We start from the raw sequence: 56,915 nt of genomic DNA, 5'->3' as shown, positions 1-56,915 counted from the left end.
TCAGGAGGGTACGGGCGCGCTGGGCGCGATGCCTCGTCACCGGTCGGCGCCGCGGCTGGAGTCCGTCGAACTCACCCAGGCGGAACGGGACGCCTTCGCCGGTCTGGTACGGCAGTTCGGTGGCGACGGACGCGGGCAGCAGCCCGCCGGATGACGAACTGGCGTCAGGACCGGCCTCAGGACTGGCGGGGGCCGGGGCGGCGCTTGGGCCGGATCCGGTCGGGGGCCGTCGCCCGGCGTTCCATCGCCTCCCGGGCCGCCCGCTCGCTCGCGTAGACCTCGCACATGTGGCGGCCGTCCGGCGTCGCCGTGTGTTCGACCTCCCACAGGGACATCTCGCGCCCGTCCCGCAGCAGGAACGCGTGCTCGTACAGGGAGAGGCTCAGTCCCGCGCGGCGGGCGCGGCCGGTGCGGCCGAAGGCCTGGGAGATCTGGTGGGCCGAGGCGGAGTTCAGCAGCAGCGCGGACAGTTCCGCGTCCGGGGGGTCGGGGTTCTCCGCGCGGCGCAGCAACCGGCGCACGTGGTCCGCGGAGTCGTCGGGCACGTAGAAGTGCCGGGGTTCGGGAACGGGGGCCGGCCGCGCCGGTAACGAGAGATCGAACTCGGGGGTGTCCGGGGGCAGTGGCAGCCGGGCGGTGGCGGTGCGCAGTTCCTCGTCGTCGACGTACACCTCGTGCTGGAGGATGCCGCCGGGGGCGGTGTTGTGCACCAGCTCCCACAGCGTCACGGCGGAGCCGTCGGCGAGCAGCCAGGTGTGCCGGTGGGTCTCCCGGTGCAGCCCGGCGCTGTGGTGCGCGGAGTGCAGTGAAGTGGCGTACGCCAGCGCGCAGTCGAGCAGGCGTATCGTCGCGTCGGGCAGCTCGAAGGAGTTCAGGGCACGGCCGAGCAGCCGCTCGAGTTGCTCCTCCGGAGACTCGGGCGATTCGAAGGGCTCGTACGCTGCGGTCTCGTACGGAACGCTCAAGGTTGCTCCCGGCGTCGCTGCATGTCACCTGGTGGGTGCATACCGTAGCCCCTCGGTCGGACATCGTGTCCGTGAACCGAGAAAACCTACGCACGGAAAACGGGCGGGCCGCGCGGGATGTTCCCGCGCGGCCCGCCCCGTTGCCGCGATCTTCCCGGAAAACCCCTCGTCAGACCGCACTTCCGGCGGTCCACTCGGACCAGGACATGTTCCAGCCGTTGAGGCCGTTGTCCGGCGAGACGACCTTGTCCGGGGAGTTCTTCACGATCACGACGTCGCCGACGAGCGAGCTGTCGTAGAACCACTTGGCGACCGTGTCGCCCTGCGCGCCGCGGACGTCCGCCAGGCCCACGCAGCCGTGGCTGGTGCCCTCCCGGCCGAAGGGCGGATTGCCCTGGTTGTACCAGTAGTTGCCGTGGATGAAGGTGCCCGAGGAGGTCAGCCGCATGGCGTGCGGCACGTCCGGGATGTCGTACTCGCCACCGAAGCCGACCGTGGAGCCGTTCATCCGGGTCTGCTGGAACTTCTCGGAGATGACCATCTGGCCGTTGTACGTGGTGTGGTCCGGGCTGCCGGCGGAGATCGGGACCGTCTTCACGGTCCGTCCGTCCCGGACGACCGTCATCGTCTGAGCGGCCGCGTCGACCGTGGAGACCTGGGAGCGGCCGACGGTGAAGGTGACCGTCTTCTTCTGCACGCCGTAGCTGTTGTTGGCGCCCTTCACACCGTCCAGGTCGATCTTCATCGTCACCTTGGAGCCGGCGTCCCAGTACTTCTCGGGCCGGAAGTCCAGGCGCTGGGTGCCGAACCAGTGTCCGGCGATCTGCTGGCCGCTGCTGGAGGTGACGGTGATGTGCGACTGCACGGCCTTCTTGTCGCTGATCGCCTTGTTGAACGTGAACGACACCGGCATGCCGATGCCGACCGTGGTGCCGCCGTCGGGGGTGTAGGTACCGATGAAGCTGTTCGCGGAGGAGACCGTGGTGAAGACGGAATTCGCGGCGGCCGGGCGCCCGTTGGCGTCCTTGGCCATCGCCGATATGCGGTACTTCGTGCCGCGCTCCAGCTGCCCCTTCGGCTGCCAGGTCGTCCCGTCCGCCGACATCGTCCCCTCGACGGCCTTGTCCGAGCCGGCCACCGTCATCTTCACCTCGGTCAGCTTCCCGTCTCTGACCTTCACCCCGGTGGCGTTGATGGACGCGTTGTCCGAGCCGTCCTCGGCGGAGATGGTGAGGCGTGCGGCGGAGGCCTTGGTGTCGGACTGCTTGCCGCTCTTGCCGTTGTCCGCGCTGGCGTCCCCGCCGCAGGCGGTGAGAGTCAGGGCACCGACCACGAGGGCGGCCGCGGCCCCGAGTACGCGCCGCCGCGCTGTCATGTCCGGCGTAGTCACGAGAGTCTCCAAGTCGTCGGTGAGGTGCGCTTGTCCGCTGCGATACGTCACACAAGAGCACGCCCCGCCGCGGCGGGTTCCCGCCCGTACGGCTCCGACCCCGTCACGTGACAGAACCGGGACAATGTCGCCCCGCACCGTGCCGAACCGTCAGGAGGTGCCGTACAACTCCTCGTACGACGGCCAGTCGCCGCCCGGCCCCTCGTACGACCGCGCCGCCCGGACCGCCCGCACTATCGCCCGGGTCACCAGGTCCGCGCCCGCGGCGAGGACTTCGTTGAGCGCCAGGGGATCGCCGTCGGGCAGCGGCCGGGCGCCGGTCGACAGCGCGAACACCGTGTCGCCGTCGTTCAGCAGGTGCACCGGGCGTACCGCCCGCGCGATCCCGTCGTGCGCCGTGCCCGCGACCTTCTGCGCCTGCGCCTTCGACAGCGCCGCGTCCGTGGCGACGACCGCGAGCGTCGTGTTCAGGGGCGGCGCCGTCCGCCGGGCCGCCGCGTCGTCCAGCCGACGCCGGGCCGCCTCGTGGACACCGGCCGCCGGGTACCCGACCCGCCGTCCCTGCCAGAACTCGCCGTACAGCGCGCCCGTTTCCGGGTCCACCGCCGAGCCCGCGGCGTTGGCAACCACCAGCGCGCCCACGGTGATCCCCGAGCCGAGCACCGTGCTCGCGGTGCCGACCCCGCCCTTGAAGGCACCGACCACCGCGCCCGTACCCGCTCCGACGCATCCCTGTGCCACCGCCGTGCCGGCCGGGCCGGCGGCCGCCTCCACGGCCGCCCGGCCGGTGGCCGCGTCCGGACGGGCCCCGAAGTCACCGCCCCGTCCCAGGTCGAACACGCAGGCCGCGGGCACCACCGGCACCACGTGCTCCGGTCCGGGGCCGACCCGTACCCCGCGCCCCCGTTCCTCCAGCCAGGCCATCACGCCGGAGGCGGAGTCCAGTCCGTAGGCGCTGCCGCCGGTCAGTACCACCGCCTCCACGGTCCGCACCAGGTTGCGCGGGTCCAGCGCGTCCGTCTCCTTCGTCCCCGGCCCGCCGCCGCGCACGTCCACAGCGGCCACGGCGCCTGGTTCGGGGGCGAGCACGACCGTCGTGCCGGTCAGCCAGCCGCTCCCGGCCCGGGTCGCATGCCCCACCCGCAGCCCGGGGACGTCCGTCAGCGCATCGGCCCCGGTATCCATGGGCCCCCTCCTTCCGCCGGGGGGCCGGTCCCGGCCCCGGTCGTGGTCATGGTCGTGGTTCCGGTTCCGGTCGTGGTTCCGGTTCCGGTGTCAACCCTGGCCCGAGGTCCGGGTCCGGGTCCGGACGCCGCGCCGGGCCGTACGCTGGGGGCATGCGCAGTGACTCCACGCCCCCCGAACCGACCCCGGCGGCTCTCGTCTTCGAGGACCCGATGGACCAGTACCGGCAGTCCTCGGACGACACCGACCGGGGCTGGGGCGAGCGGCCGGCCGGTGACACCTCCGCCGCCGACCTGAAGCGCTTCCTCGACGAGAAGCCCCCGCACCACATCTGAGGCGGGCGGCCGGGCCGGGCCGTTCACCGCCGGGCCGTTCACCGCCGGGCGTCGTGACCGCCGCCGCGCTGGGCGACCAGGGTGTCGCGGATCTGCTGGAGGACCTCCAGCTCCGTGACCTCGACCACCGACCCCTTCGTGTCCTCCCGCGCTTTGCGACGCGCCTCGACCCGGGCCAGGTACCTCGACATCGGCAGCACCATCAGGAAGTACACGACGGTCGCCGTGATCAGGAACTGCAGCGTGGAGCCGAGGACCGCGCCCCACATGATCTGGATGCCGTGGGTGACCGTGCCGTCCTTCGCCACCTCGCAGTGGGAGGTGAGACACGAGCTGTAGCTGTCGAGGTTCTTCGTGCCGATCGCTCCCACCAGGGGGTTGATGATGCCCTTCACCACCGAGTTCACGATGTTGCTGAACGCGGCTCCGATCACCACCGCGACGGCCAGATCGACGACGTTCCCTCGCATCAGGAAGGCCTTGAAGCCCTCCCAGACATTGGACCCCTTCATCTCGCTCATCGACGAACCCCTTCACTAGGCCTACGGCACGGATCGCGGAACAGACTGCGGTGCAGACTGCGGAACAAACGACTCCGCAACTTACGACAATCGGTCCGGTTCGTGTCCTGCGGGTCCACGCGAACGAGATGTTCCGGATCACCGTCCTCACCACAGCGTCACCGCCAGCCGTCCCGCCGCGCCCGCCCCGGCCAGCCGGGCGGCCTGGGAGCGCGGCACCGAAAGCACGACCAGCGCGCCCGGCTCCGCCCCGGACCCGACACCGAACCCGGTACCGGCGTCGGCCAGGGTCCTGCCGGACCCGGACCCGGACCCGGACCCGGACCCGTCCGCACCGGGCGCCCCCGGCACCTGCGTCACGCGCGCCCCGGCCGCCACCACCCGTGCGGCTCCGCCGCCGTCCGCCGCGATCACGTCGACCCGGTCGCCCGGCCGCAGCAGCCGTACGGTCGCCGCGTCCGCGATCCGCACCGGTGCCGTCACCGTCGCGGTCCGGGAGGGCCGGTGGTGCGGCGAGGACGCCGCCGGGGCGGTGATCGCCTCCGCCCGGGCCGGTGGCCTGCCGGCCGGGTGCCCGCGCGTGCGCCCCTCGGCGTGCGGGCCCGCCGCGAGAAGGGCTGCGGCGGTGACCGCGAGCCCCGCCGCCGCGGCCCGCCTGCGCTGCCGTGCCAGCGCGCGCAGCCGGCCCGGACCGCCGCGCACCCGCACAGGAGCGAAGTGCGGTACCGCGCAGGTCGGGGGAGTGTCCCGGAAACCGGGGCGGGAGGCGGTGTCCGTGCCGGGCACGGCGCGGTCGGGGTCCGGGTCCGGGCCCGGGAAGGGGACGGGGCCGACGAGCAGGCCGGCGTCGCGAACGGGATCGGCGTCGGGAACGGCGTCAGGACCGAGGCCGGGGCCGGAGACGGGAAAACGCGGGGACGTCATGGGTGTCACCACCTGTTTCGTTGCGGTCGTGGTCGCTCTGCGCGTTCCCACGATGACGTCCCGCCGCCGACTTCGCCGGAGCCTGTGGACCACCGGCCGGTTGTGGATATCTCGCTCACCCGAACGAGAGACTCCGCCTGCCACCCCGCTTTGCTCCGCCCCCGTCCCCCTCGTCCGCGTCGTCCGCCCCCGCCCCGCGCGTTACGGCAGCGCGAACCCCGGGTCCATCCCGCCCAGCGCCGTCGCGCACAGGCAGTCCCGCTCACCGGTCCCCGGCAGCGCGGCCACCGCGTCGAACAGCACGCCCCGCAGCCGGTCCACGTTGGCCGCGAACACCCGCAGCACCTCCTCGTGCGAGACACCCTCGCCGGTCTCGGCGCCCGCGTCCAGGTCCGTGACCAGGGTCAGCGAGGTGTAGCAGAGCTCCAGCTCACGCGCGAGCACGGCCTCCGGGTGGCCGGTCATGCCGACCACGGACCAGCCCTGCGCCCGGTGCCACTCCGACTCGGCCCGGGTGGAGAACCGCGGTCCCTCGACCACGACCAGCGTGCCGCCGTCCACCGGCTCCCAGTCCCGCCCCCGCGCCGCCGCCAGCGCGGCCTCGCGGCCGACGGGGCAGTACGGGTCGGCCGGCGAGACGTGCACGACGTTCGGCATCCCGCCGTCGGGCAGCGGCATCCCGTCGAAGTACGTCTGCTGCCGGGACTTCGTGCGGTCCACGAACTGGTCCGGCACGAGCAGCGTGCCGGGGCCGTACTCGGGGCGCAGTCCGCCCACCGCGCACGGGCCGAGCACCTGCCGGACGCCGACGGCGCGCAGGGCCCACAGGTTGGCGCGGTAGTTGATGCGGTGGGGCGGCAGATGGTGGCCGCGGCCGTGGCGGGGGAGGAAGGCGACCCGGCGGCCGGCGATCTCACCGACGAACAGGGAGTCGCTGGGCTCCCCGTAGGGGGTGTCGACGCGGACCTCGGTCACGTCGTCGAGGAAGGAGTAGAACCCCGAACCCCCGATGACACCGATCTCCGCGGCCCCACCCGGGACCTGCCCCTGCGCGTTCTCCGTCTGCTGCTGCACCATGCCCGCACCCTAACCGCCCACCTCGCGGAGCCGCCGGTCGCACACCTTTCGGAATCGGAACGCCCGCCCGCACCCCCCGTGCCGGCGGAGGCGGCACCCCACCGCGCCCCCGCGAACGCCGAGGACCCCGTCGTCGTACGACGACAGGGTCCCGGGACGCGAAGGACGAGCAGTGGGTCGGATCGGAACGCACGCACCTCAAGGCCGGTGCGGGGCGTGACCCGGAAGGTCAGGCGGCGGAGCTCGAGGAGGCGCTCGACGAACTCGACGACGACGAACCGGCGGAGGAAGTGCCCGACGAGGACGAACCGGAGCCCGAACCCGAGCCGGACGAGCCCGACGACCCCCCGGACACGGACGACCCGGACGGCGACTTGGACGACGCCCCCGCAGGCGAGCTGCTGGACGACGAGCCGCGGCTGTCGTTGCGGTAGAAGCCGGAGCCCTTGAAGACGATGCCGACGGCGGAGAACACCTTCTTCAGGCGGCCCTCGCACTGCGGGCACACGGTCAGGGCGTCGTCGGTGAACTTCTGCACCGCCTCGAGGCCCTCGCCGCACTCGGTGCACTGGTACTGGTACGTCGGCACTGTGACTTCCTCCTGGCACTCTTGCTCAGTGAGTGCTAACGACGATCCATAGTGACCTATTCCCTTCGTTCAGTCCACTGTCATCGGCCTGCGGTGACCGACGCCACGTGCCGCGTGCGCCCGGAGGGCCGTCCCGCCAGCAGCGAGCGCAGTGCCAGGAGGACCGCCAGGGCGACCACCGTGCCGCCCATCGGCACCAGGAACCCGGCGCCGTCCCACAGCCGGTCCTCGAGCTGTCCGGCGACGGTGACCGCGGCTGCCTGGCCGAGCGCGACGGCGCCGGTGAGCCAGGTGAACGCCTCGGTGCGGGAGCCTGCCGGGACGAGGTCCTCGACCAGCGTGTAGCCGGTGATCAGCGCGGGGGCGATGCACATGCCGACCAGCAGGCCGATCGCCGCGAGGGCGGCCACCGAGTGGCCGGTCCACAGCACGGAGGCGGCCACCGCGAGCGCCGTGTACGCCACGAGCAGCCGGCGGCGGGGCGCCACCTTCCAGGCGACGGCGCCGCAGACGACGCCCGAGAGCATGTTTCCCGCGGCGAAGACGCCGTAGAGGACGCCGTTGAGCCCCGGCTCCCCGATCGACTCGGTGAAGGCGGCGAGCGCGACCTGCATGCCGCCGAAGACGGAACCGATGCCCAGGAAGGCGACGACCAGCACCCGCACCCCTGGGACCCCCGTCGCGGAACCGCCTCCCGCGTGCCTGCCGGCACCTGCCGCGGCGCCCTCCGCCCTCGCGTGGAGGTGCTTTCCGGGCACCGGCTGGGTCCCCTTCCGCGCGGCGAACAGGACGCCTCCGACGAGGGTCAGCGCGGCCTCCGTGAGCAGTCCGGCCGCCGGGTGCACGGTGGTGCACAGGGCGGTCGCCAGCAGTGGACCGAGGACGAACGTCAGCTCGTCGGTGACCGACTCGAAGGCCGTGGCCGTGACCATCAGTGGCGAACCGTGCAGCTTCACGCCCCAGCGGGCGCGGACCATGGGCCCGACCTGTGGCACCGAGGCACCGGTCGGGACGGCCAGTGCGAACAGCGTCCACAGGGGGGCGTCGGCGAGGGCGAGCGCCGTGAGGGCGAGGGCCGCGGCGGTGTGCGCCAGGACACCGGGCAGCAGCACCGCGCGCTGTCCGTGCCGGTCGGCGAGACGGCCTCCGTAGGGGGCGGACAGCGCCATGGAGACGCCCGTGACGGCGGCGACGGCGCCCGCGGCCCCGTAGGAGCCGGTGGTGTGCCGCACGAGGAGCACGAGGGAGAGGGTGAGCATCGCGAACGGCTGGCGTGCCGCGAAGCCGGGGAGCAGGAACGTCCAGGCGCCGCGGGTGCGCAGCAGCTTCCCGTAGCCGGGGCGGGACGACGACGTCGAGGTGACCGTGGATGCCACGGCCCGTGCCTTTCTGCCGCCTGGTAGCGCCGCCCCGGTACGGCTCACGCGCGTGGGGCGACGCCGAGAGCTGTCCTCTTGCGCGGACTGCGGTAGATGCCGGGGCGGGGCCCGCTGCGGGGCCGCCCGGCCGCCATACGGTCGCGCCAGCTCTGCGTCAGGCAGAGTTGGTTCGATCAAGTACGCCGTTCATGCTACCGCGAGCCCGTCTTCCGGGCGCTCCGGTGCCGCGGCTCCCGGCCCTTCTGCGGGCCCTCGCCGCCCGGTCCGGCCCGGTCGCCCGCGGTCGGCCCGCTCCCGTTGCCCGGCGTCCCCAGCCAGTCTGCGAGCTTGCCGCCCTGGCCGACGGCGCGCAGCCGGCGTTCCGCCGCGTCGCGCACCGGGTCGGTGGCGACGACGAGGAGTTCGTCGTTGTGCGCCAGGACCGTCGTCGGCTGCGGCACGAAGGACTTCCCCTCCCGTACGACGAGCGTGACGGCGGCCCCGGCCGGCAGCCGCAGCTCGCGGATCTCGACGCCGTTCATCCGGGACCCCTCGGGGATCGCCATGGAGAGCAGATGGCCGCGCAGCCGCTCCAGGGGCGCCGACTCGATGCCGAGGTCGGCGGTCTCGTCGCCCCGGCCGAGCCCGAGTCTGCGGGCCAGCCAGGGCAGCGTCGGGCCCTGGACGAGGGTGTAGACGACGACCAGGACGAAGACGATGTTGAAGATGCGGCGGCTGTTCTCGACGCCGTTCACCATGGGGATCGTCGCCAGGATGATGGGCACCGCGCCGCGCAGTCCCGCCCACGACATCAGCGCCTGCTCCTGCCACGGCACCCGGAACGGGGTCAGGCACAGCACCACGCCGAGCGGCCGCGCCACCATCGTCAGCACCAGTCCGGTCAGGAGCGCGGGCATCACGTCGTCGCCCATCTCGTGCGGGGCGACGAGCAGGCCGAGCAGGACGAACATGCCGATCTGGGCGATCCAGCCGAGCCCGTCGGCGAAGCCGCGGGTGGCGGGCGCGTGCGGCAGCCGGGCGTTGCCGAGCATCAGGGAGGCCAGGTACACGGCGAGGAAGCCGCTGCCGTGGGCGAGGGCGCCGGTCGCGTACGCGGCGACGGCGATCGCCATGACGGCGATGGGGTACAGCCCGGAGGCCGGCAGCGCCACGTGCCGCAGGCCCCAGGCGCCGAGCCAGCCCACCGCGAGGCCGACGGCGGCGCCGATCGCCAGCTCCAGCGCGATCTCGCCCACCAGGCGGTACCAGTGCTCGACGGGGCCGGCGGTGGAGAAGGCGACGACGAGGATGACCACCGGGGCGTCGTTGAAGCCGGACTCGGCCTCCAGGACGCCCGTCACGCGCGCGGGCAGGGGGATCTTCCGCAGCACCGAGAAGACGGCCGCCGCGTCCGTGGAGGACACCACCGCCCCGATGATGAGCGCCTGCCGCCATTCCAGCCCGATCAGCCAGTGCGCACCCGTGGCCGTGATGCCGACGCTCACCGCGACGCCGCCGAGCGCGAGCGCGGACGCGGCCGGCAGCGCCGGTCTGATCTGCTTCCACTTGGTGCCCAGACCGCCCTCGGCAAGGATCACGACCAGGGCCGCGTAGCCGATGACCTGGGTCAGCTCGGCGTTGTCGAAGGCGATGTGGCCGATGCCGTCCTGGCCCATGGCCATGCCGATGCCCAGGTAGACGAGCAGGCTGGGGAGCCCGCTGCGCGAGGAGACGCGCACCGCCGCCACCGCGACGAGCAGCACGAGTGAGCAGACGAGCAGGAGCTGGTTGAGGTGGTGGACAGTCAGCGGCTGTTCCTTTCCCGAATTACCGAGGGACTCTCGGACTCCCCGGGTGGATATTCCGGGCAGATGTGGAGTATTCGAGCACCGAAAGTCGGACACTGCCGTGCGCTTCGATGCCGGTAGTTCGTTACCTTACCTAACTCTTGACGCTTTCTTGACGTTCGGACGCGGCTTCTCGAACTTCCGTCCGGCCGGTTCCCGACTCCGCGTCAAGGCCGCTGGGGCCCTGCGCCTATGGTTGCTCCAGCGCTCAAGCGAAAGCAGAGCCGACAAGCCCAGCCGCAAGCACTGCCCGTAGCAACGCCCGTAAGCACTGCCCGTCTGCCGCTCGTGTAAGGACGCAAGGACAGCGATGCCCCCCAACACCACCGCCTCTTCCGGTCAGGAGCCCGGCAAGTCCGGCAGGAAGAAGGGGCGCAGAGGCCGTCTCTTCGTCATCGTGCTGGTCCTGGCCGTCGTCGCGGGCGTGGCCTACGGCGCGTTCTGGTCGGTCAGCACCGTGCGCGCCTCGTTCCCGCAGACCAAGGGCTCGATAACGCTCGACGGTCTGTCCGGCCCCGTCGACGTGAAACGGGACGACCACGGGATCCCGCAGATCTACGCCTCCTCCGACGCGGACCTCTTCATGGCCCAGGGCTACGTCCAGGCCCAGGACCGGTTCTACGAGATGGACGTGCGCCGCCACATGACGTCGGGGCGCCTGTCGGAGATGTTCGGCAAGGACCAGATCGACAACGACGAGTTCCTGCGCACGCTGGGCTGGGACCGGGTGGCGAAGAAGGAGTACGACACCAAGCTGTCGGCCGCCACCAAGAAGAACCTCCAGGCCTACGCCAAGGGCGTCAACGCCTACCTCGCGGGCAAGGACGGCAAGGACATCTCCCTGGAGTACGCGGCGCTGGGCTTCACCAACGACTACAAGCCGCAGGAATGGACGCCCGTCGACTCGATCTCCTGGCTCAAGGCGATGGCCTGGGACCTGCGCGGCAACATGCAGGACGAGATAGACCGCGCCCTGATGACGAGCAGGCTCGGCCCGAAGCAGATCGCCGACCTCTACCCGGAGTACCCCTACGGCCGCAACAAGCCGATCGTCCAGGAGGGCGCGTACGACGAGCTCACCGAGGCGTTCGAGCAGAGCGCCACGGGCACGGGTTCGTCGGGCACCAGCGGCACCACGGGCGGGACCGGCACCGGCGTCGGCGGTACCACGGGGACCGGCGGCACGACCGGCACGACGGGCACGGGCGGCACCACGGGCACCACGGGCACGACGGGCACCACGGGCTCCTCCACGGCGGGGAGCACGGCGGGAACCACCGGCTCGGGCGTCCAGAGCCAGCTCGCGGGCCTCTACCACGTCCTGGACGACGTCCCCACGGCCGTCGGCGTGAACGGCAACGGCATCGGCTCCAACTCGTGGGTCGTCTCGGGCGCCCACACGATCACGGGCAAGCCGCTGCTGGCCAACGACCCGCACCTGTCGGCCTCGTTGCCGTCGGTCTGGTACCAGATGGGCCTGCACTGCCGCACCGTCTCCAGCAAGTGCCGGTACGACGTCGCCGGTTACACCTTCGCCGGCCTGCCGGGCGTCATAATCGGCCACAACAAGGACGTCGCCTGGGGCCTGACCAACTCCGGGGTCGACGTCAGCGACCTGTACCTGGAGAAGCTCAGCGGCGACGGCTACCTCTACGACGGCAAGACCGTGCCGTTCACCTCCCGCAAGGAGACCATCGAGGTCGCCGGCGGCAGGAGCAAGACGATCGTCGTCCGCGAGACCAACAACGGTCCCCTGCTCTCCGACCGCGACGACGAGCTCGTCAAGGTCGGCAAGAAGGCCACCGTCGACACCGCCGCCCCCGACCGCGGCGACGGCTACGGTCTCGCGCTGCGCTGGACCGCGCTCGACCCGGGCAACACCATGGACGCCATCTTCGACATCGACAGGGCGTCCGACTGGACGAGCTTCCGCAAGGCCTCGACCGACTTCGAGGTCCCCTCGCAGAACCTCGTCTACGCCGACACCAAGGGCAACATCGGCTACCAGCTCCCCGGGAGGATCCCCACGCGGGTCAAGGGCGACGACGGGTCCGTCCCGGCGCCCGGCTGGGACTCCAAGCACAAGTGGAACGGCTACCTCAAGCAGTCCCAACTGCCCTACGAGTACAACCCGAAGCGCGGCTACATCGTCACCGCCAACCAGGCCGCCGTCGCCAAGGACAAGTACCCGTACACCCTGACCACCGACTGGGGCTACGGCAGCCGCAGCCAGCGCATCACGGACCTGATCAAGTCCAAGATCGACGACGGCGGCAAGATCTCCACCGACGACATGCGGCAGATGCAGCTCGACAACAGCAGCGAGATCGCCAAGCTGCTGGTTCCCAAGCTGCTCAAGATCGACGTCTCGAACAAGTACGTGCGCCAGGCGCAGAAGCTCCTGGAGGGCTGGGACTACACCCAGGACGCCGATTCGGGCGCGGCCGCCTACTTCAACTCCGTGTGGCGCAACATCCTCCAGCTCGCGTTCGGGAACAAGCTCCCCAAGGAACTGCGCGTCAAGGGCGAGTGCCTGTACGTCGAGCCGGCCGACAACACCGGCCCGGCGGACGAGGAGCGCAAGGTGCGCGAGTGCGGTCAGCGCGATGCCTCCCAGGCGCAGCCGGACGGCGGCGACCGCTGGTTCGAGGTGGTGCGCAACCTCCTCGACGACCCGAAGAACGCCTGGTGGCAGTCGCCCGGGACGCGCACCGACAAGGCGACCAGGACCCGCGACGAGCTGTTCGCCCGCGCCATGCGGGACGCGCGCTGGGAACTGACCGCCAAGATGGGCAAGGACGTCGACTCCTGGAGCTGGGGCCGGCTGCACCAGCTCAACCTGAAGAACCAGACCCTGGGCACCGAGGGCCCCTCGTTCCTCAAGTACATGCTCAACCGGGGTCCGTGGAAGCTCAGCGGCGGCGAGGCGACGGTCAACGCCACCGGCTGGAACGCGGCCGGCGGGTACGAGGCCCTGTGGGTGCCGTCGATGCGGATGGTCGTCAACCTCGGGGACCTCGACAAGTCCAAGTGGATCAACCTCACCGGGGCCTCGGGGCACGCCTACAGCGCGCACTACACCGACCAGACCGACAAGTGGGTCAAGGGCGAACTGCTGCCCTGGAAATTCTCGGCGAAGGCGGTCGCCGACAGCACGGGCGACACGCTGGTGCTGAAGCCGTGAGCGGGTAGCCCCGGTCCAGGGACCGGCGAACTCGGGAAGGGCCCTCCACGCGCGCGTGGAGGGCCCTTCCGCCGTGCCGGGGGCCTCCGCGCGGTCCGAGGCCCCCACCGCGCCCGGTACCCCCACCGTGCGCGGTCAGCCGAAGCGCCGTACCCCCGACGGCGTCACCACCGCGTGCACCGGGCGGTCGTGCGGCTCGGCGGGCACCTCGGGCACGATCTCCGTGTCGTACAGCAGGACCACCAGCGCCGGTGCGGCGCCCGCGCGTTCCAGCCGCGCCAGCACCCGGTCGTAGGAGCCCCCGCCGCGTCCCAGCCGCATCCCGCGCCCGTCGACGGCGAGCCCGGGCAGCAGTACGGCGTCGGCGGACAGCACCGCCTCCGTGCCGAGCCGCTCCCCGGCGGGCTCCCACAGCGTCATCCGGCCGCCGCGCTCCACGCGGGCCAGCGAGCCGGGTCCGGCGTACCGGCCCCAGTCGAGGTCGTCGTCCGGCAGCAGGACCGGCAGCAGCACGCGCACCCCGCGGGCGTGCAGCCCGTCCAGGAGCGCGCGGGTACCCGGTTCGCGCCCCACGGAGACGTACGCCGCCACCGTGCGCGCCCCCGCCAGCTCCGGCAGCCCCCGCGCGCGCTCCGCGAGTGCCCTCGCCGCCCCCTGGACGTCATCCGTCGTCAATCCGCGCCTCACCGCGAGGAGTTCCCGCCGCAACCCGCGCTTGGCAGACTCAGATCCGGCTCCCATGTGACTCACAGGCAGTTTCCGTAACCTTTCCAAAAGACTCATATGAGAGCGGATCGATCAGTCCCACAGATTCCGCACATATCGACCGGATATGGTGACGGACATGACTGAGTCGAACCCAAGGATCAGCAGGATCACCAAGGCCGTCATTCCCGCGGCGGGCCTCGGTACACGATTCCTGCCGGCGACCAAGGCCACTCCCAAGGAGATGCTGCCGGTCGTGGACAAGCCGGCGATCCAGTACGTGGTCGAAGAGGCCGTGTCCGCGGGGCTCGACGACGTTCTCATGATCACGGGCCGTAACAAGCGCCCCCTGGAGGACCACTTCGACCGCAACTACGAACTGGAGTCGGCCCTCCAGCGCAAGGGCGACGCCGGGCGTCTCGCCAGGGTCCAGGAGTCCAGCGACCTCGCCACCATTCACTACGTCCGCCAGGGCGACCCCCGAGGCCTCGGCCACGCCGTGCTGTGCGCCGCCCCCCACGTCGGCGACGAGCCCTTCGCCGTCCTCCTCGGCGACGACCTGATCGACCCCCGCGACCCCCTGCTCGCCCGCATGGTCCAGGTCCAGGAACGCACCGGCGGCAGCGTCGTCGCCCTCATGGAGGTGGCGCCCGAGCAGATCCACCTCTATGGCTGTGCCGCCGTGAAGCCCACCGAGGAGGACGACGTCGTCGAGGTGACCGGCCTGGTCGAGAAGCCCGAGCCGGCCGACGCCCCGTCGAACTACGCCATCATCGGCCGCTACGTCCTCAACCCGCGTGTCTTCGACATACTGCGCAAGACCGAGCCCGGCCGCGGCGGCGAGATCCAGCTCACCGACGCCCTCCAGCAGTTGGCCGAGACCCACACCTCGGCGACCACCGCCGAGAGCAGGTCCGGCGGCCCCGTGCACGGCGTCGTGTTCCGGGGCCGGCGCTATGACACCGGCGACCGCGGCGACTATCTGCGTGCCATTGTCAGACTCGCGTGCGAACGTGAGGACCTGGGACCCGACTTCCGGGCCTGGCTCCGCCATTACGTGACCGAGGAGATGCAGCGAACGTGAGCGCCGCCGCGACCCGCCCCGACGAACCGGACCGCCTGTGGTCGGTGGACGAGCACCTGCAGGACGTCCTCTCCACCGTCCGCCCCCTGGAACCCATCGAGCTGCAACTCCTCGACGCCCAGGGCTGCGTCCTGGTCGAGGACGTGATGGTGCCGGTGTCGCTGCCGCCCTTCGACAACAGCTCCATGGACGGGTACGCGGTGCGGGTCGCGGACGTCGCGGGCGCGAGCGAGGAGTTCCCGGCGGCCCTCACGGTCGTCGGTGATGTCGCGGCCGGTGCCGGGGACCCGCCGCGCGTCGGCCCCGGGGAGGCCGCCCGCATCATGACCGGCGCCCCGCTGCCGCCGGGCGCCGAGGCCGTCGTCCCCGTGGAGTGGACCGACGGCGGCCTCGGCGGCGGTCCCGTCACCAGGATGACCGCCCACAGCGCCGCCCCCGAGGGCGCCACCGGCCAGGTTCTGGTCCACCGCCCCGCCGAGGCACGCGCGCACGTGCGCGCCAAGGGCAGCGACACCACGGCCGGCGAGCGCGCCCTGGAGGCCGGCACCGTCCTCGGCCCCTCCCAGATCGCCCTGCTCGCCGCCGTCGGCCACGGCTCCGTACGGGTGCGCCCGCGCCCGCGCGTGGTTGTCATCTCCACCGGCAGCGAACTGGTCCAGCCCGGCGGGGAACTGCGCGCCGGCCAGATCTACGACTCCAACAGCTTCGCCCTCACCGCCGCCGCCCGGGACGCCGGGGCGATCGCCTACCGGGTCGGCGCGGTCACCGACGACGCCGACGTCCTGCGCGCCACCATCGAGGACCAACTCGTCCGCGCCGACCTGGTGGTCACCACCGGCGGGGTGAGCGTCGGGGCGTACGACGTCGTCAAGGAGGCGCTGTCCGACGTCGGCGACGGGACTTCCGGCCAGGGCACCGAGAGCGCCGAGGGCGACGGGGACGGCGCGGAGGCACCGGCCGGGCCCGGTGTCGACTTCCGCAAGCTGGCCATGCAGCCCGGCAAACCGCAGGGCTTCGGCACTGTCGGTCCCGACCACGTCCCGCTGCTCGCCCTCCCGGGCAACCCCGTGTCCTCGTACGTCTCCTTCGAGCTGTTCGTCCGGCCCGCGCTCCGTGCCCTGATGGGCCTGGAGAACGTGCACCGGCCCACCCTCCGCGCCGTCCTGGCCGCCGACAAGGCGCTCACCTCGCCCGCGGGCCGCCGCCAGTTCCTGCGCGGCCGGTACGCCGGCGGCGACGTGACCCCCGTCGGCGGGGCCTCGTCCCACCTCGTCGCGGCCCTCGCCCGCGCCAACGCGCTGATCGTGATCCCGGAGGACGTGGAGTCGGTGGAACCCGGCACGGAGGTCGAGGTCGTGCTGCTCGGCTGACGGGTCCGGCTCACGGGCACGTGCTCGGCTCACGGGCGGGACGTGCCCCGGCGGCCCTGCGGCGGCCCTGCGGCGGCCCTGCGGCGGCCCCGCGGTGGTCCCCGCGGGGCCCCGCGGGCCCGGACGCGGGGGCTCCGTCCGGCCGTCCGGCGCCGGTTGGCGGTAGCGTGTCGCTGCACACAGGCCCGGCGCCCGACCGCCCGGGCCCGGGCCGTGACCGGGAGCGCACACCACATGAGCACGCAGGACCGACTGACGCACCTCGATGACGCGGGCGCCGCCCGCATGGTCGACGTCTCGGGCAAGGCCGTCACCGAGCGCACCGCACGCGCCACCGGCCGCGTGCTGGTCTCACCGCGCGTGGTCGAACTCCTGCGCGGTGAGGGGATGCCCAAGGGCGACGCGCTCGCCACCGCGCGCATCGCGGGCATCATGGGCGCCAAGCGCACCCCGGATCTCATCCCGCTGTGCCACCCGTTGTCGGTGTCGGGTGTCACGCTGGACCTGTCGGTCGCGGACGACGCCGTGGAGATCCGGGCCGCGGTGCGCACCACGGACCGCACGGGCGTCGAGATGGAGGCCCTCACCGCCGTCTCCGTCGCCGCGCTCACCGTGATCGACATGGTCAAGGCGGTCGACAAGGGGGCGGTCATCACGGACGTGCGGGTGGAGGAGAAGACGGGCGGCGCGTCGGGCGACTGGAGCCGGTCATGACACACGACGCCACCGGCGGCGGCACGCCCCACCGCGCGCTGGTCGTGACCGCCTCCAACCGGGCCGCCGCCGGGGTCTACGAGGACAGGGGCGGCCCGCTGATCGCCGAGGGCCTGCGCCGTTTCGGCTTCGCCGTCGACGGCCCCAGGGTCGTCCCCGACGGCGACCCCGTCGAGGCCGCCCTGCGCGCGGCCGTCGAGGCGGGCTACGACGTGATCGTCACCACCGGCGGCACGGGCATCTCGCCCACCGACCGCACCCCCGAGGCGACCCGCGCGGTGCTCGACCGCGAGGTCCCCGGCATCGCGGAGGCCATCCGGGCGTACGGCCGCGACAAGGTGCCCACCGCCGCCCTCTCCCGGGGCCTGGCCGGAGTCGCCGACGGCACCCTGATCGTCAACCTTCCCGGCTCCACCGGCGGGGTGAAGGACGGCCTGGCGGTCCTGGAACCCCTGCTGAGACACGCGGTCGACCAACTCCGCGGCGGCGACCACGTCCAAGGCGCCCAGGTCCGCGAGGGCGATCCCGCCCGCGTCCGCGAAGGTGACCCCGCCGGACCGAGTGCCGGGGGTGCGTGCTGAACACCCCGTCATGGCCCGTCGAACTGACGGACGGCGACGTCGTCCTGAGGCCGATAAGAATGCGCGACCAGCGGGCCTGGCGCGAGGTCAACCGGAGCAACCGCGACTGGCTGCGCCCCTGGGAGGCCACGATCCCGCCGCCCACGCCCAGCGGCCCGATAGTCCACCGCCCGACCTACCGGCAGATGGTCCGGCACCTGCGCTCCGAGGCGCACGCGGGCCGGATGCTGCCCTTCGTGATCGAGTACCAGGGCCGCCTGGTCGGCCAGTTGACGGTGGCGGGAATCACCTGGGGATCGATGTGCTCGGGGCACGTCGGATACTGGGTGGACGAGGCGGTCGCGGGCCGCGGGGTGATGCCGACGGCGGTCGCGCTCGTCGTGGACCACTGTTTCCGCACCGTCGGACTGCACCGGGTGGAGGTCTGCATTCGCCCGGAGAACCGGCCGAGCCGGCGGGTGGTGGAGAAACTCGGATTCCGCGAGGAGGGGCTGCGCCCGCGTTATCTCCACATCGACGGCGCCTGGCGCGACCACCTCGTCTTCGCGCTGACCGCGGAGGAGGTCCCCGAAGGACTGCTCGCGCGCTGGCGCCGGCGGCGGGCCGAACGGGCGGGCGGAACCAGCAAATAAGAAATGCGTTCGAATTGCTGTTCGAATTACATCCCGGAGCGGTCGGGCTTGTGGCCGCATCGATCACAAAAAAAGCTCGAAATATCAGCCGGATCGTGCGACACACCGGCTCAATTGGCGGATGGCCTCACGTAAACCCCTCTACCGTGTGAGCGTGAGCAGCAGCGGCCTCATCTACGCAGTCATTGTCGGGGCCTGGGCCGCCTACTTGGTGCCGATGTGGCTCCGTAGGCAGGACGAGCTGAACGAGGCCCGTCCGACGGAACGCTTCAGCACCGCCATCCGGCTGCTTTCCGGACGGGCGGGAATGGAGCGCCGGTACGCCAGGGACCTGCGCGCCCGCTCCGCCGACGAGTCGGAGCGCGACGCCGACCCGGACGACGTCACCGCCTCGGTGGACGTCCGGGCCTTCGCCATGCCCCCGGCCGGACAGCGCGCGCACACCAGGATCGCCCCGCCGCCGCAGCGGTCCGCGCCGGTGCCGCCGCAGAAGGGCGCGCCGTCCGCCCGGCCCGCCCCGTCGGAGAGCGACGCCCCGGGTGTTCCGGCCGCCAGGTCGAAGAACGACGACCCGGAGCGGCAGCAGGTCCGGGAGCGGCAGCAGGCCGCCAAGGCGCCGTCCCGGTCCGTTCCGGCGGCGCGTCGGCCGCAGTCGGCGGAGGCCCTCGCGCGTGCCCGGCGCTCCAAGGTGCTCGCGCGCCGGCGGCGCACGACGGTGATGCTGTTCCTCGTCTTCAGCCTGGGGGCGATCGTCGCCGCGGTGGGCGGACTCGCCTTCCTGTGGGTGCCGGCGGTCCCGGCCGCGCTGCTCAGCGGATACATCGCCCATCTGCGGGCGCAGGAGCGCAAGCGGTTCGCGTACCAGATGGACCGGCAGCGCGCCGAGGTCGCCGCGCAGCGGCTGCGCGAGCGCCGGCCCCGGCAGCGCGCGGCCACCGTCGACGCCGACACCGACGAACCGGAGGACGGACCCGAACCCGCCACCGACCCCGGACTGTCCGCGCTCGCCGCCGACCGCCGCGCGCTCGTCGAGCAGACCGACCACGCCGAGTGGGTCGACCAGCAGCGCGAACGGCAGCGCCTGCCCGGCCACGGCGACAGCTGGGACCCGGTCCCGGTGCCGCTGCCGACGTACGTCACCGCACCGGTCGCCCCGCGCGCGACGCCGCACGTCGACCTGTCCGCGCCGGACACCTGGAGCGCGGCCCGCTCCAGCGCGGCCGACCCGGAGACCGGCACCGACCACGACAGCGGCGCCCGCCCGCGCGAGGCCCACGACCGCGCCGCCCGCCCGGAGCGCTCCGAGGCCCCGGAGTCTTCGGAGACCTCCGGGCCCTCTGCCGGTTCGGCGCAGGAGAAACCGGAGAGCGGCTCCGGCCGCAGCGACGCCCGCCGCGCCGCGTCGGCCCGCCGCTCCCGCGGCCGCGGCCGCACCCCCCTCTTCGACCAGTACGAGGACGGCGACCGCCCCCGCGCCGCCAACGAGTGACGCTCCCACCGCGGCTCGGCTGACCTGCCCGGGAACCGATTACCGAGCACCCGGACGGGGATGCTAGAGTTTCACCCGTTGCAAGGGCCTGTGGCGCAGTCCGGTAGCGCACCTCGTTCGCATCGAGGGGGCCAGGGGTTCGAATCCCCTCAGGTCCACGCACATGAGATCCCGTCCGATCTGGTTGATCGGGCGGGATCTCCGCGTTGACGGCCCGGTGCGAGTCACCGTGCCCCGAGGGCACCGGAACGGCCGTGGCCGTGGAGGGCGAGGGCCGTGGGGAGCAGGCCGGCCGCGGTGGCGAGCAGGGCGCAGGTCGTCGCGGTCGCGGCCATTGCTGTCCAGGGGAAGGCCAGGGGGGCCGGGGCCGACTGGAGCCTCAGGGCGATGTGGAGGCCGGCCAGGTCGGCCGCCGTCGTCGCCAGGGCGAGCAGGGTGCCTGTGGCCACCAGGGTCAGGGTCTCCGCCGCGGTGAGGCGCAGGAGTTGGGCGCGGGTCGCGCCGGTCAGGCGCAGGGTGCGCAGGTCGTCGATGCGGGCCGCGGTGGACATGGTCAGCGTGCCGACGAGGGAGACGGCCGTGTACAGCAGGGCGATGCCCAGAACCAGCGCGTAGCCAAGGCGGGTCGTGCGAGTGGTGCCCGGGGCGTGCGCCGACACCCACTGCGCCCTCGTCCGGACCCGTGCGCCGGACGCCTTCGCCGCCGTGCGCAGTGACCGGGCCACCGTTCCCGCGTCGGCACCCCGCGCCACCCCCACGTCGACCCGGTCCACCGGGGCGCCCGCCGCGTTGGCCCGGGTGACGTACGCGCCGTTGTCCCCGGTGCCGGTGGCCAGGACCGCCGCGATGCGCAGGGACCGGCGCGTGCCGTCGCCGCGCCACACCGTCACCCGCTGCCCCACCGTGTGCCGCGCCCATTCCTCGTTGACGACGATCGAGTCGTCGTCCAGCGCCGACAGCCGGCCCGCCGTCACCGGCAGCCGTACGGTGGCCGCGAGCGCGGCGGGGTCGGCGGCGCGGGCCTCGGAACCGATCGGCGCCACGCCGTCCTCCACGACGTACACCTCGGTACCGGCGGTGGCCGAGACCACCGCCCCAGGCACCCTCCGCAACCGGTCCAGCGTGGCCGCGTCGAAGCCGTCCGTCGCGGAGGCCATGGCGGGGGTGAGGACGAAGTCGGCTGTGTGCTCCCGCAGTTCGGCCGTCTTCGACGCGCTCAGCATTCCCGTCGCACCGAGCAGCGAGCCCGCGAGGGCGACCGTGACCAGCACCGGCGCGACGACGGAGGAGGCCCGGCGCGCACCGGCGGCCACGCCCTCGCGCACCAGCATCCCCGTGGCCGACGGCAGCCGGGCCGGCAAGGCGGTCAGCAGCCGTACCAGCGGGCGCACCAGGACCGGGGACACCACCGCCACCGCGCTGATCAGCAGCATCGGACGGCTGGTGTACGACTTGCGGTGCAGCAGCTCGCCGGGGTCCCCCAGCAGCGTCAGGGCCAGGGTCACGGCGGCCGTGAGCAGCAGGGCGGCGCCGATCAGCCGACGGCTCCACGGCAGTGTGCCGCGGTCCACCGCCGCCTCCCGCAGAGCCTGCGCCGGGCGCACCCGCCCCGCGCGTACGGCGGCCGTCGCCGCGCCGGAGCACGCCACCATGAGACCCGTCCAGAACGCCACGTGGTACGGCCACGCGTGACCGCCCACCGTGAACCACCCCGGCGCCAGGCCCGCGTCGACCACCCACCCGGCCAGGTGCGGCGCGCCCCACGCGCCGAGCGCGCAGCCGGCCGCCGAGGCGAGCACGCCGACGAGCAGTGCCTCGGTCAGGACCAGCCGGCGGACCTGGCCCGGCGTCGCGCCCACCGTGCGCAGCAGGCCCAGTTCCCGACGCCGTCCGGCGACCGCGAAGGCGAACGTCGACGCCACCACGAACACCGAGACGAAGCCGCTGACCCCGCCCGCCGTGCCGAACAGCGCGTTCAGCGCCGTGAGGGCCTCGGCGTCCCGGTCCGGGTCGGCGTCCGCCAGCCGGCGCGCGTCGCCGGTGAGCACCCGGACGCCGTCGGCGTGCCCCACCGCCCGGCGCACCGCCTCCGGCCCTGCCTCGACGACGAGCTGGAGGCCGACGGGGGAGAGGCGGGCCGCCCGGTGGGTGGTGTAGAAGAGAGCGGTTTCGAAGGGGGCGGTTGCGGCAGGGCCGCCGGGTCCGGAGCGGGTGCCTCGCGGCGGCGCGGCTGCCGCTGTTCCCACGACCCGCACCGTGCCCCGGGCCGTGCGCAGTCGGGTGCCCGTCCGCGTCCAGCCGACCGTGGCGACCACCTCGTCGTCCGCCTGCGGAGCGCGCCCCGTCACCAGCGAGTACGGGGCGTACGCCGCTGTCGGCCACGGGTGGCCCACCACCCCGTCCGGGCCGCCCGTCACCCGTACGGGGAACGCGCGGTCCCCGACGACCGTGCCGAGCCGGCGCAGTGCGGCGACGGTGCGGGCGGGGACCGGGCGCGGGCGCGCGAGCGGCTCGGTGCGTACGCCGTGCGTGGTCGGTACGCGCAGGGTGCGCGCCCCCTGCACCACCACCGGTGCGACGGCGAACCGTTCCGGTGGCTGCTCGGGCGCGTCCAGGGTGGCGGCGAGGGCGGTGCCCATCACGGCGATCAGCGCAACCCCGAGCGCGAGCGCGACGAAGCTCGCGGCGAAGGAGGTCCAGCGGGTCCGCAGGGTTCCGAGCGCGACACTCAGCACGGAGCCGTCTCCCGCCGGGTACGTCCCCGGGTGCGTCCCTCGAAAGGCGCGGCCGGCGCCGGGAGTTCGAGGTCCGCCAGCGTCGCCGCGATGCGCCGCGCCGACGCGCCCGGCAGTTCCCCGGCCACCCGGCCGTCGACCAGGAAGACGACCCGGTCGGCGTGGGCCGCGGCCACGGGGTCGTGGGTCACCATGACCACCGTGCCGCCGGTCCGCCCGCCGTCCTTGCTTCCCTCACCGTTCCCGCTTCCCCCGCCGTCCCCCTCGTCGGCCACCGCCCGCAGCAGGTTCAGCACCTCGCGTCCGGCCGACGCGTCCAGTGCGCCCGTCGGTTCGTCGGCGAACAGGACCCGCGGGCGGGTGATCAGTGCCCGTGCCAGGGCGACCCGCTGCTGCTGGCCGCCCGACAGCTCCGAGGGCCGGTGCCCGGCGCGGTCGCCGAGCCCCACCCGGTGCAGTACGGCCCGTACGTCGGACCGGGCCGGGCGCCGGCCGGCCAGCCGCAGCGGGAGCGCCACGTTCTGCGCGGCGGTCAGCGAGGGCAGCAGGTTGAACGCCTGGAACACGAACCCGATCCGGTCGCGCCGCAGCAGCGTCAGACGACGCTCGCCCAGCGCCGTCAGCTCCGTGCCGCCGACCGTGACCGAGCCCGACGTCGGCCGGTCGAGCCCCGCCGCGCAGCTCAGCAACGTCGACTTGCCCGACCCGGAGGGCCCCATGACGGCCGTGAAACCGCCGCGCGGGAAGGCGAGCGAGACGCCGTCCAGCGCTCGTACCCGGCCCCCGCCGTCCGTCTCGAACTCCCGGGTCACCCCGGTCAGTCGTACCGCCGCGTCCATCGTTCTCCGCCTCTCGCCCCGCCGCTCCTGCACGGTTCTCCGTACGGCTCCACGAAACCGTCCGGTGCCAGGCGGGCGCAGTGCGGCAGGGGCGAGACCCGGGGTGGGGCCAGACATACCCCCGACCCGGGGGCCGGACCGATGGCACAGCCGTACGACGGCCTTCTACGGTGACCGGCATGCACCCGGTGACCGGCACACGCCCCGGCGAAGCACCCAAGAGCGACCCGCGATTGTGGCGGGCCCTGCGCCATCCCCGCTACGCGGTCTCCGCGTGGCCCTGGCGGGCGGTGCTGTTCCTGTTGTCGGGGGCGGTCGCCGGGGCCGTGACGCTGGTGGCGCTCGCGGTGCTCTCCCTGGCCGGGGGCGTGCTCGCGCTCGTCCTGGTGGGGTTGCCGCTGCTCGTACTCACCGCACTCGCCGGAATCCCGGTCGCGGCCGTTGAGCGGCGCCGGCTCGCCCTGCTGGGGCTGACCCCGCCGCCCCGCGCGCACCGCACGCCCGAGGAACCGGGAGCCTGGCACTGGCTCGCGCTGCGGTTGCGTGAGGGCGCCACCTGGCGGGAGTTCGGGTACGCGGTGCTGTTCGCGACGGTGCTCTGGCCGCTCGACGCCGCCCTGGTCGTCGGCGGCCTGGGCGTGCCGCTCTCGCTGGCCGCCGCGCCCGCGCTGGTGGGGCGGTACGGGGAGGCCAAGGTGGTCAAGGTGTGGACGGTGGACACCTGGCCCGCCGCCTGGACGGTCGCGCTGCTGGGGCTGGTGCTGCTGGTTCCCGCCGGGTACGCGCTGGGGGCGCTCGCGGGCGCGTGCGGCGAGCTGACGCGCGCTCTGCTCACCCCGAAGCGCCACGGCCAGGACAGTGCGCGGGTCACCGAACTCGTGCGCTCCCGCGTGCGGTTGGTCGACGCGTCCGAGGCCGAGCGCCGGCGCATCGAACGCGATCTGCACGACGGGGCGCAACAGCGCCTGGTCGCGCTGACCATGAGCCTGGGCCTGGCCCGCCTCGACGCACCCCCCGGTCCGCTCGCCGACCGGCTCGCCGCCGCGCACGAGGAGGCGGGCCGGGCACTGGCCGAACTGCGCGAGCTGATCCGGGGCATCCACCCGCGCGTCCTGGCCGACTACGGCCTCGTGGCCGCCGTCGCCGATGCCGCCGACCGCTCCCCGGTCCCCGTGGACGTCGCCCTCGACCTGCCCGGCCGGCTGTCCCCGCCCGTCGAGGCCGCCGCGTACTTCGTCGTCTGCGAGGCGCTCGCCAACGTGGCCCGGCACAGCGGCGCCGGCCGGGCGCGGGTCGAGGGCGGGCAGCGCGGCGGACGGCTGGTCCTCACCGTCTCCGACGACGGCGACGGCGGCGCCGATCCGGCCGCCGGCAGCGGGCTGACCGGGCTCGCGGACCGGGTGTCGGTGCTCGATGGCAGACTCTCCCTGTCCAGCCCGCGGGGCGGACCGACCCTGCTGCGTGTGGAGATCCCTTGCGAGCCGAGCCAGCCTCCGACGACGCCTCTCCCGACGGCGCGACCGCCGGGGGGCCTCGGTCCCTGCGCGTAGTCCTCGCCGAGGACAGTGTGCTGCTGCGGGATGGGCTCGTCGGGCTGCTCACCCGGTTCGGGCACGAGGTCGTGGCGGCCGTCGGCGACGCGCCCGCGCTGCTCGCCGCCGTCGCGGCGCACGCCCCCGACGTCGTCGTGACCGACGTGCGCATGCCGCCCGACCTGAACGACGAGGGCCTGCGCGCGGCCGTGCGGCTGCGCGCGGAGCGCCCGGGGCGGCCGGTCCTCGTCCTCAGCCAGTACGTGCAGCGTGAGTACGCCGCCGAGCTGCTCGACTCCGGGGACGGATCCGGCGTCGGCTATCTGCTCAAGGACCGGGTCGGTCAGGTCGAGCAGTTCGTGGACGCGCTCGGCGAGGTCGCGGCCGGCGGCACGGTCGTCGACCCCGAGGTCGTACGGCAGTTGCTGCGCCGACGGCGGGACCCGCTGGAGCGGCTCACCCCGCGCGAGCGGGAGGTGCTGGCGCTGGTCGCCGAGGGCCGGTCCAACGGGGCGATAGCCAGGGAGCTGGTCGTCTCCGAGGCGGCCGTCGGCAAACACATCGGCGGCATCCTCACCAAGCTGGACCTGCCCCCGGCCGAGGACACCCACCGCCGGGTGCTGGCGGTGCTGGCGTTCCTGCGGGCGTGAGGCCCGCCGTGCCTGCGGCGCCGCTACAGCGGCTTGGCGTAACAGCGGCTGTCCGGGTAGTGGCGGTAGTAGCCGAACTTGGCGCAGGGCGCGTAGCCGCTGGAGGTGTACAGGCCGATGGCCTCCGGCTGCTTGGTGCCGGTCTCCAGGACCATGCGGGTGCGGCCCGCCGCGCGGGCGTCGTCCTCGAGCCGAGACAGGACGCGGCGGGCCAGGCCCCGGCCGCGCGCCTCGGCCACCACGAACATCCGCTTGAGCTCGGCGTCCCCGTCCTCGTAACCCTCGTCGCCGGCGTTCTGGGTGCGCCAGCCACCGGTCGCGACCGGGCGGTCGAACTCGTCGTACGCGATCAGGTAGAGACCGGTGGGCGGGTCGAACATCGCCGGGTCCAGCGGAGTCATGTCGCCGCCGTCGCCGTAGCGCAGGTCGTACTCGGCCTGTACCTCGTCATTGAGCTTGACGGCGTCGGGGTGGTCGAAGGAGACGGGGCGTATGAACATGCGGGATATCGTACTTCTATGCGATAGGTGACAGGTGTGCCTGTGCAGCGTACGCGTCGCGGGTGACGATTCTCCGCCGGGTTTTCCGTAGCCGGTCCGTGAGCGGTGTGGCGCGGGCACCATGGGGTGGTGGAGGTTGCGGAGCTCGTTCTGAAGTACGTACAGGCACTTGTGTGGCCGGTGGTCACGCTGGCCCTGGTGTGGGGGCTGCGGGCGCAGATACGGGCGGCGCTCACGCGGATGACCCGGGTGGAGACGCCGGCCGGTGCGATCGAGTTCGCGGCGGAGGCGCGCGAGGTGCTGGACCAGGCGCAGGGCGCGGCGGATGCGGCGCCGCCCGCCGGGTTCGGATACCCCGGACCGTCCTCGCCGTGGACTCCGTTGCCACAGACGCCGGGGTACGGGCAGGTGCCGCAGCAGCCGGGGGACGGGCCGCCGCAGTTCCCCGTTCCGGAGCCGGCGGCGCCGGAGCGGCAGACGCCCGAACCGGTCGGGCCTCAACGGCGGGTGCCGGTGCCGGCGGGTGACGCGCCGGTGCGGGAGGCCGAACCTGCCGAGGCGTCCGAGTCCGCCGAGGAGGAACCCGCGAGCCCCGGAACGCCGCCCGAGGGGATGCGGAGGCCACAGCCCGCGGGGCCGGGTGAGCCGGGGCAGCCGGGTGCGTGGGACGAGGACCAGGACCAGGACCAGTGGCAGGACCAGGACTTCGGTCTCGCTCCGCCGCTCCCGCCCGCTTACCCGCAGCCGTACCCGCAGCCGCAGCCGTACCCGCAGCCATACCCGCAGCCTCAGCCGTACGGGCAGCCCCAGGCCTACGGGCAGCCTCAGCCGTACGGGCAGCCTCAGCCGTACGGGCAACCACTGCCCTACGGAGCCCCGTCGCCTTCGGAGCTGCCCCGGCAGCCCTGGCAGGAGGAGCTGCGGGAGGCGCGCGCGATGATCGAGGTCTCGCCCGTGGGGGCCGTCGTCAGCGCGTGGACCGCGCTGGACCGGCTCTGCCTGGACGTGCTCGCCGACCTCCCCTTCGTACAGCCAGGGGCCGGGCGTCCCGCCGAGGTCGGCGTCGGACTCGCCGCCGCCGGGCTGTCGCAGAGCGCCCTCGACATCTACGACCGGCTGCGCCTGCTGCGCAACCGTGCCGTGCACGGGGCCGGTGACGTCACCGCCGGCGCCGCGCGCGACTTCGTCGACAGCTGCCGGGCGGTGGGCCGGGAGGTGGCCGCGCTGCGGCGTCCGTGAGCCCGGGTATCGTGCCGGGATGCTGACCGTGACCTCCGTGAACGTCAATGGCCTGCGTGCCGCCGCGCGCAAGGGCTTCGTCGAGTGGCTCGCCGGGACCTCGGCGGACGTGCTCTGTCTGCAGGAGGTGCGGGCCGAGCCGCAGCAGTTGCCCGAGGCGGTGCGGGCGCCGGAGGGGTGGCACGTGACGCACGCGCCGGCCGCCGCGAAGGGGCGTGCGGGGGTGTCCCTCTACACGCGGCGCGAGCCCGACCGTGTGCGCGTCGGATTCGGCTCCGCCGAGTTCGACGGCAGTGGGCGGTACGTCGAGGCGGATCTGCCCGGGGTGACCGTGGCGAGCCTGTATCTGCCCTCGGGGGAGGTCGGCACCGAGCGGCAGGACGAGAAGGTCCGGTTCATGGACGAATTCCTCGTCCACCTCAAGGAGTTGCGGGTGCGGGCCGCGGCCGAGGGGCGCGAGGTGGTGGTGTGCGGCGACTGGAACATCGCCCACCAGGAGGCCGACCTGAAGAACTGGCGGGCCAACGTCAAGAACTCCGGGTTCCTGCCGGAGGAGCGTGCGTGGCTGGGGCGGGTCCTCGACGCGGGGGACGGGGGGTATGTGGACGTGGTGCGGGCGTTGCATCCGGGGGTGGCGGGGCCGTACACGTGGTGGTCGTACCGGGGGCGGGCGTTCGACAACGACTCGGGGTGGCGGATCGATCTCGCGGTGGCCACGGTGGGGCTTGCGGGGCGGGCGGTGAAGGGGTTCGTGGAGCGGGCGGCGTCGCATGAGGAGCGGTGGTCCGACCACGCGCCGGTCACTGTCGTCTACGACGTGTGAGGGGCGAGGGGTGAGGGGCGAGGCGGGAGTTCTCCAGGGGATTTCGCCCCCCCCGCCGCCCCTACCCTTCCCGTGCATCCCTCAAGGGGCGCTGCCCCTTTGACCCCCGTCGGGGCGCCTGGCGGCTCGGGGGGCCGCGTGCGTGGGCGGGTGCGGGTTGGCCGTGGTTCCCCGAGCCCCTTCAGGGCCGGCCCCTGCGGGGCGGCCCGCTACGGGGTGGTTCGTCTGTCCAGGGCCATGGAGAGTTCTGCCTCCACGACGCTCTTCGCCAGGGGGCGCAGGCGTTGCAGGTCTGCGCCGGTGCGGTCCTGGGTGAGGATCAGGGTGGTGAAGAGGTCCGCCAGGGCCTCGGCGTGGTCGCGGACGTGGCGGGCGGCGCGCAGGACGTCGGCCAGGGGGATGCCCTCGCGGACCAGGGCCGCCGAGACGTCCAGCAGGCGGCGGCTGACGTGGACGATCTCGGCGCCGTCCGTGCCGAGGTAACCCAGTTCCAGCGCGGCGGCCAGGTTCTCGGCGGTGGCCTCGGAGCCGAAGACGTCGGCCAGCGCCTCGGGGGTGAGGCGGACCGGGGTCTCCTCGCTCGGGGCGCCGACGCCGAGCAGGTCGCCGACGTCGCGGCCGTGGTCGAAGGCCTCGGCCAGCTCGGCTATCCCGGTGAGCGTGTGGCCGCGCTCCAGGAGCCCGGAGATCGTGCGCAGCCGGGCCAGGTGCGTGTCGTCGTACCAGGCGATACGGCCCTCGCGGCGCGGTGCCTGGATCAGCTTGCGCTCGCGGTAGAAGCGCAGTGTGCGCACCGTGATGCCGGCCGCCTCGGCCAGCTCCGCCATGCGGTACTCGCGCCGCTCCCCTTCGCCCGTCACTCCGGCACCCTATGCCGTACCCGCGGTAACTTTCCTCGCCGCAACCCCTACCCAGCAGTAGAACGCTGCCCTACAGTCCCACTGTGCCAGTGTTCACTGGCGCGGTCGCACGGACCGTGGTGGAGCGAGTACGCAACGAGGCGTGGAGGCGGTGGCATGGCCGAGCATGAGAGCGAGCGTGAGCTCGAGCGCGAGCACGTACGCGTGGCGGTGGTCGGGTCGGGGTTCGGGGGGATCGGGGCGGCCGTGCGGCTGCGCCGGGAGGGGATCACCGACTTCGTCGTCCTGGAGCGGGCCGACTCCGTGGGCGGCACCTGGCGCGACAACAGCTATCCGGGGTGCGCCTGCGACGTGCCCTCGCACCTGTACTCGTTCTCCTTCGCGCCCAACCCCGAATGGCCGCGCACCTTCTCCGGGCAGCCGCACATCCGCGCCTACCTGGAGCACGTCACCGACCTCTTCGGGCTCCGCCCGCACCTGCGCCTGAACACCGAGGTCGAGCTGATGCGGTGGGACGACGAGGGAATGCGCTGGGAGATCCGGACGAACCGGGGCACCCTCACCGCCGACCTCGTCGTCAGTGCCACCGGGCCGCTCTCCGAGCCGAAGACCCCCGACATCCCGGGACTCGCCGACTTCCCCGGCAAGGTCTTCCACTCCGCCCGCTGGGACCACGACTACGACCTGCGCGGCAAGCGGGTCGCGGTGGTCGGCACCGGTGCCTCCGCCATCCAGATCGTGCCGGAGATACAGCCTCAGGTCTCCCGCCTCACCCTCTTCCAGCGCACCCCGCCCTGGGTCATGCCGCGCGCCGACCGGGCCATCGGCCCTCTGGAACGCGGACTGCACCGGGCGCTGCCCGTCACCGCCAAGGCGCGGCGCGGACTGCTGTGGGGCATCCGGGAGTTGCAGGTCCAGGCGTTCACCAGGTTCCCGGGCGAGCTGGACGTGGTGGAGCGGCTGGCCCGGCGGAACATGGCCCGCGTGATCAAGGACCCGGCGCTGCGCGCCCGTCTGACCCCGGACTACCGCATCGGCTGCAAGCGCATCCTGCTGTCCAACACCTACTATCCGGCCCTCGCGCGGCCCACCACGGACGTCGTCGGAGCCCTCGCCGAGGTGCGCGGCTCCACCCTCGTCTCGGCGGACGGCAGCGAGGCCGAGGCCGACGCGATCGTCCTCGGCACCGGCTTCCACGTCACCGACATGCCGATCGCCGAACGGGTCGTCGGCACCGACGGCCGCACCCTCGCGGAGTCCTGGAAGGGCGGCATGGCGGCGCTGCGCGGCACCGCCGCGGCCGGGTTCCCCAACTGGCTGTCGATCATCGGCCCCAACACCGGCCTCGCCAACACCTCGATGATCCTGATGATCGAGTCCCAGCTCAACTACCTCGCCGACTACGTACGCCGGCTCGACCTGCTCGGCGGTTCCGGCCGGGCCGCGCTCGACGCCCGCCCCGCCGCCGTCGACGCCTGGAACCACCGCGTACAGGAACGTATGAAGCGCACGGTGTGGAACACCGGCGGCTGCACGAGCTGGTACCTGGACGCGAACGGCCGCAACACCACCGTCTGGCCCGGCACGACGACCGAGTTCCGCCGCGCCACCCGGCACGTGGACCTCGCCGAGTACGACGTCCTGCGCGCCCCCGCCCCGGAACGGGGACACGGCGGCACGCGGCGCACGGTGGAGGCGGGCGCATGAGCCGTACGACACCGGCCGTGGCCGTCGCCGACCCGTACGCCCCCGCCGAGCCCGCCCGCGTCCTCACCGTGACCTCCGCCGACGGGGCCGTGCTCCACGTCGAGGTGCACGGACCCGCGGACGACCCGGCGGCGCCCGCCGTCGTCCTCGCGCACGGCTGGACCTGCTCGACCGCCTTCTGGGCCGCGCAGATCCGCGACCTGAGCGCCGACCACCGCGTGATCGCCTACGATCAGCGCGGCCACGGACGCTCCCCGGCGAGCGAGGCGTGCGGCACCGAGGCGCTGGCCGACGACCTCGAGGCCGTGCTCGCCGCCACCCTCGCGCCCGGCGAACCGGCCGTGATCGCCGGGCACTCGATGGGCGGCATGACGGTCATGGCCGCCGCCTCCCGGCCCGGCTTCCGCGACCACGCGGTGGCCGTCCTGCTCTGCAGCACGGGCAGTTCGCGGCTGGTCGCCGAGTCGCTGGTGGTGCCGCTGCTGCGCCCGGGACGGCTGCGCACCTGGCTCACCGGACGCGTCCTCGGCTCCCGCGCCCCGCTCGGCCCGGTCACACCGCTCGCCCTGCGCATCCTCAAGTACGCCACCATGGGCCCGGGTTCGTCGCCGGTGATGGTCAGGGCGTGCGCGCGGATCGTGCACGCCTGCCCGCGCCGGGCCCGGTACGCGTGGTCGCGCGTCCTGGACGCGCTCGACCTCGACCACGGGGTGCGCGAGCTGCGGGTGCCGACGGCGGTGGTGGCCGGGACGGCGGACCGGCTGACCCCGCCCGTGCACGCCCGGGCGCTGGCCGACGCGCTGCCGCACTGCGTCTCGCTGACCGTGCTGCCCGGCATCGGGCACATGACACCGGTGGAGGCACCGGACCTTGTCACTCGCAGGATCCGGGAACTGGTCGTCGAATACGCCGAGTTGAAGGAGGGCGCATGAGCGGGTCGAAGCTGGAGGGGCGCGTCGCGGTGGTCACCGGGGCGGCTCGGGGCGTGGGCGAGCTGCTCGCCCGCAAGCTGTCCGCGCGCGGCATGAAGGTGGCGCTGGTCGGACTGGAGCCCGAGGAGCTGAAGGAGGCCTGCGCGCGGCTGCACACCGAGGGCGCGTACTGGCACGCCGACGTCACCGACCACGAGGCGATGACCCGGGTCGCCGCCGAGGTGCGGGAGCGGTTCGGGCGGGTGGACGTCGTCGTCGCCAACGCCGGTGTCGCGACGGGCGGTCCGTTCGCCGCCTCCGACCCGGACGCCTGGCGGCGCGTCATAGAGGTCAACCTCGTCGGCTCCGCCGTCACGGCACGGGCGTTCCTGCCCGCGCTGCGGGAACGGCGCGGCTATCTGCTCCAGGTCGCCTCGCTCGCCGCGCTCACCCCCGCTCCGATGATGTCCGCGTACTGCGCGTCCAAGTCTGGCGTGGAGGCGTACGCGCACGCCCTGCGCGCCGAGGTCGCGCACGAGGGCGTGGGGGTCGGGGTCGCGTACCTGTCCTGGACCGACACGGACATGGTGCGCGGGGCCGATCAGGACGACGTGATGCGGGAGCTGCGGCAGCGGCTGCCGTGGCCGTCCAACAAGACGTATCCGCTCGGGCCGGCGGTGGACCGGATCGTTGCCGGGATCGAGCGGCGGGCGCCGCACGTGTACGGGCAGTGGTGGCTGCGCGGGATGCAGGGCGTGCGGGGGTATCTGCCCTCGCTCATCGCGGTCGTGGGGCAGCGGGAGATGCGGCGGTTCGCGCCCCGGCTCGAGCGGGTGCGGACCGGGCTGGTGGGGGCGGGCGGGGCGGCCGACGAGGCGTCTCGGAAGCCGGTCGTGCCAGGCTGACCTGCGGCTTTGCGTGTTCGTCACGGAGGGTGAGTGATCGACGAGCGGTGCGTGACCGGGCGTGTCACGCTGATCGGGCCCGATCCCCTCAACCCCCCTTGGGAGTGAACACACATGGGCATGAAGGACCAGTTCCAGGAGAAGTCCGAGCAGCTTCGTGAGCGTGCGCAGGAGCGTATGAGCCAGAGCGGCCAGAGCGGCCGGTCCGGTCAGGCCGGCCGGAGCGGCCAGGGCCGGCCCGAGCGTGAGGGCCGGCCCGGCGAGCGTGCCGGTCAGGCCGGTCAGGCCGGTCAGCGGGCGCAGGAGCGGCAGCGGGCCGGCGGGTCTCCGCAGGAGCGAGGGCGTCGGGAGATGGACGAGATGGAGCAGGAGGGGCGGGACCGGTTCGACGCGGACTACGACGTGTAGCTGACGTGTAGTTCCGTCACCTGGTCCCACCAGGGCTTCACCCGGCTTCACCCTGTTTCACCCGGCTTCACCCACGAGGGGTGGGGTGTTCGGTGGCCTCGCGGTTGCCGGGTACCCCACCTTTTCGTTTGCCGCCCCGCCGCCCCGCCGCCCCGCCGCCCCGCCGCCCCGCCGCCCCGCCGCCCCGCCGCCCCGCCGCCCCCGCCGCCCCGCCGCCCCGCCGCCCCGCCGCCCCGCCGCCCTCACCCGTTCCCATTCCTGCCAAGGCCCTCCGCCCCTCGGACCCCGGAGGCTCGGGGGCGGGGTGTACGGGGTGTGGAGAGGCGCGGGTGCGTCGTGGTCGGTCGCGCAGTTCCCCGCGCCCCCGACAGGGCGCGCTCCTCGGGCGCTCAGTCTCGTGCGCGCGGCGGGAGGTCGGGGCGGGTGCGGGTGGGGATGTCGGTGTGCGGGGGTGGGGTGGACGGGGGGTGGTCGGCGAGGAGGTCGAGTGCCAGGGTGACCGCGTCGTCGAGCTGGGCGTGGCGGCCCTCCGCCCAGTCCAGTGGTGTGCGCAGGGCCTCCAGGTCCGGCTCCACGCCCCGGTTCTCGACCGACCACCCGTACGCGGCGAACCACGCCGCGTTCATCGGCACCGTGATCACCGTGCCGTCGCCCAGGCGGTGCCGGCCCGTCATGCCGACCACACCGCCCCAGGTCCGCTGCCCCACCACCGGTCCCAGACCCAGCAGTCTGAACGCCGCCGTGATCATGTCGCCGTCGGACGCGGTGGCCTCGTCGGCGAGGGCGACGACCGGGCCGCGCGGGGCGTCGGAGGCGTACGAGACCGGCTGGGCGTCGCGGGTGACGTCCCAGCCCAGGATGCGGCGGGTCAGCTTCTCGACCACCAGCTCGCTGATGTGTCCGCCCGCGTTACCGCGTACGTCGACGATGAGCGCGGGGCGCGCCACCTCCCCGCGCAGATCTCGGTTGAACTGGGCCCAGCCGGAGCCGCCCATGTCGGGGATGTGGAGGTAGCCGCACCTGCCGCCGCTCAGCTCGCGCACGACCTCGCGACGCTTGGCCACCCAGTGCTGGTAGCGCAGCGGCCGGTCGTCGACGAGCGGGACGACGGCGACCCGGCGGGCGGCGGTGCCGGTGCCGGTGTTCACGGCGGGGGCGAAGGTGAGTTCCACCGTCGTGCCGCCCGCGCCGGCCAGCAGCGGGTACGGGCCGGTCAGCGGGTCGACCGGGCGGCCGTCGACGTGGGTGAGGACCGCGCCCTCGCGGATGCCGGTGCCGGCCAGCGGGGAGCGGGCGCGGGAGTCGGAGGAGTCGCCGGGCAGGATGCGCCGGACCACCCAGTGCCCGTCCCGGCACACCAGGTCCGCGCCGAGCAGCCCCTGCGGGCGCTGGTAGTGCGCCGGGCCCTCGTCGCGGCGGGCGGCGGTGACGTACGCGTGCGAGGTGCCGAGTTCGCCGAGGACCTCGCGCAGCAGGTCGGCGAACTCGTCGGGGGAGGCGACGCGTTCGACCAGCGGCCGGTACTGGTCGAGGATCGCGTCCCAGTCGATCCCGCACATACCGGGGTCCCAGAAGTGGGCGCGGATGATCCGGCCCGCCTCGTCGAAGGACTGCCGCCACTCCGCCGCCGGGTCCACCTGGTGCAGGATGCGCCGCAGGTCGATCCAGACGGTGCTGTCGCCGTCGCCGGCCTCGGTGGCGGGCACCGCGCGCAGGTCGCCCTCGTCCATGACGACCAGCCGGGTGCCGTCGCCGCTCACCGCGAACCGGTCGAGGTCGCCCACGAGTTCGGACTTCTTCGCCCGGCCGACGTCGAAGTGTTCGAGGGTGGGCCGGCCGGAGAGGTCGTCGGGGTTGGCGAAGGTCTCGCCGAGCGCGCCGGAGATCGGCCAGCGCAGCCAGATCAGCCCGCCGCCGGCGACGGGGTGCAGCGCCGAGTACTTGGACGCGGTGACCGGGAACGGCGTCACGCGGCTGGCCAGGCCCTCCACCTCGACGGTGACCGTGCCGTCCCCGGCCCCGTCCTCGGTCTCGGCGCGGTCCAGGCCCCCGGCGGCCGGGCGGCCCTCCGGGTCGAGGGCGAAGGGGGAGGGGGTGGCCGAGGAGAGGGTGACGAGGTAGGGGCGGCAGCCGAGCGGGAAGGACAGGTCGCCGGTGTGCACGTCGTAGACGGGGTCGAAGCCGCGCCAGGAGAGGAAGGCGAGGTAGCGGCCGTCGCGGGTGAAGACGGGGTTCTCGTCCTCGAACCGTCCGTCGGTGACGTCGACGACCGGCCCGGCTGCGGGCTCGGGCCCGGCGATGCGGGCCATGCGGATCTGCCGCAGGGAGCGGCCGATGCCGGGATGGGACCAGGTCAGCCAGGCCCCGTCCGGGGAGAAGGCGAGGTCGCGCACGGGCCCGTTGTCGGACCGGATCAGCTCGGTGACCTCGCAGTCGGCGGACGGGCCCGGCTCCTGTTCCTGTTCCTGCTCCCGAGGTTCCTCCGTCTCCGTCTCCGTGTCCGTGTCCCCGACCCGGACGAGGAGCAGTCGGCCGTCGTGGGAGGCGAGGGCGAGGCGTTCGCCGGCCGGGTCGGCGACCATCTCCAGCACCCGCCCCAGCTGTCCGGCGGCGAGCCGGCGCGGGGCGCGGGCGCCGCTCGCGCGCGGCAGGTGGGCGATCTCGACGGCGTCCTCGCCCTCGGCGTCGGTGACGTACGCGACCTGGCCGCCGGCGCCGAGCATCTCCGGCAGCCGGACCCGTACGCCCGGGGTGTCGGTGAGGGTGCGGGCGGGGCCGTCGCGGTGGGTGAGCCAGTGCAGGCTCCCGCGTACGACGACCGCGCTCGCCCGGCCGGTCTCGTCCACGCAGACGCCGTCCACGTGCCGGGCGGCGGGGACCTGGTACGTACGGCGGCCGGCCCGCGGCCCGCACAGGTGGACGTCGAGCCGGCGGGGTGCGGCGCCGGGGGACAGGTCGTCGACGAGCCACAGCTCGCCCGCGCACTGGTACACGATCCGGCCGCCGTCGCCGGCCGCGTGGCGGGCGTAGAACTCGTCGTGGTCGGTGTGCCGGCGCAGGTCGGAGCCGTCGTGGGCGCAGGAGTAGAGGTTGCCGACGCCCTCGTGGTCGGAGAGGAAGGCGATGCGGCCGCCGACGAACATCGGGGTGTCGAGGTGGCCGTCGAGGTCGGCGAGGAGGCGTCGGCCGTGCAGCCAGAGCCTGCCGGTGGCGCCGCCCCGGTAGCGCTTCCAGGAGGCGGGTTCGTGCGGCGGGGTGCCGGTGAGCAGGAGGGTGCGGCGCTCACCGTCGAGGTCGGCGACCTGGATGTCGGTGACGGGGCCCCATGGGAGCTTGCGGCCGGGACTGCCGTCGCCGGCGACCTTGTAGGCCCAGGTGAGGTGCGAGAAGGGCTCGCCGTGGGAGGTGACGGCGAGGACGGCGCTGTGGCCGTCGGTGTCGGGGGGAGTCCAGCCGCGCACCCGGGTGTCGGCGCTGCCCCAGTAGGTGAGCCGCCGGGCGGGGCCGCCGGTGACCGGGACGAGGTGGATCTCGGGGTCGAGGCTGTGCCAGGTGGTGTACGCGATGTGCCGGCCGTCGGGGGAGAAGCGGGGGTGGCCGGTCCTGGTGCGGTCGACGGTGAGGCGGCGGGGGTGGGCGGAGCCGTCGAGCGGGGCGAGCCAGAGGTCGTCCTCCGCGACGAAGCAGAGGAGGCCGCCGTGGAGGTGCGGGAACCGGAGGTAGCCGCGAGCGGTCGCGGCCGGCGTCGTGTGCCTCATCGTCTCCATGGTTGGCCCGACCTCCGGCCCGGGCAACTCGGTGAGGAAACCCAGGGAACGCACCCACCCACGCACCCACCCACGCACCCACCCACGTGACCCAACCCACGTACGAAACGGTTTCGTTTCGCTGGCTGTCACGGTACAGTCGATGACATGACCGAGGCCGCTACGACGTCGCGCCGCAGCCGCATCACCCCCGCCCGCGAGGCCGAGCTCTACACCGCCGTCCTCGACCTCCTCCGTGAGGTCGGCTACGACGCCCTCACCATGGACGCCGTCGCCACCCGCACCCACTCCAGCAAGGCCACCCTCTACCGCCAGTGGGGCGGCAAGGCCCAGCTCGTCGCCAAGGCGCTGCGGCACAGCAAGCCCGGCGGCACCGCCGACAACGACACCGGTTCGCTCCGCGGGGACCTGCACGCCCTCGTCGTACGCGAGGACGACTGCACCATGGAGCGGAACAACGCGCTGATGCGCGGCGTCGCCATGGCCGTGCACACCAACCCGGACCTGCACCACGCGCTGCGTGAGGTCGTCGTCGAACCGGAACTCGCCGGGTTCCGGCGGATCCTGGACCGCGCGATCGACCGCGGCGAGGTCCGCCCGGACAACCCGGCGCTGCCGTACATGGTCCACATGATGCTCGGCGCCTTCTTCACCCGGGCGCTGATCGAGGACCTGCCACCGACGCAGGAGTTCCTCCGCTCGTACATCGACGCGGTCGTCCTGCCGGCCCTGACAGTCTGACCCGCGCCGCCCGCCCCACCCCGCTCACCCCCCTCCCCACACCCCTCCCCATCACCTGTTCCTGACGCACGACCGCTCTCGTCGTCGGGCCGGTCGGCCCTGCCCCGGTGCTCCCCAGCACCGGTCGCCGGACCGATCACCCTGCCAGCACCCTCACGACCTGACCGGAGTACGTCTTCGTGGCCACATTCCTGTACCGACTGGGCCGACTCGCCTTCCGGCGACGGCACTTCGTCGCCCTGATCTGGGTGGCGCTGCTCACCCTCGCCGGGGTCGGCGCCGCGACCGCGCCCACGGCCGGCGACAGTTCCTTCTCCATACCTGGCACGGAGGCGCAGAAGGCCTTCGACCTGCTGGAGCAGCGCTTCCCCGGCACCAGCGCCGACGGGGCGACCGCCCGCGTCGTCTTCAAGGCCCCCGCCGGCGAGAAGATCACGGACGCCGACGCGAAGGCGGCGGTGCACAAGACCGTCGACGCCCTCGCCGACGGCTCCGAGGTCGCCGCCGTCTCCGACCCCTACGTCACCAAGACGTTCAGCAAGAACGGCGCCATCGCCTACAGCTCGGTGTCGTACAAGGCCGGCCCCGGTGAGCTGACCGACGCCTCCAAGGACGGCCTGGAGAAGGCCGCGCAGGACGCGCGGGACGCCGGGCTGACCGTCGACGTCGGCGGTGACGCGCTCGCCGCCGAGCCCGCGGGCGGCGCCACGGAGGCCATCGGTATCGTGATCGCCGCGGTGGTCCTCGTCCTCACCTTCGGCTCGCTGCTCGCGGCCGGACTGCCGCTGCTCACCGCGATCGTCGGCGTCGGCATCGGGGTCGGCACCATCACCGCCCTGGCGAGCGCGCTGGACCTGGGCACCACCACCTCCACCCTGGCCGCGATGCTCGGCCTCGCCGTCGGCATCGACTACGCGCTGTTCATCGTCTCCCGCTACCGGTCCGAGCTGGCCGAGGGCCGCAGCCGCGAGGAGGCGGCGGGCCGGGCGACCGGCACCGCGGGCTCCGCGGTGGTCTTCGCCGGACTGACCGTCGTCATCGCGCTGGCCGGACTCGCCGTCGTCCAGGTGCCGATGCTGACCAAGATGGGCGTCGCCGCGGCCGGCACGGTCGCCGTCGCCGTCCTCATCGCGCTCACCATGATCCCGGCGATGCTCGGCTACGCGGGCCGGCGGATCAAGCCGGCCGGTGAGAAGGCCCGCTTCCTCGGCGGCCGGCGGCCGAAGAAGACCGACGCGTCCGGTGAGCCGAAGCCGAACATGGGCACCCGCTGGGCCCGCTTCGTGCTGCGCCGCCCGGTGGCGGTGCTGATCGTCGGAGTGCTCGGCCTCGGTGCCGTCGCCGCCCCGGTCGCCTCGCTGGAGCTCGGCCTGCCCGACGACGGCTCGCAGCCCACCTCCACCACCCAGCGCCGCGCCTACGACCTGCTCTCCGAGGGCTTCGGCCCCGGCTTCAACGGCCCGCTGATGATCGTCGTCGACGGGAAGTCGAGCAAGGACCCGAAGGCGGCGGCGACGGACGTGGCCGAGGGCATCAAGAAGCTGGACGACGTGGTCTCGGTGACCCCGGCGGCCTTCAACAAGGCCGGCGACACCGCGACGATCACGGTGATCCCCGACTCCAAGCCGTCCTCCGTCCGGACCGAGGACCTGGTCCACACCATCCGCGCGGGCGACGGCCCGGTGAAGTCGTCCACCGACGCCGACGTCCTGGTCACCGGCACCACCGCGATGAACGTCGACTTCTCGCAGAAGCTCAACGATGCCCTGGTGCCCTACCTCGCGCTGGTCGTCGGCCTCGCGTTCCTGCTGCTGATCGCGGTGTTCCGCTCGGTCCTCGTCCCGCTGAAGGCGGCGCTCGGCTTCCTGCTCTCGGTGCTCGCCGCGCTCGGCGCGGTGGTCGCGGTCTTCCAGTGGGGCTGGCTGGCCGGTCTCATCGGGGTCGAGCAGACCGGCCCGATCATGTCGATGATGCCGATCTTCATGGTGGGTGTCGTCTTCGGCCTGGCGATGGACTACGAGGTCTTCCTGGTGACCCGGATGCGCGAGGCGTACGTCCACGGCGAGAGCCCCGGCCAGGCGGTGGTCACCGGGTTCAAGTACGGCGCCCGGGTGGTCTCGGCCGCGGCGGTCATCATGATCGCGGTCTTCTCCGGCTTCATCGGCGCCGGTGAGTCGATGGTCAAGATGATCGGCTTCGGGCTGGCGATCGCCGTCGCGTTCGACGCGTTCGTGGTCCGCATGACCCTGGTCCCGGCGGTGCTCGCCCTGCTCGGCGACAAGGCATGGTGGGTCCCGCAGTGGCTGGACCGCGCCCTGCCCAACGTCGATGTCGAGGGCGAGGGCCTGCGCGCGACGGACGCCGCTTCGGATGCCCCGGACGCCGATCCGGACGGGCGCAGGGAACTGGTCGGCGTCTGACGCCCGGTCACTGAAAGCGGGAGGGTGCCCCCCACGGCCGTGGGGGGCACCCTCCCGCTTCGTCTCCCGGAATCCCGCTGTCCGCGGTCCGGGAACTTCGCTGTCTCCCGGAACCGTCAGCCCGCCACCGGCGCCGCCGTCGCCACATACGTGCGGCGCAGGAAGCGGCTGAGGGTCTTGGCCTCCAGCTGGATCACCGAGACGCCCTGCGCGGTGTGCAGTTCCATGACCGCCTGCACCCGCCCGCAGGGCCAGATGCTGACGTCGGCCGTGGCGGCCGGGGTGCGCAGACCGCGTTCCAGCAGCTCCCGGGAGAAGGTCCACTCGTGCGGGCCCGGGAGGCCGAGGCGGACCTGACGCGGATCGGCCTCGGGGTCGTAGCGCAGCACGACGGGGACGGTGTCCTGGGCGTCCGGGGCATCCGTGACGACGTGAGCGCGTGCGTACTGTTCGACTACGGACATCGGACGACTCCTCACCCTGCGTGATTCAAGCAGAGGCTGTGAATCCGCTACCTCGCTCTCCACTGTCGCACGGTTGAGCGAGCCCGGCCCGGCGTCGGGAGGCGACTCTTCGTGTTCGTGGGGAGTCTCACAGTGTGGAGGAGTGGGGTTTGACCTGCTCCGGACGGGGTTCGGGGCATTGCCGGAGACCGGGCGGAGCGGTCGCTCCGCGTGATGACCGCGGAACGGCGGCCGGAACGGCGGCCTGGCGGCGGGGGCGGTGGGCGGTGCCGTGGCCGGGGGACGGCCGGGGAACGGCCGCGCCCCGGCCGGGGGACGGCCGGGGAAAGGCCGCGTGGTGGCCGTCCAATGGCAGCGGACGCGCTCTTGCAAAAGGTTCGCAACAAGCATCTATCATCGGACGGTGCATGTGCCTGACGGATTCATCAACGCCCCCACCTCCGCCGCCGCCGGGGTCATAGCCGCCGGCGCCGTCGCAGTCAGCCTGCGCGGCGCCCGGCGTGAGCTGGACGAGCGCACCGCGCCGCTCGCCGGGCTCGTGGCCGCCTTCATCTTCGCCGTACAGATGCTGAACTTCCCCGTCGCCGCCGGCACCAGCGGCCATCTGCTCGGAGGCGCGCTCGCCGCGATCCTCGTCGGGCCGTACACCGGGGTGCTGTGCGTGTCCGTCGTCCTGCTGATGCAGGGCATCCTGTTCGCCGACGGCGGCCTGACCGCCCTCGGCGTCAACATCAGCGACATGGCCATCACCACCACCGTCGTCGCCTACGCCGTCTTCCGCGGCCTGGTGAAGGTGCTGCCGCGCACCCGGCGCTCGGTCACCGTCGCGTCGTTCGTCGCCGCGGTGCTGTCCGTACCGGCCGCCGCCTGCGTCTTCACGCTGATCTACGCGATCGGCGGCACCACGGACGTGTCGCTCGGCAAGGTCGCCACCGCCATGATCGGCGTCCATGTGCTCATCGGCATCGGCGAGGCGGTGATCACCGCCCTCACCGTCGGCGCCGTCATCGCCGTACGGCCCGACCTCGTGTACGGGGCACGCGGGCTGCGGCAGCGGCTCAAGCTGCGGGTGGGCGGCGAACTCGTCGACGCCCCCGGCGACGCGGCCCCCGTTCCCGCCGCCGCCCGCACCGGTGGTGTCTCCCGCCGCACGGTGTGGGCCACCGGGCTGGTCGCCTCCCTCGTGCTCGCCGGGTTCGTCAGCTTCTACGCCTCGGCCAGCCCCGACGGCCTGGAGAAGGTCGCCCACGACAAGGGCATCGACGCCAAGGAGAAGCAGCACGCCTCCGCCGACTCCCCGCTCGCCGACTACGGCGTCAGGGACGTCACCGACGCCCGCCTCTCCGGCGGCCTCGCCGGGGTGATCGGCGTCGGCGTCACGATCGTCGCGGGCACCGGCGTCTTCTGGGCCGTCCGCAGGCGCCGCACCGACGACACCTCCCCGGCCTCGCCGGACACCCCGGCCCCCGCCTCCGAGGGCGTCTGACATGGGCGCCGGCCACGCGCACCGGCTCTACCGGCACGGGCACTCGCCCGTGCACGCCCTGCCGCCGCACACCAAACTCGCCGCCGCCTTCGCCTTCGTGGTCGTCGTCGTCTCGACGCCGCGCGAGGCGATGTGGGCGTTCGCGCTCTACGCCGCCCTGCTCGGATGCGTCGCGTACGCGGCCCGCGTGCCCGCCGGGTTCCTGCTGGGGCGGCTGCTGATCGAGGTGCCGTTCGTCGCCTTCGCCGTGCTGATGCCGTTCGTCGCGGAGGGCGAGCGGGTCGACGTCCTCGGGCTCTCGCTCAGCGTCAACGGACTGTGGGGCGCCTGGAACGTGCTGGCCAAGGGCACCCTCGGCGTCGCCGCCTCCGTCCTGCTCGCCTCCACCACCGAACTGCGCGAACTCCTCCTCGGGCTGCAACGGCTCAGACTGCCGCCGCTGCTCGTGCAGATCGCCTCGTTCATGATCCGCTACGGCGATGTCATCACCGACGAGATGCGCCGCATGCGCATCGCCCGCGAGTCCCGCGGCTTCGAGGCGCGCGGCGTACGGCACTGGGGGGTGCTCGCCAAGTCCGCCGGGGCGCTGTTCATCCGCTCCTACGAACGCGGCGAGCGCGTGCACCTGGCGATGGTCAGCCGGGGGTACGCCGGGTCGATGCCGGTGATCGACGAGGTGACCGCGTCCCGAACGCAGTGGTCCTACGCACTCGCCCTCCCCGTGGCCGCACTCGGGGTGTGTCTGCTGGGATGGCTCCTGTGACAGATACTTCCGCCTCCCCGGCCCCGGCCTCCCTGGAGGTCTCCGGGCTCGCGTTCGCCTACCCCGACGGACACCAGGCGCTCTTCGGCGTCGACTTCCGCGTCGAGCGCGGCGAACGGGTCGCGCTGCTCGGGCCGAACGGCGCCGGCAAGACCACGCTCGTCCTCCACCTCAACGGCATCCTCGGCGGGGGCACCGGGACGGTGACCGTCGCCGGGATGCCCGTCGGCAAGCGGCACATGGCCGAGATCCGGCGGCAGGTCGGCATCGTCTTCCAGGACCCCGACGACCAGCTCTTCATGCCGACGGTCCGCGAGGACGTCGCCTTCGGCCCGGCCGCCGCCGGGGTCAAGGGCGCCGAGCTGGAGGAACGGGTCGACCGCGCGCTCGGGCTCGTCGGCATGGCGGAGTTCAAGGACCGGCCCCCGCACCACCTCTCCTTCGGGCAGCGCCGGCGGGTGGCGGTGGCGACCGTGCTGGCGATGGAGCCGGAGATCCTCGTCCTGGACGAGCCCTCCTCCAACCTCGACCCGGCCTCGCGGCGCGAACTCGCCGACATCCTGCGGTCGCTGGACGTCACCGTGCTCATGGTCACGCACGACCTGCCGTACGCGCTGGAGCTGTGTCCGCGCGCGCTCATCCTGAGCGACGGGGTCATCGCGGCGGACGGCAGCACCGGCGAACTCCTCGGCGACGAGGCGCTGATGAAGGCCCACCGGCTGGAACTCCCGTTCGGCTTCGACCCGCGCGTGGGGGCGGCTAAGGCGTAGGAGGTGCGGCCGCCCGGGGCGCGGAGCACCCTGGAAGGAGCGGCACGGCACTGAGGATCGGCACGGCACTGGGAGGTGGCCGTCATGACGCACACCGTCGTGGGCTGGCACGTGGAGCTGGAGTTCGAGGAGGACGAGCACCGTACGCGGGCGATCGCCCTGGTGCGGCTGCCGGACGGCAGCGAGGTACGGGCCAACGGGTACGCGCACCGGCACCGGTCCGACGGCAATCAGCCGCGGGTGGGCGAGGAGATCGCGGGCGCGCGGGCGCTGAACGAACTGGCGATGCGGATGCTGACGAAGGCGCACGGGGAGATCGACGACGCGGCGGGCCGCACGTCGAGGCCGATCGCCGTGTAACGGGGGGGGGCTCTCCCCCGTCGGCCCCTCCAAGGGGCCGCGCCCCTCGGACCGCCTGGGTGCGTTCCGGGGTGCGGGTGCTTCGTGGCTGGTCGCGCCGTTCCCCGCGCCCCTCAAAGGGCGCTCGCCCGCACCGCTCGTATCAGGGCCTGCGCGCGTGGGTCCGCTGTGACGGATCCACGGAAGCCGTTCGTCACGTAGGCGAAGGCCAGGCCCGACTCGGGGTCGGCGAAGGCGAGGGCGCCGCCGCGGCCGGGATGGCCGAAGGAGGCCGGGGACAGCAGCGGGGACGCGGGGCCGTGGAGCATGTAGCCCAGGCCGAAGCGGGTGCCCACGACAAGGGTGCGGTCCGGCCCGGCGGACGCCTCGGCGCGAGCGAGCTCCATGGTCTCTGGCCGCCACAGCCGTACGCCGTCGACCTCGCCGATGAGCGCCGCGTAGAAGCGGGCCAGCGACGGGGCGGTGGCGATGCCGTTGGAGGCGGGCAGGACGGCCGCGCGGTACGCCGGGTCGTTCTCGTCGGGCATCGGCGTGATCGCGCCGAACGCACGCCGGGTCAGCGACTCCGGGTCCGCGTACGCCTCGGTCACCGCGCGCCTGGGCCGCAGGCGCGGCGTGGCACCGGAACCGGTCGGTGCCACCTTTGGGAGCGGCCCCACGCGGCCGACGCGACCGGCTTCCGCGGCCGGGAGCCCGACCCACAGGTCGAGCCCCAGCGGGGCGGCGACCTCGGCCGCCAGCCACTCGCCGAGGAGACGCCCGCCCGTGACCCGTCGCACCAGTTCGCCGGTGAGCCAGCTGTAGGTCTGCGCGTGGTAGCCGTGGTCGGTGCCCGGCTCCCAGGCGGGGGTCTGCGCCGCGACCGCCGCCGCGGCCAGGCCGGGGTCCAGCGCCTCGGCGGGGGTGAGGGGCCGGTCGAGCACCGGGACGCCGACGCGGTGCGCGAGCACGTGCCGGACCAGCGCCTGCTCCTTGCCGCGCGCCTTGAACTCCGGCCAGTAGTGACCGACCGGCGCGTCCAGGTCCAGCTCGCCGCGCTCGGCCAGCATCAGCAGGACGGCGGCGGCGACACCCTTCGTCGCGGACCGCACGATCTGCGCGGTGCCGTGCTCCCAGGGCGCGTCCCCGGCGCCCCCGTCGACGTCCCGGACGCCCGCCCAAAGGTCGACCACCTTGCGCCCGTCCCGGTACACGGCGACGGCGGCGCCCCGTTCCCCGAGCACCTCGAAGTTCCGCGCGAAGGCGTCCCTCACCGCCTCGAACCCCGCACCCACCGTGCCCCGCACGCCGTCCACGCCCACGCTCCCCTCTCACCCGTGACAGTTCACCTGTGACAGTGGGTGCAACGTACGCGTACGGCCTTGGATTCCTCGATCCGCGAGGGGGCCTCGCCCTCAGCTCCCCGCCCGCAGCAGTGCCGCCACGATCGGGCCTGCCGTGTCGCCGCCGTGGCCGCCGGCCTGGACCACGCCGGCGCCGGCCAGGTCGCCCTTCCAGGCGGTGAACCAGCCGTTGGGCTTGTCCTGGTTGTCGACCTCGGCGGAGCCCGTCTTCGCGCCGTCGTCGGGGCCCAGGCCGGCCATCGCCTCGGCGGCCGTGCCCGCGGAGGCCGTGTACTGCAGGACTTCCTTGAGCTGGGCCCGTACCGAGGCGGACATCGTGCGGTCCGCCTTCGCGAGCGTGCGGTGGTCCACCGACGGGGCGACCAGGTAGGGCTGGTGGAAGACGCCCGTCTTCGCCGTCGCCACCACCGAGGCCATGTTGAGCGGGTTCATCCGCACCCCGCCCTGCCCGATCAGCGACGCCGCCATCTGCGCCCCGCTCTGCACCGGCACCGAACCGTCCAGCGAGGGCACGCCGATCGACCAGTTGTTCCGGCCGAGGCCGTAGACCTGCTGGGCGACCCCGGTCAGGTCGCCGTTGTCCAGCTTCTTCGCCTGGCTGATGAAGGCGGTGTTGCAGGAGCGCGCGAAGCTCGCCTTGAACGTGCCGCCGTCGATCGAGAACTTGTCGTCGTTCTGGAACTTCCAGCCGCCGTAGGAGGAGTACTTGGGGCACGGGTGGGGCTTGTCGGGCGAGGCCAGGTTCTTCTCGAACAGCAGCGTCGAGGTGATGATCTTCATCGTGGAGCCGGGCGCCAGACTGCCCTGGAGGGCCACGTCGAAGCCGTGGTTCTGGTTGGCGACCGCGAGGATCTCGCCGGTGGACGCGCGCAGGAGTACCACCGACGACTTCGCCTTGCTCAGCACTTGCTGCTCGGCCTTGGCCTGGAGCACCGGGTCGAGTGTGGTGCGTACGGTGCCGGGGGTGCCCTCGGCCAGCGTCACCAGCGTCTTGTCGGGGGTCTTCTCCTTGGCCTTGCCGCCGTCCGCCGACTTGCCCCCGTCCGGCGCCTTGCGGACGATGCGCAGTTCGATGCCCGCCCTGCCGCCCGCCGTCTTGCCGTACTTCTCGCGCAGTCCGTCGAGGACCGTGCCGAGCGAAGGGTCTTTCTCGGCGGTCAGCTCGCCGCCCGCGCGGTCCACCGCCTTGATCGGCGGAGTGCCGGCCGGGCCGGTGACCAGCCGGTCGCCCTCCTCCAGGTCGGGGTGGAGCACTGAGGGCCGCCAGCCGACCACCGGCTCGCCGTCCTCCGCGCGCCGCACGACGGTCAGCTTCGAGGAGTACGCCAGCGGCTTGGCCGTGCCCTTGTACGACACCGTGGCCTTCACCCCGAACGGCACCGTCGCCCCGGACCGCTTGCCGCCGGTCAGGGTGATGTCCGTGAGGTGGGCGTCCTTGTGATAGCCCGTCAGTGCGGTTCGTGCCGCCCCGGGGTCGTCGGTCGCTGCGGCGGCCCGCCCGTCCTGGCCACCCTGCCAGGCGGTGAGGAAGGCGGTGGCCGCCTTGCGGACCTCGGCCGCGGTCAGCGGGCCCTTCTTCACCGCCTTGTGGTCGGCCGTCGCCGCCGTGCGGTCGTCCGACGCGCCGCCGTGCAGGCTGTACACGGCCAGCGTCCCGCCGACGACGGCGACGGCCGCCACGGCACCGACGGCCAACTGCCCGCGTCCTTTGCGCTCGACGGCGCGTCTTCTCTTGCCCACGGCTCCCGAAACCCTTCGCTGTCCCCGCCCCGGCTGTCCCGTGCGCTCCGAGCCCCCCGGAGAACGCAACGAGGCCCTCAGCCTAAGGTCCCGGTGTGACAGGGACGGTCTCAGCCGGCGCTTCGTAGCACAGATGCGACGATCGGACCGGCCGCGTCGCCGCCGTGACCGCCGGCCTGGGTCATCGCCGCCGCCACGACGTCGCCGCGGAACCCGGTGAACCAGCTGTTGGACTTCGCCTGCCCGTCGACCTCCGCCGAGCCGGTCTTGGCACCGATGTCCCCGCCGAGCCCCGACATCGCCTGCGTGGCGGTGCCCTGGGTCGCGGTGAGCCGCATCATCTGCTTGAGCTGGCTCGAGGTGTTCGCCGGCAGCCCCTTGGCGGTGGCGAACTCGCGGTTGTCGAGCTTGCGCGGGACCAGGTACGGCTGCCGGAAGCTCCCGGTGATCGCCGTCGCCGTCACCGAGGCCATGTTCAGCGGGCTCATCTGCACCTTGCCCTGGCCGATCGCGTTGGCCGCCCGGTCGGGACCGCTGGACGCAGGCACGCTGCCGTCGAACGAGGTGATCCCGGTGCTCCAGTTGTTGTGGCCGAGCCCGAACCGGTCCTGCGCCTCGTTCATCAACGAGGCGTCGGTGAGCGGCTTCTCGTCGATCAGCTTGATGAACGCGGTGTTGCAGGACCGCATGAAGCTGTTGGCGAGGGTGGCCGACGGGTTGGAGGACATGCCGGTGAGGTTGTGGAAGGTCTGCCCCTGCCACACCGCGGTGTCCGTGCAGGGCGCCGGGCCGTTCATCGAGGTGACCTTGTTGTCGATCAGCATCGCGGCGGTGATGATCTTCATGGTGGAGCCGGGGGCGAGCTGCCCCTCGAAGGCCGCGTTGAACTGGTCCCCGCGGTGGTTGGCGACCGCGAGCACCTCACCGGTGCTGGGCTTGACCGCGACGACGGAGGACTCGGCGTACTTGCGCACCGCCTTCTCGGCCGCCGCCTGCGCGTTCGCGCTGAGCGTGGTGTGCAGCTTGCCGGGGGTGCCCGGGGAGAGCGTGGCCAGGGTCTCGTCGGCCGCCGCCCGGTCGCCGCGCCGGATCTGCAGCTCGATGCCCGGCCTGCCGCCCGCCTTGTCGCCGTACCGCTTGCGCAGGGTGGCCAGGACGGGGGCGAGCGAGGGGTACTTCTTCGGGTCGAGGACCTTGCCGTCGCGGTCGACCGCCTCGATGGGCGGGCTGGTGGCCTCGCCGGTCACCAGGGTGTCGTCGGCCCGCAGGTCCGGGTGGACCACGGACGGCTTCCACGCGACCAGCGCCCGCCCGGTGGCCCTGCCGCGCACCACGCGCAGGGTGCTCTTGTACGTCAGCGGCTCGGTGTCGTCCCGGTAGGTGACCGTCCCGCGCACGGAGAACGGCACCGAGGTGCCCTTCGGCGTGCCCGGGGTGATGTGCACCTCGGAGATGTGCGCGTTGTTCTTGTAGGCGGTCAGCAGGTCGGCGGCCGCCCCGGACATGTCGTCGGTGGCGTCGGCCGCCTTGGTGGCGTCGCCCTTCTCCCAGGCCGTGAAGAACGTACTGCTCGCGTCCTTCACCTCGTCCGCCGAGAGCGGCCCCGTCTTCACCTCCGTGCCGGTGTCGCTGACGGCGGACACGAAGCTGAACGCCCCGTACCCGGCGCCTCCCACCAACACCACGCACACCGACGTGATGATCGCGGCTTTGGCCCCCTTGCGCATGCCTTTCAGCCCCTCCCGGCTCTACCGTGCACCCTCGACTGTAGGGGGCGCCCACGATCCCTGTGGCAGAAGTGACCCTAAGTTGTCCTAAGAGTCATCAGATCGCTGACCCCGTGTACAACCCGCCGAACTCCCGGGGTTTTCCGGCCGGGTGCTCCGCGGACCGTGCCTCGGCCGCTCCGGGTGCTCCGGCCGCTCCGGGTACTCCCGGTGCTCCGGGATGCGTGAGCCGGCGTCAGATCCACGTGTCCAGCCACATCCGCGAGCGCCACTCCTCGATCCGGATGGCGTCTCCGGTGAACAGCGGCCAGAAGTAGATGAAGTTCCAGGCGATCAACAGGACCAGCGCGCCCGCCCCCGCCGCGCCCACGACCCGACGGCGTTCGGAGGAGCCGGGCGGTCCCAGGATCCCGCCGATCATCATGGCCACCGCCAGGCACAGGAACGGGAGGAAGACCACCGCGTAGAAGAGGAAGATCGTGCGGTCCTGGTACAGGAACCAGGGCAGGTAGCCGGCCGCGACGGCGCACGCGATCGCGCCCGCCCGCCAGTCCCGGCGGAACAGCCAGCGCCACAGCACGTACAGGATCGCCAGGCACGCCGCCCACCACAGCACCGGTGTGCCGATCGCGAGGACCTCGCGGGCGCACTTCTCGGACGCGTCGGCGGGACAGCCGTCCCGGCCCGGGGCGGGCGACTCGTAGAAGTACGACACCGGGCGGCCGAGGACCAGCCAGCTCCAGGGGTTGGACTGGTACGGGTGCGGCGAGTGCAGGTTGACGTGGAACTGGTAGACCTCGTGCTCGTAGTGCCACAGGCTGCGCGCCCACTCCGGCAGCCAGGTCCAGCCCTCGCCCCGGCCCGCGCCGTTCGCCCAGTCGCGGAAGTAGCCGCCCTTGCCGTTGTCCGGGGAGAGGATCCAGCCCAGCCAGGAGAGCAGGTACGTGACCAGGGCGACCGGGACGGTGGCGAGGAACGCCAGGCCCGTGTCGCGACGGAGGACCGCCCGGTAGGGGCGCTCGGCGCCCGCGACCCGGCGGGTGCCCACGTCCCAGAGCACGGTCATCACGCAGAACGCGACCATGATGTACAGGCCGTTCCACTTGGTGCCGATCGCCAGGCCCAGCATCAGACCGGCCGCCCAGCGCCAGGGCCGCGGTCCCAGGCGGGTGGTCTCGGCGATGTACGGATCCGGGCGGACCCTGCCGTCCGGATCGGCGGGCAGCGCGGCGGCCAGCAGCCCTCTGGTCCGGTCCCGGTCGAGGACCAGACAGCCGAACGCGGCCAGCACGAAGAACATCAGCACGCCGTCGAGCAGCGAGGTCCGGGCCATCACGAAGGCGAGCCCGTCCACCGCCATCAGGGCGCCGGCCAGGCAGCCGAGGAACGTGGAGCGGAACAGCCGGCGGCCGATGCGGCACAGCAGCAGCACGGCCAGGGTGCCGAGCAGCGCGGTCATGAACCGCCAGCCGAACGGATTGAAGCCGAAGAGCAGCTCGCCGAGGCCGATCACGTACTTGCCGACCGGCGGGTGCACCACGTACGCCGGGTCCGTGGGGATCGCCACATGGCCGTCGTGCCGCAGGATCAGGTCGTTGGCGTTCTTCGCCCAGTTCGCCTCGTAGCCGTTGTGGACCAGCGCCCAGGCGTCCTTGGCGTAGTAGGTCTCGTCGAATATCACCGCCTTCGGGCTGCCCAGGTTCCAGAACCGGATCACCCCGGCGAACAGCGTCACCAGCAGCGGCCCGCCCCAGCCGGACCAGCGCCGGACGCGGTCGGCGAGCCCGGGACGCAGACCGAGCACCGCCCAGGTGCGCGGGTCCGGTTCGCTGAAGGGCGGCACGAGCCGGGTGCGCACATCGCCGTCGGCGGCCGGGGCGGCGGCGTCCGGTGGGGGCGCGTAGCCGAATCGGCGCAGCCGCTGCTGCCACGCGGGCTGCCGGTCCTGGGCGGCCAGGCTCTGCCGGGTGTCCGTGGAGGACGCGGTACTGGTCACCGCGCCATCGTAGGGAACCGCGCTGTGCGCGTCCCGCGCACGCCGTGGTTCGGTCGTCGACGCGGGCGGGGGCCGCCTCCCCGGTTCGGTCGCCGAAGGGGGCGGAGGCCGCCTCCCCGGGCCCTGGGAGGATGGGGGAGTGACTGGAATCCTCGTACTCGCCGGCACGCCCATCGGTGACGTGTCCGACGCCCCGCCCCGGCTCGCGCAGGAACTGGCCTCGGCCGATGTCGTCGCCGCCGAGGACACCCGGCGGCTGCGCCGGCTCACCCAGGCCCTCGGGGTGCAGCCGACGGGGCGCGTCGTGTCGTACTTCGAGGGCAACGAGAGCGCCCGGACGCCGGAGCTGGTGGAGGCGCTGGTGGGCGGCGCGCGGGTGCTGCTGGTCACCGACGCGGGGATGCCGTCGGTCTCCGACCCCGGGTACCGGCTGGTGGCGGCGGCCGTGGAGCGGGACGTACGGGTGACGGCGGTGCCGGGGCCGTCCGCGGTGCTCACCGCGCTCGCCCTGTCCGGGCTGCCGGTGGACCGCTTCTGCTTCGAGGGGTTCCCGCCGCGCAAGGCGGGCGAGCGGCTCGCCCGGCTGCGGGAGGTCGCCGACGAACGCCGCACCCTCGTCTACTTCGAGGCACCGCACCGCCTCGACGACACCCTCGCCGCGATGGCCGAGGTCTTCGGTTCCGACCGGCGGGCGGCGGTCTGCCGGGAACTGACCAAGACGTACGAGGAGGTCCGGCGCGGCGGGCTGGGCGAACTGGCCGTGTGGGCGGCGGAGGGGGTGCGCGGCGAGATCACGGTGGTCGTCGAGGGCGCCCCCGAGCGCGGGCCGGAGGCGCTGGACGCGGCGGAACTGGTGCGGAGGGTGCGGGTGCGGGAGGAGGCGGGGGAGCGCCGCAAGGAGGCGATCGCCGCGGTCGCCTCCGCGGCGGGCGTCCCCAAGCGGGAGGTGTTCGACGCGGTGGTCGCGGCGAAGCACGCGCCCGGCGAGGGGTGATCCCCGGCTTCTGTGCGGCTCCGCCGCGGGGTGGGGTGCCTGGGAGTCCGGGGTGCTCGTGGGTGGGCCCGCGCCCGTCCACGCACAGGTGCTCCCCTGCTGTCACGGGTTCAGCAACGCGCCGCAGTGCGGCCAAGGCGCCGTCCCCCGGCGTACGTACAGCTTCTTGGCGCGGTACGTCTGCTCCGCCGACGGCGCGTCCTCCGGGCGGCCCCGTCCGCCCAGCTCGCGCCAGGTGCGCACGTCGAACTGGTACAGCCCCCCGTACGTCCCGGACGGGTCCACCGCGTCCGCCCGACCGCCCGACTCGCAGCGCGCGAGCGCCTCCCAGTCCAGCCCCTCCGCGCCCGCCACGGACGTCGGCAGCGGCCGGGTCCCCACGCGCACCACCCGGGTCTCCGGCTGCCTGAGGACCTCCGTCCGCAGCCGTCGCGGCGGCTGCCGGACCCCGTTGACCGTGCGGACGCCGTACGTCACCCGGCGCATGCCCGCGTGTCCCGCGCTCCGCACGACCTCCGTGCCCCGGAACAGCGTCGGGTCCTCGGCGCGCCGCTCCTCGAACGGGATCGGCTCCTCGCGCACCTCCCGGTGTCCCCGCACCCGCATGACGGTGACCGTCTGCCCGTCCCGGGGGAAGCTGTCCGGCGCGACCGACGTCGTGTCCTCCCCGCGCAGGGCGACCCCGGCCTGCGCGACCGCCTCCCGCACGGTCGCCGCGTTGGTGCGCAGCCGCCGCTCGCGCCCGTCCGCCATGACCGTCACCGTCCGCTCGGTGCGCACGTCCAGGGCGAGCCCCTCGCGGCCGATGCGCCGGGAGGGCGCGACCGACACGTACGCGCCCTCCACCCGCACCCCCAACTCCCGCAGCGCCGCGTCGACCGTGCGCGCCGTCGTCCACACCCGGTGCCGCCGCCCGTCCAGGGTGAGCCGCAGCGGCCGCCCGTGCCGTACGTCGATCTCGTCGCCGCTGCTCAGGGCGGCGCCGGGGCCGGGGGTGACCCGGTCGTGGGCGCCGGTGTCGAGGCCCTCTTCGGCGAGGAGTCCGGTGACGTCGTCCGCGAAGGTGTGCAGCGTGCGCCGCCGGCCGTCGACATTCAGCTCGACCGCCTTGTCCTTGGCCACGAACGCCGAGGTGCCGCCGGCGAGGAACGCGACGACCAGCGCCTGCGGGACCAGCCGGCGCACGGCTGCGGGGCGCGCCGGGGGCTTGCGCCGGGCACCCCGCCGCACGGGCCCGCCCTGCCGGGGCAGCGACGGCACGGTCTCCGCCTCGTGCAGCCCGTAGGACCGCGCGCCGTACGTCGTCCCGTACGGCTCCGTGGGGACGTACGTGGGCGTGTACGGCGGATACGGCGGATGCGGCGTGTACGGCGAGGGGGTCGGGGTGTCCTGGGGACAGGTGTTCACGACGACGCGCTCCGAGGTGGGCTGGTCCGGACCGGGCCAGCGCAACCTAGCGGGGGTGGTCGTCGCTCACCCGCACGACACGAACACGGAGCGTGGCGACGCGTGTTCGTGTCGTGACCCTCCGCGATCAGTAGTCGAACGCGCGGGCCGTGTTCGCGGCGATCGCGGTGGCCAGCGCGTCCTCGTCCGTGCCGCGCACCTCGGCCATCGCGCGCAGCGTGACGGGCACGAGATAGGGCGCGTTGGGGCGGCCCCGGTACGGCGCGGGGGTGAGGAAGGGCGCGTCGGTCTCGACCAGGACCAGCTCCAGCGGGGCCACGACGAGCGCGTCCCGCAGGTTCTGCGCGTTCTTGAAGGTGACATTGCCGGCGAAGGACATGAAGTAGCCGTGCCGGGCGCACTCCTCGGCCATCGCCGCGTCCCCGGAGTAGCAGTGGAAGACGGTGCGCTCGGGGGCGCCCTCCTCCTTCAGGACGCGCAGCACGTCGGCGTGGGCGTCCCGGTCGTGGATGACCAGCGCCTTGCCGTGCCGCTTGGCGATCTCGATGTGGGCGCGGAAGGACCGCTCCTGCGCGTCCTTGCCCTCCGGGCCGGTGCGGAAGTGGTCGAGCCCGGTCTCGCCGACCCCCCTGACCTGCGGGAGGGCGGCGAGACGGTCGATCTCGGCGAGTGCCTCGTCCAGGGCGGCGTCCCCGCCGGGCTCGCGGTGACCCTGCCGGGACCAGCCGTCGGGGTCGCCGTGGACGATGCGGGGTGCCTCGTTCGGGTGCAGGGCGACGGCGGCGTGGACCGCCTCGTGCGCGGCGGCGGTCTCGGCGGCCCAGCGGGAGCCGTTCAGATCGCAGCCCACCTGCACGACCGTGGTCACCCCCACCGACGCGGCCCGGGCGAGGCCCTCCTCCACCGTGCCGGACTGCATGTCGAGGTGGGTGTGGGAGTCGGCGACCGGCACCCGGAGGGGCTCCGGGAGCGGCGGCGCGGCGTTCTTGTCGGTGTGCGAAGGCATGCACCGATCCTACGAACCGCGCATGCCCTGCCGACCGCGCATGCCCTGCCGACCGCGCATGCCCTGCCGACCGCGCATGCCCTGCCGACCGCGCATGCCTTGCCGACCGCTGACACCCGCGCACCGCTCACGCCGGCCGACCGCTCAAGTGGGTTCAGCTCGTCCGGTGCTGCCGGTGCGCGAACAGGTGGAGGAGGTCGGAGAACCTCCAGTGGTGCCCCTCCCCGGACGCGCCCTCCGTGACCGGTGCGTCGGTGATCGACGCACCGGCGCCCCGGGCCTTCGGCGCCCGGCGCGGGGCGGAGCGGGCGGCGTCCTGCCGCTGCCCGTACAGCGACCGCTGTGCCGAGGAGACCCGGCCGGGCCGCATGATCCGCAGCACGTGGCCGCCGCAGTTCTGGCAGGACGGGCGGGACAGGGGCGACGGCACGACGGCGCCGTTCGCCACGTAGGTCACGAACGCGGTGCCCTCGGCGTCGAGGTGGTGCTCTATCTCGTACGACTGCTCCCAGCCGTGCCCGCAGCGCATGCAGGCGAACGAGTACGACTCGTGAACGACGTCGGTGGCGGCGCGGGTGTCCGCCCTGCCGGTGCGTCCTGCGATCTCTGTCATGCCGGCTCCTCTTGGCCTGTCCGGGGACAGCCGCCCGGCGGGTGGCGCCCGCCGTGGGCGTGGGACGGGGTGCCGTCCCACGTTCCAGTGGACGCCCGGGGACCGTGCCGGTGCAGGGGGCCTGTCGAAGGTTGGTGCCGATTTGACCGGTCCGTTGCCGGATGCCCCGGCGGTCACCTGCGCCTTTGCCTGACCGCGCGACGGCTTTGCCCCCGCATGGGGCGCCACCGGTCGCACTCCCCGACCCGCCGCGCGCCCGTACGGCTCATGCCCGCCCCGTACCCTTGTCGCCGTGAGCAACCCCTCCCCTCCCGACCCCCTCCTCGGGCCCGCCGACGTCCGTGAGCTCGCGGGCGCGCTCGGCGTGCGGCCCACCAAGCAGCGCGGGCAGAACTTCGTCATCGACGCCAATACCGTGCGGCGCATCGTCCGGACCGCCGAGGTGCGGCCGACGGACGTCGTCGTGGAGGTGGGGCCCGGACTCGGCTCGCTCACCCTCGCCCTGCTGGAGACCGCCGACCGCGTCACCGCCGTCGAGATCGACGACGTGCTCGCGGGCGCGCTGCCCGCCACCGTCGCCGCCCGGATGCCGGACCGCGCCGACCGCTTCACGCTCGTGCACCGCGACGCCCTGCACGTCACCGGGCTGCCGGGCCCCGCCCCGACCGCGCTCGTCGCCAACCTGCCGTACAACGTGGCCGTGCCCGTCCTGCTGCACATGCTCGACACGTTCCCGAGCATCGAGCGCACGCTGGTGATGGTGCAGGCCGAGGTCGCCGACCGGCTGGCCGCCGGGCCCGGTTCCAAGGTGTACGGCGTGCCCTCGGTCAAGGCGAACTGGTACGCCGAGGTCAAGCGGGCCGGCTCCATCGGCCGCAACGTCTTCTGGCCCGCGCCGAACGTCGACAGCGGACTCGCCTCCCTCACCCGCCGCACCGAGCCGGTGAGGACCACCGCCGCCAAGGCCGAGGTCTTCGCCGTCGTCGACGCGGCCTTCGCGCAGCGCCGCAAGACCCTGCGGGCCGCCCTCGCCGGCTGGGCCGGGTCACCGGCCGGCGCCGAGGCCGCGCTCGTCGCCGCGGGCGTCTCCCCGCAGGCCCGCGGCGAGTCCCTGACCGTGGAGGAGTTCGCCCGCATCGCGGAACACGGCCCGCGCGCGCCCCACGCCCCGCGCGCAGCCCGTGAGCATGCCCCGCGCGCACCCCGCACACCGCACGATCACCTCGCGCAGGATCACGCCCCGCACAAGGAGCCCGGCAGCCAGTGAGCGTCACCGTCCGCGTCCCCGCCAAGGTCAACGTCCAGCTCGCGGTGGGCGCCGCCCGCCCCGACGGGTTCCACGACCTCGCCAACGTCTTCCTCGCCGTCGGCCTGTACGACGAGGTCACCGCCGCCCCCGCCGCCTCCCTGCGCCTGACCTGCGCGGGCCCCGACGCCGACCAGGTCCCGCTGGACGAGTCGAACCTGGCCGCGCGGGCCGCCCGCGCCCTCGCCGGGCGGTACGGCGTCGAGCCCGCCGTCCACCTCCACCTCGCCAAGGACATCCCGGTCGCCGGCGGCATGGCGGGCGGCAGCGCGGACGCGGCCGGCGCACTGGTGGCCTGCGACGCGCTCTGGGGCACGCACGCCCCCCGCGAGGAACTCCTCGAGATCTGCGCCGAGTTGGGCAGCGACGTGCCGTTCTCCCTGGTCGGCGGGGCGGCACTGGGCACCGGACGCGGGGAGCGGCTGCGGCCGCTGGAGGTGGGCGGCACCTTCCACTGGGTGTTCGCGGTCGCCGACGGCGGGCTCTCCACCCCGGCGGTCTACCGCGAGTTCGACCGGCTGACCGAGGGCACGGACGTCCCCGAACCGGTGGCCTCCGACGCCCTGTTGTCCGCCCTGGCCAAGGGCGACGCCACGGCCCTGGCCGCCGCGCTCACCAACGACCTCCAGCCCGCCGCGCTCTCGCTGCGCCCCGCCCTGGCCGACACCCTCGCGGCCGGCCGCGGGGCCGGGGCCCTGGCGGCCCTGGTCTCCGGCTCGGGCCCGACGACGGCGTTCCTGGCCCCCGACGCGGAGACGGCGACGACGGTGGCCGAAGCCCTGCTCGGCTCCGGTACCTGCCGCACGGCCCGCACGACGACAGCACCGGCGCCGGGGGCGACGGTGCTGTCGTGACGGGCGGGACTCAGAGTTCGTCGATGGCGGTCAGGTCGATGTCGATGTCGTAGGGCGCGGTGAGCTTGACGTGTTCGTGGTGGATGCCCGTCAGCGCAT

Annotated in this window: 49 protein-coding genes, 1 tRNA gene and 1 pseudogene (2 of these 51 running past the window's edge); 27 read left to right on the top strand and 24 right to left on the bottom strand. The window is 73.5% G+C overall.

Translation table 11 applies throughout. From position 1 onward, the window contains the following. A protein-coding gene (locus QFZ64_RS15205) for a hypothetical protein (RefSeq protein WP_307066007.1) crosses the window boundary here: on the top strand, positions 1-154 show its 3' portion. It extends 119 nt beyond the left edge of the window; only the last 154 of its 273 coding nucleotides appear in the window; its start codon lies beyond the left edge, outside the window; the stop codon is at positions 152-154. 22 nt (positions 155-176) lie between these two features. On the opposite strand, the gene QFZ64_RS15200 is transcribed toward QFZ64_RS15205, so the two are convergent. From QFZ64_RS15200 to QFZ64_RS15190, 3 genes are all read right to left on the bottom strand, one after another. After that, entirely contained in the window at positions 177-965 is a 789-nt protein-coding gene (locus tag QFZ64_RS15200; RefSeq protein WP_307066005.1) for a DUF6227 family protein, read from the bottom strand. 169 nt (positions 966-1,134) lie between these two features. Beyond that, positions 1,135-2,355: an Ig-like domain-containing protein gene (locus QFZ64_RS15195; protein ID WP_307066003.1), complete on the bottom strand. Its 1,221-nt coding sequence runs from the start codon at positions 2,353-2,355 to the stop codon at positions 1,135-1,137. A 150-nt stretch (positions 2,356-2,505) separates the two neighbouring features. Then, positions 2,506-3,540, bottom strand: a complete 1,035-nt coding sequence (locus tag QFZ64_RS15190) for a P1 family peptidase (protein WP_307066001.1) — start codon at positions 3,538-3,540, stop codon at positions 2,506-2,508. A gap of 152 nt (positions 3,541-3,692) precedes the next feature. Here QFZ64_RS15190 and QFZ64_RS15185 point away from each other — a divergent pair, with 152 nt between their 5' ends. After that, complete coding sequence (locus QFZ64_RS15185) at positions 3,693-3,875, top strand: hypothetical protein (protein WP_307065999.1); 183 nt, start codon at positions 3,693-3,695, stop codon at positions 3,873-3,875. Between the two features lie 38 nt (positions 3,876-3,913). Here QFZ64_RS15185 and mscL read toward each other — a convergent pair whose 3' ends face one another. The 6 genes and pseudogenes from mscL to QFZ64_RS15155 all read right to left on the bottom strand — a co-directional run bounded on the left by mscL (position 3,914) and on the right by QFZ64_RS15155 (position 10,152). After that, on the bottom strand, positions 3,914-4,396 hold the full coding sequence (gene mscL / locus QFZ64_RS15180; RefSeq protein ID WP_307065997.1) for a large conductance mechanosensitive channel protein MscL: 483 nt from the start codon (positions 4,394-4,396) through the stop codon (positions 3,914-3,916). Between the two features lie 147 nt (positions 4,397-4,543). Beyond that, entirely contained in the window at positions 4,544-5,320 is a 777-nt protein-coding gene (locus QFZ64_RS15175; protein WP_307065995.1) for a hypothetical protein, read from the bottom strand. A 201-nt stretch (positions 5,321-5,521) separates the two neighbouring features. Then, positions 5,522-6,397 carry an S-methyl-5'-thioadenosine phosphorylase gene (locus tag QFZ64_RS15170; protein WP_307065993.1) on the bottom strand — a complete coding sequence of 292 codons (876 nt, stop codon included), beginning with the start codon at positions 6,395-6,397 and terminating at the stop codon, positions 5,522-5,524. Between the two features lie 229 nt (positions 6,398-6,626). Beyond that, positions 6,627-6,986 (bottom strand): FmdB family zinc ribbon protein, encoded by a 360-nt coding sequence (locus tag QFZ64_RS15165; RefSeq protein ID WP_307065991.1) that lies wholly within the window; start codon positions 6,984-6,986, stop codon positions 6,627-6,629. A gap of 69 nt (positions 6,987-7,055) precedes the next feature. After that, a pseudogene (locus QFZ64_RS15160) lies at positions 7,056-8,362 on the bottom strand (MFS transporter). 194 nt (positions 8,363-8,556) lie between these two features. Continuing rightward, positions 8,557-10,152 carry a potassium/proton antiporter gene (locus tag QFZ64_RS15155; RefSeq protein WP_373430744.1) on the bottom strand — a complete coding sequence of 532 codons (1,596 nt, stop codon included), beginning with the start codon at positions 10,150-10,152 and terminating at the stop codon, positions 8,557-8,559. A gap of 349 nt (positions 10,153-10,501) precedes the next feature. Here QFZ64_RS15155 and QFZ64_RS15150 point away from each other — a divergent pair, with 349 nt between their 5' ends. Beyond that, positions 10,502-13,375 carry a penicillin acylase family protein gene (locus QFZ64_RS15150; RefSeq protein ID WP_307065988.1) on the top strand — a complete coding sequence of 958 codons (2,874 nt, stop codon included), beginning with the start codon at positions 10,502-10,504 and terminating at the stop codon, positions 13,373-13,375. A 135-nt stretch (positions 13,376-13,510) separates the two neighbouring features. Here the strand turns inward: QFZ64_RS15150 and QFZ64_RS15145 are convergent, their stop codons facing one another. Beyond that, positions 13,511-14,116 (bottom strand): 5-formyltetrahydrofolate cyclo-ligase, encoded by a 606-nt coding sequence (locus QFZ64_RS15145; RefSeq protein WP_307065987.1) that lies wholly within the window; start codon positions 14,114-14,116, stop codon positions 13,511-13,513. Between the two features lie 103 nt (positions 14,117-14,219). On the opposite strand from QFZ64_RS15145, the gene galU reads away from it, so the two are divergent. The 7 genes from galU to QFZ64_RS15110 all read left to right on the top strand — a co-directional run bounded on the left by galU (position 14,220) and on the right by QFZ64_RS15110 (position 20,108). Continuing rightward, positions 14,220-15,164, top strand: coding sequence for a UTP--glucose-1-phosphate uridylyltransferase GalU (gene galU, locus QFZ64_RS15140; protein ID WP_307065985.1), 945 nt, complete (start codon positions 14,220-14,222; stop codon positions 15,162-15,164). Further along, positions 15,161-16,534 carry a gephyrin-like molybdotransferase Glp gene (gene glp / locus QFZ64_RS15135; protein ID WP_307065984.1) on the top strand — a complete coding sequence of 458 codons (1,374 nt, stop codon included), beginning with the start codon at positions 15,161-15,163 and terminating at the stop codon, positions 16,532-16,534. Before galU ends, glp begins: the two co-directional genes overlap by 4 nt. Positions 16,535-16,768: 234 nt before the next feature. After that, positions 16,769-17,248 carry a cyclic pyranopterin monophosphate synthase MoaC gene (gene moaC / locus QFZ64_RS15130; RefSeq protein ID WP_307065982.1) on the top strand — a complete coding sequence of 160 codons (480 nt, stop codon included), beginning with the start codon at positions 16,769-16,771 and terminating at the stop codon, positions 17,246-17,248. Beyond that, complete coding sequence (locus tag QFZ64_RS15125) at positions 17,245-17,829, top strand: molybdenum cofactor biosynthesis protein B (protein WP_307065980.1); 585 nt, start codon at positions 17,245-17,247, stop codon at positions 17,827-17,829. Before moaC ends, QFZ64_RS15125 begins: the two co-directional genes overlap by 4 nt. Next, on the top strand, positions 17,826-18,461 hold the full coding sequence (locus QFZ64_RS15120; RefSeq protein WP_307071712.1) for a GNAT family N-acetyltransferase: 636 nt from the start codon (positions 17,826-17,828) through the stop codon (positions 18,459-18,461). Before QFZ64_RS15125 ends, QFZ64_RS15120 begins: the two co-directional genes overlap by 4 nt. Before the next feature lie 154 nt (positions 18,462-18,615). Further along, positions 18,616-19,950, top strand: a complete 1,335-nt coding sequence (gene glpR / locus QFZ64_RS15115; protein WP_307065979.1) for a gephyrin-like molybdotransferase receptor GlpR — start codon at positions 18,616-18,618, stop codon at positions 19,948-19,950. An 84-nt stretch (positions 19,951-20,034) separates the two neighbouring features. After that, positions 20,035-20,108 (top strand) — tRNA-Ala (locus tag QFZ64_RS15110). Positions 20,109-20,174: 66 nt separating this feature from the next. On the opposite strand, the gene QFZ64_RS15105 is transcribed toward QFZ64_RS15110, so the two are convergent. Both QFZ64_RS15105 and QFZ64_RS15100 read right to left on the bottom strand, forming a co-directional pair. Further along, the gene (locus QFZ64_RS15105; RefSeq protein WP_307065977.1) at positions 20,175-22,685 is read right to left on the bottom strand and encodes an FtsX-like permease family protein; all 2,511 of its coding nucleotides are present in this window, start codon (positions 22,683-22,685) and stop codon (positions 20,175-20,177) included. Then, complete coding sequence (locus tag QFZ64_RS15100) at positions 22,679-23,524, bottom strand: ABC transporter ATP-binding protein (protein WP_307065975.1); 846 nt, start codon at positions 23,522-23,524, stop codon at positions 22,679-22,681. Before QFZ64_RS15100 ends, QFZ64_RS15105 begins: the two co-directional genes overlap by 7 nt. A gap of 179 nt (positions 23,525-23,703) precedes the next feature. Between QFZ64_RS15100 and QFZ64_RS15095 the strand changes: the two genes are divergently transcribed. Both QFZ64_RS15095 and QFZ64_RS15090 read left to right on the top strand, forming a co-directional pair. Beyond that, on the top strand, positions 23,704-25,074 hold the full coding sequence (locus QFZ64_RS15095; RefSeq protein ID WP_307065973.1) for a sensor histidine kinase: 1,371 nt from the start codon (positions 23,704-23,706) through the stop codon (positions 25,072-25,074). Next, positions 25,065-25,706 carry a response regulator transcription factor gene (locus QFZ64_RS15090; RefSeq protein ID WP_307071711.1) on the top strand — a complete coding sequence of 214 codons (642 nt, stop codon included), beginning with the start codon at positions 25,065-25,067 and terminating at the stop codon, positions 25,704-25,706. Before QFZ64_RS15095 ends, QFZ64_RS15090 begins: the two co-directional genes overlap by 10 nt. 23 nt (positions 25,707-25,729) lie before the next feature. Here QFZ64_RS15090 and QFZ64_RS15085 read toward each other — a convergent pair whose 3' ends face one another. Then, positions 25,730-26,206: a GNAT family N-acetyltransferase gene (locus QFZ64_RS15085; RefSeq protein WP_307065971.1), complete on the bottom strand. Its 477-nt coding sequence runs from the start codon at positions 26,204-26,206 to the stop codon at positions 25,730-25,732. 129 nt (positions 26,207-26,335) lie between these two features. Between QFZ64_RS15085 and QFZ64_RS15080 the strand changes: the two genes are divergently transcribed. Both QFZ64_RS15080 and QFZ64_RS15075 read left to right on the top strand, forming a co-directional pair. Beyond that, positions 26,336-27,445 carry a hypothetical protein gene (locus tag QFZ64_RS15080; RefSeq protein ID WP_307065968.1) on the top strand — a complete coding sequence of 370 codons (1,110 nt, stop codon included), beginning with the start codon at positions 26,336-26,338 and terminating at the stop codon, positions 27,443-27,445. Positions 27,446-27,464: 19 nt separating this feature from the next. Beyond that, positions 27,465-28,268 (top strand): exodeoxyribonuclease III, encoded by an 804-nt coding sequence (locus QFZ64_RS15075; protein ID WP_307065966.1) that lies wholly within the window; start codon positions 27,465-27,467, stop codon positions 28,266-28,268. A gap of 209 nt (positions 28,269-28,477) precedes the next feature. Here the strand turns inward: QFZ64_RS15075 and QFZ64_RS15070 are convergent, their stop codons facing one another. Continuing rightward, on the bottom strand, positions 28,478-29,095 hold the full coding sequence (locus QFZ64_RS15070) for a MerR family transcriptional regulator (protein WP_307071710.1): 618 nt from the start codon (positions 29,093-29,095) through the stop codon (positions 28,478-28,480). A 189-nt stretch (positions 29,096-29,284) separates the two neighbouring features. On the opposite strand from QFZ64_RS15070, the gene QFZ64_RS15065 reads away from it, so the two are divergent. The 4 genes from QFZ64_RS15065 (at position 29,285) to QFZ64_RS15050 (ending at position 33,059) form a co-directional block, all read left to right on the top strand. After that, positions 29,285-30,835: an NAD(P)/FAD-dependent oxidoreductase gene (locus QFZ64_RS15065; protein WP_307065964.1), complete on the top strand. Its 1,551-nt coding sequence runs from the start codon at positions 29,285-29,287 to the stop codon at positions 30,833-30,835. Then, positions 30,832-31,767, top strand: coding sequence for an alpha/beta fold hydrolase (locus QFZ64_RS15060; RefSeq protein ID WP_307065961.1), 936 nt, complete (start codon positions 30,832-30,834; stop codon positions 31,765-31,767). The genes QFZ64_RS15065 and QFZ64_RS15060 overlap by 4 nt, the downstream gene beginning before the upstream one ends. After that, positions 31,764-32,651: an SDR family oxidoreductase gene (locus QFZ64_RS15055; protein ID WP_307065959.1), complete on the top strand. Its 888-nt coding sequence runs from the start codon at positions 31,764-31,766 to the stop codon at positions 32,649-32,651. Before QFZ64_RS15060 ends, QFZ64_RS15055 begins: the two co-directional genes overlap by 4 nt. Positions 32,652-32,771: 120 nt before the next feature. Then, positions 32,772-33,059, top strand: a complete 288-nt coding sequence (locus QFZ64_RS15050) for a hypothetical protein (RefSeq protein ID WP_307065958.1) — start codon at positions 32,772-32,774, stop codon at positions 33,057-33,059. A 389-nt stretch (positions 33,060-33,448) separates the two neighbouring features. Here QFZ64_RS15050 and QFZ64_RS15045 read toward each other — a convergent pair whose 3' ends face one another. Beyond that, positions 33,449-36,826 carry a S41 family peptidase gene (locus QFZ64_RS15045; RefSeq protein WP_307065956.1) on the bottom strand — a complete coding sequence of 1,126 codons (3,378 nt, stop codon included), beginning with the start codon at positions 36,824-36,826 and terminating at the stop codon, positions 33,449-33,451. Positions 36,827-36,973: 147 nt separating this feature from the next. Between QFZ64_RS15045 and QFZ64_RS15040 the strand changes: the two genes are divergently transcribed. Together QFZ64_RS15040 and QFZ64_RS15035 are read left to right on the top strand one after the other, a co-directional pair. Next, positions 36,974-37,567 carry a TetR/AcrR family transcriptional regulator gene (locus tag QFZ64_RS15040; protein WP_307065954.1) on the top strand — a complete coding sequence of 198 codons (594 nt, stop codon included), beginning with the start codon at positions 36,974-36,976 and terminating at the stop codon, positions 37,565-37,567. A gap of 179 nt (positions 37,568-37,746) precedes the next feature. Then, on the top strand, positions 37,747-39,987 hold the full coding sequence (locus QFZ64_RS15035) for an MMPL family transporter (RefSeq protein WP_307065952.1): 2,241 nt from the start codon (positions 37,747-37,749) through the stop codon (positions 39,985-39,987). Between the two features lie 116 nt (positions 39,988-40,103). Here QFZ64_RS15035 and QFZ64_RS15030 read toward each other — a convergent pair whose 3' ends face one another. Then, on the bottom strand, positions 40,104-40,451 hold the full coding sequence (locus QFZ64_RS15030) for an SsgA family sporulation/cell division regulator (RefSeq protein ID WP_307065950.1): 348 nt from the start codon (positions 40,449-40,451) through the stop codon (positions 40,104-40,106). A gap of 403 nt (positions 40,452-40,854) precedes the next feature. On the opposite strand from QFZ64_RS15030, the gene QFZ64_RS15025 reads away from it, so the two are divergent. The 4 genes from QFZ64_RS15025 to QFZ64_RS15010 all read left to right on the top strand — a co-directional run bounded on the left by QFZ64_RS15025 (position 40,855) and on the right by QFZ64_RS15010 (position 43,830). Then, positions 40,855-41,937: an energy-coupling factor ABC transporter permease gene (locus tag QFZ64_RS15025; RefSeq protein WP_307065948.1), complete on the top strand. Its 1,083-nt coding sequence runs from the start codon at positions 40,855-40,857 to the stop codon at positions 41,935-41,937. A 1-nt stretch (position 41,938) separates the two neighbouring features. Next, on the top strand, positions 41,939-42,700 hold the full coding sequence (gene cbiQ / locus QFZ64_RS15020; protein ID WP_307065946.1) for a cobalt ECF transporter T component CbiQ: 762 nt from the start codon (positions 41,939-41,941) through the stop codon (positions 42,698-42,700). After that, a complete protein-coding gene (locus tag QFZ64_RS15015) occupies positions 42,688-43,470 on the top strand; it encodes an energy-coupling factor ABC transporter ATP-binding protein (RefSeq protein WP_307065945.1) in 783 nt (260 codons plus the stop codon). Before cbiQ ends, QFZ64_RS15015 begins: the two co-directional genes overlap by 13 nt. Positions 43,471-43,554: 84 nt before the next feature. Then, entirely contained in the window at positions 43,555-43,830 is a 276-nt protein-coding gene (locus QFZ64_RS15010; protein ID WP_307065943.1) for a DUF1876 domain-containing protein, read from the top strand. Between the two features lie 113 nt (positions 43,831-43,943). Here QFZ64_RS15010 and QFZ64_RS15005 read toward each other — a convergent pair whose 3' ends face one another. The 4 genes from QFZ64_RS15005 to QFZ64_RS14990 all read right to left on the bottom strand — a co-directional run bounded on the left by QFZ64_RS15005 (position 43,944) and on the right by QFZ64_RS14990 (position 50,636). After that, a complete protein-coding gene (locus QFZ64_RS15005) occupies positions 43,944-45,131 on the bottom strand; it encodes a serine hydrolase domain-containing protein (protein WP_307065942.1) in 1,188 nt (395 codons plus the stop codon). A 93-nt stretch (positions 45,132-45,224) separates the two neighbouring features. Continuing rightward, positions 45,225-46,913, bottom strand: coding sequence for a penicillin-binding transpeptidase domain-containing protein (locus tag QFZ64_RS15000; RefSeq protein ID WP_307065940.1), 1,689 nt, complete (start codon positions 46,911-46,913; stop codon positions 45,225-45,227). A 110-nt stretch (positions 46,914-47,023) separates the two neighbouring features. Further along, the gene (locus QFZ64_RS14995; RefSeq protein ID WP_307065937.1) at positions 47,024-48,640 is read right to left on the bottom strand and encodes a penicillin-binding transpeptidase domain-containing protein; all 1,617 of its coding nucleotides are present in this window, start codon (positions 48,638-48,640) and stop codon (positions 47,024-47,026) included. Between the two features lie 235 nt (positions 48,641-48,875). Beyond that, positions 48,876-50,636 carry a dolichyl-phosphate-mannose--protein mannosyltransferase gene (locus QFZ64_RS14990; protein WP_307065935.1) on the bottom strand — a complete coding sequence of 587 codons (1,761 nt, stop codon included), beginning with the start codon at positions 50,634-50,636 and terminating at the stop codon, positions 48,876-48,878. Between the two features lie 139 nt (positions 50,637-50,775). Between QFZ64_RS14990 and rsmI the strand changes: the two genes are divergently transcribed. Continuing rightward, positions 50,776-51,630, top strand: coding sequence for a 16S rRNA (cytidine(1402)-2'-O)-methyltransferase (rsmI, locus tag QFZ64_RS14985; protein WP_307065932.1), 855 nt, complete (start codon positions 50,776-50,778; stop codon positions 51,628-51,630). Between the two features lie 102 nt (positions 51,631-51,732). On the opposite strand, the gene QFZ64_RS14980 is transcribed toward rsmI, so the two are convergent. From QFZ64_RS14980 to QFZ64_RS14970, 3 genes are all read right to left on the bottom strand, one after another. Next, entirely contained in the window at positions 51,733-53,037 is a 1,305-nt protein-coding gene (locus QFZ64_RS14980; protein WP_307065930.1) for a resuscitation-promoting factor, read from the bottom strand. Positions 53,038-53,164: 127 nt separating this feature from the next. Continuing rightward, positions 53,165-54,043, bottom strand: coding sequence for a TatD family hydrolase (locus tag QFZ64_RS14975; RefSeq protein WP_307065928.1), 879 nt, complete (start codon positions 54,041-54,043; stop codon positions 53,165-53,167). A gap of 154 nt (positions 54,044-54,197) precedes the next feature. Continuing rightward, entirely contained in the window at positions 54,198-54,656 is a 459-nt protein-coding gene (locus QFZ64_RS14970; protein ID WP_307065926.1) for a hypothetical protein, read from the bottom strand. A gap of 292 nt (positions 54,657-54,948) precedes the next feature. Between QFZ64_RS14970 and rsmA the strand changes: the two genes are divergently transcribed. Together rsmA and QFZ64_RS14960 are read left to right on the top strand one after the other, a co-directional pair. After that, positions 54,949-55,923, top strand: a complete 975-nt coding sequence (gene rsmA / locus QFZ64_RS14965) for a 16S rRNA (adenine(1518)-N(6)/adenine(1519)-N(6))-dimethyltransferase RsmA (protein ID WP_307065924.1) — start codon at positions 54,949-54,951, stop codon at positions 55,921-55,923. Continuing rightward, a complete protein-coding gene (locus tag QFZ64_RS14960; protein WP_307065922.1) occupies positions 55,920-56,816 on the top strand; it encodes a 4-(cytidine 5'-diphospho)-2-C-methyl-D-erythritol kinase in 897 nt (298 codons plus the stop codon). Before rsmA ends, QFZ64_RS14960 begins: the two co-directional genes overlap by 4 nt. A gap of 10 nt (positions 56,817-56,826) precedes the next feature. Here QFZ64_RS14960 and QFZ64_RS14955 read toward each other — a convergent pair whose 3' ends face one another. Then, a protein-coding gene (locus tag QFZ64_RS14955) for a Uma2 family endonuclease (RefSeq protein WP_307065920.1) crosses the window boundary here: on the bottom strand, positions 56,827-56,915 show its 3' portion. It continues 505 nt past the right edge of the window; the window shows 89 of its 594 coding nt (coding positions 506-594); its start codon lies off the right edge, out of view — the gene reads right to left on this strand; it ends in the stop codon at positions 56,827-56,829.

The organism is Streptomyces sp. B3I8 (assembly GCF_030816915.1).
GTDB lineage: Bacteria > Actinomycetota > Actinomycetes > Streptomycetales > Streptomycetaceae > Streptomyces.
The sequence above is the reverse complement of the archived record's forward strand: the minus strand, read 5'-3'. Positions and strand labels throughout refer to the sequence as shown.

Coding starts and splice junctions, on each gene's coding strand:
- QFZ64_RS15125 (WP_307065980.1), top strand. CDS start 17,245: ATGACACACGACGCCACCGGCGGCGGCACGCCCCACCGCGCGCTGGTC.
- QFZ64_RS15170 (WP_307065993.1), bottom strand. CDS start 6,397: ATGGTGCAGCAGCAGACGGAGAACGCGCAGGGGCAGGTCCCGGGTGGG.
- QFZ64_RS15030 (WP_307065950.1), bottom strand. CDS start 40,451: ATGTCCGTAGTCGAACAGTACGCACGCGCTCACGTCGTCACGGATGCC.
- QFZ64_RS15045 (WP_307065956.1), bottom strand. CDS start 36,826: ATGGAGACGATGAGGCACACGACGCCGGCCGCGACCGCTCGCGGCTAC.
- QFZ64_RS15015 (WP_307065945.1), top strand. CDS start 42,688: ATGGCTCCTGTGACAGATACTTCCGCCTCCCCGGCCCCGGCCTCCCTG.
- QFZ64_RS15060 (WP_307065961.1), top strand. CDS start 30,832: ATGAGCCGTACGACACCGGCCGTGGCCGTCGCCGACCCGTACGCCCCC.
- QFZ64_RS15100 (WP_307065975.1), bottom strand. CDS start 23,524: ATGGACGCGGCGGTACGACTGACCGGGGTGACCCGGGAGTTCGAGACG.
- QFZ64_RS15085 (WP_307065971.1), bottom strand. CDS start 26,206: ATGTTCATACGCCCCGTCTCCTTCGACCACCCCGACGCCGTCAAGCTC.
- QFZ64_RS15050 (WP_307065958.1), top strand. CDS start 32,772: ATGAAGGACCAGTTCCAGGAGAAGTCCGAGCAGCTTCGTGAGCGTGCG.
- QFZ64_RS15190 (WP_307066001.1), bottom strand. CDS start 3,540: ATGGATACCGGGGCCGATGCGCTGACGGACGTCCCCGGGCTGCGGGTG.
- QFZ64_RS15175 (WP_307065995.1), bottom strand. CDS start 5,320: ATGACGTCCCCGCGTTTTCCCGTCTCCGGCCCCGGCCTCGGTCCTGAC.
- QFZ64_RS15095 (WP_307065973.1), top strand. CDS start 23,704: ATGCACCCGGTGACCGGCACACGCCCCGGCGAAGCACCCAAGAGCGAC.
- cbiQ (WP_307065946.1), top strand. CDS start 41,939: ATGGGCGCCGGCCACGCGCACCGGCTCTACCGGCACGGGCACTCGCCC.
- QFZ64_RS15040 (WP_307065954.1), top strand. CDS start 36,974: ATGACCGAGGCCGCTACGACGTCGCGCCGCAGCCGCATCACCCCCGCC.
- QFZ64_RS15185 (WP_307065999.1), top strand. CDS start 3,693: ATGCGCAGTGACTCCACGCCCCCCGAACCGACCCCGGCGGCTCTCGTC.
- QFZ64_RS15065 (WP_307065964.1), top strand. CDS start 29,285: ATGGCCGAGCATGAGAGCGAGCGTGAGCTCGAGCGCGAGCACGTACGC.
- galU (WP_307065985.1), top strand. CDS start 14,220: ATGACTGAGTCGAACCCAAGGATCAGCAGGATCACCAAGGCCGTCATT.
- mscL (WP_307065997.1), bottom strand. CDS start 4,396: ATGAGCGAGATGAAGGGGTCCAATGTCTGGGAGGGCTTCAAGGCCTTC.
- QFZ64_RS14995 (WP_307065937.1), bottom strand. CDS start 48,640: ATGCGCAAGGGGGCCAAAGCCGCGATCATCACGTCGGTGTGCGTGGTG.
- QFZ64_RS15145 (WP_307065987.1), bottom strand. CDS start 14,116: ATGGGAGCCGGATCTGAGTCTGCCAAGCGCGGGTTGCGGCGGGAACTC.
- QFZ64_RS15070 (WP_307071710.1), bottom strand. CDS start 29,095: ATGGCGGAGCTGGCCGAGGCGGCCGGCATCACGGTGCGCACACTGCGC.
- QFZ64_RS15075 (WP_307065966.1), top strand. CDS start 27,465: ATGCTGACCGTGACCTCCGTGAACGTCAATGGCCTGCGTGCCGCCGCG.
- QFZ64_RS14970 (WP_307065926.1), bottom strand. CDS start 54,656: ATGACAGAGATCGCAGGACGCACCGGCAGGGCGGACACCCGCGCCGCC.
- QFZ64_RS14975 (WP_307065928.1), bottom strand. CDS start 54,043: ATGCCTTCGCACACCGACAAGAACGCCGCGCCGCCGCTCCCGGAGCCC.
- QFZ64_RS15055 (WP_307065959.1), top strand. CDS start 31,764: ATGAGCGGGTCGAAGCTGGAGGGGCGCGTCGCGGTGGTCACCGGGGCG.
- QFZ64_RS15150 (WP_307065988.1), top strand. CDS start 10,502: ATGCCCCCCAACACCACCGCCTCTTCCGGTCAGGAGCCCGGCAAGTCC.
- QFZ64_RS15010 (WP_307065943.1), top strand. CDS start 43,555: ATGACGCACACCGTCGTGGGCTGGCACGTGGAGCTGGAGTTCGAGGAG.
- moaC (WP_307065982.1), top strand. CDS start 16,769: ATGAGCACGCAGGACCGACTGACGCACCTCGATGACGCGGGCGCCGCC.